The 55,491-nt window shown below is 67.5% G+C and carries 55 protein-coding genes and 1 pseudogene (1 of these 56 running past the window's edge); 27 read left to right on the top strand and 29 right to left on the bottom strand.

The features are described 5' to 3' along the window. Positions 1-350: the start of a YebC/PmpR family DNA-binding transcriptional regulator gene (locus ARTB_RS01780; protein ID WP_243177349.1), read on the bottom strand. 406 nt of this gene lie to the left of the window's left edge; only the first 350 of its 756 coding nucleotides appear in the window; it begins with the start codon at positions 348-350; its stop codon lies beyond the left edge, outside the window. A gap of 3 nt (positions 351-353) precedes the next feature. After that, positions 354-1,064: a pyridoxal 5'-phosphate synthase glutaminase subunit PdxT gene (gene pdxT, locus ARTB_RS01775; protein ID WP_243177348.1), complete on the bottom strand. Its 711-nt coding sequence runs from the start codon at positions 1,062-1,064 to the stop codon at positions 354-356. 102 nt (positions 1,065-1,166) lie between these two features. Here pdxT and ARTB_RS01770 point away from each other — a divergent pair, with 102 nt between their 5' ends. Genes ARTB_RS01770 through ARTB_RS01760 form a run of 3 tightly spaced genes read left to right on the top strand, consistent with a single transcriptional unit; the run spans position 1,167 to position 3,744 of the window. Beyond that, the gene (locus ARTB_RS01770; RefSeq protein WP_028277698.1) at positions 1,167-2,456 is read left to right on the top strand and encodes a Mur ligase family protein; all 1,290 of its coding nucleotides are present in this window, start codon (positions 1,167-1,169) and stop codon (positions 2,454-2,456) included. Then, positions 2,453-3,250, top strand: coding sequence for a type 1 glutamine amidotransferase (locus ARTB_RS01765; protein ID WP_279293846.1), 798 nt, complete (start codon positions 2,453-2,455; stop codon positions 3,248-3,250). The genes ARTB_RS01770 and ARTB_RS01765 overlap by 4 nt, the downstream gene beginning before the upstream one ends. A 5-nt stretch (positions 3,251-3,255) precedes the next feature. After that, positions 3,256-3,744, top strand: coding sequence for a GNAT family N-acetyltransferase (locus tag ARTB_RS01760; protein WP_243177347.1), 489 nt, complete (start codon positions 3,256-3,258; stop codon positions 3,742-3,744). A 34-nt stretch (positions 3,745-3,778) separates the two neighbouring features. On the opposite strand, the gene ARTB_RS01755 is transcribed toward ARTB_RS01760, so the two are convergent. The 3 genes from ARTB_RS01755 to ARTB_RS01745 all read right to left on the bottom strand — a co-directional run bounded on the left by ARTB_RS01755 (position 3,779) and on the right by ARTB_RS01745 (position 6,783). Continuing rightward, positions 3,779-4,558, bottom strand: coding sequence for an alpha/beta fold hydrolase (locus ARTB_RS01755; RefSeq protein WP_243177346.1), 780 nt, complete (start codon positions 4,556-4,558; stop codon positions 3,779-3,781). 69 nt (positions 4,559-4,627) lie between these two features. Further along, a complete protein-coding gene (locus ARTB_RS01750) occupies positions 4,628-5,503 on the bottom strand; it encodes an alpha/beta fold hydrolase (protein WP_243177345.1) in 876 nt (291 codons plus the stop codon). 11 nt (positions 5,504-5,514) lie between these two features. Next, the gene (locus tag ARTB_RS01745; RefSeq protein WP_243177344.1) at positions 5,515-6,783 is read right to left on the bottom strand and encodes a CapA family protein; all 1,269 of its coding nucleotides are present in this window, start codon (positions 6,781-6,783) and stop codon (positions 5,515-5,517) included. An 82-nt stretch (positions 6,784-6,865) separates the two neighbouring features. On the opposite strand from ARTB_RS01745, the gene ARTB_RS01740 reads away from it, so the two are divergent. Beyond that, entirely contained in the window at positions 6,866-8,878 is a 2,013-nt protein-coding gene (locus tag ARTB_RS01740; protein WP_243177343.1) for a M3 family metallopeptidase, read from the top strand. 173 nt (positions 8,879-9,051) lie between these two features. On the opposite strand, the gene pdxS is transcribed toward ARTB_RS01740, so the two are convergent. The 6 genes from pdxS to ARTB_RS01710 all read right to left on the bottom strand — a co-directional run bounded on the left by pdxS (position 9,052) and on the right by ARTB_RS01710 (position 17,429). Then, positions 9,052-9,978: a pyridoxal 5'-phosphate synthase lyase subunit PdxS gene (gene pdxS / locus ARTB_RS01735; RefSeq protein ID WP_026266390.1), complete on the bottom strand. Its 927-nt coding sequence runs from the start codon at positions 9,976-9,978 to the stop codon at positions 9,052-9,054. Between the two features lie 208 nt (positions 9,979-10,186). After that, positions 10,187-10,825, bottom strand: coding sequence for a phosphatidylinositol phosphate synthase (pgsA, locus tag ARTB_RS01730; protein WP_243177342.1), 639 nt, complete (start codon positions 10,823-10,825; stop codon positions 10,187-10,189). Further along, a complete protein-coding gene (locus tag ARTB_RS01725) occupies positions 10,818-11,438 on the bottom strand; it encodes an HIT family protein (protein WP_243177341.1) in 621 nt (206 codons plus the stop codon). Before ARTB_RS01725 ends, pgsA begins: the two co-directional genes overlap by 8 nt. Positions 11,439-11,457: 19 nt before the next feature. Beyond that, positions 11,458-13,467 carry a threonine--tRNA ligase gene (gene thrS / locus ARTB_RS01720; protein ID WP_028277550.1) on the bottom strand — a complete coding sequence of 670 codons (2,010 nt, stop codon included), beginning with the start codon at positions 13,465-13,467 and terminating at the stop codon, positions 11,458-11,460. Positions 13,468-13,596: 129 nt separating this feature from the next. Beyond that, positions 13,597-17,097 carry a DNA polymerase III subunit alpha gene (locus ARTB_RS01715; RefSeq protein WP_243177340.1) on the bottom strand — a complete coding sequence of 1,167 codons (3,501 nt, stop codon included), beginning with the start codon at positions 17,095-17,097 and terminating at the stop codon, positions 13,597-13,599. Then, positions 17,094-17,429, bottom strand: coding sequence for a DUF6504 family protein (locus ARTB_RS01710; RefSeq protein ID WP_028277549.1), 336 nt, complete (start codon positions 17,427-17,429; stop codon positions 17,094-17,096). Before ARTB_RS01710 ends, ARTB_RS01715 begins: the two co-directional genes overlap by 4 nt. Before the next feature lie 230 nt (positions 17,430-17,659). Here ARTB_RS01710 and ARTB_RS01705 point away from each other — a divergent pair, with 230 nt between their 5' ends. Next, positions 17,660-18,046 (top strand): hypothetical protein, encoded by a 387-nt coding sequence (locus ARTB_RS01705; protein ID WP_018773194.1) that lies wholly within the window; start codon positions 17,660-17,662, stop codon positions 18,044-18,046. Between the two features lie 7 nt (positions 18,047-18,053). On the opposite strand, the gene ARTB_RS01700 is transcribed toward ARTB_RS01705, so the two are convergent. Beyond that, on the bottom strand, positions 18,054-18,380 hold the full coding sequence (locus ARTB_RS01700) for a chorismate mutase (protein ID WP_028277548.1): 327 nt from the start codon (positions 18,378-18,380) through the stop codon (positions 18,054-18,056). Positions 18,381-18,394: 14 nt separating this feature from the next. Between ARTB_RS01700 and ARTB_RS01695 the strand changes: the two are divergent. Next, positions 18,395-18,816, top strand: a pseudogene (locus ARTB_RS01695) (VOC family protein). Between the two features lie 67 nt (positions 18,817-18,883). Here the strand turns inward: ARTB_RS01695 and ARTB_RS01690 are convergent. Beyond that, on the bottom strand, positions 18,884-19,630 hold the full coding sequence (locus tag ARTB_RS01690; protein ID WP_279293845.1) for an SOS response-associated peptidase: 747 nt from the start codon (positions 19,628-19,630) through the stop codon (positions 18,884-18,886). 284 nt (positions 19,631-19,914) lie between these two features. Here ARTB_RS01690 and ARTB_RS01685 point away from each other — a divergent pair, with 284 nt between their 5' ends. From ARTB_RS01685 to ARTB_RS01670, 4 genes are all read left to right on the top strand, one after another. Next, a complete protein-coding gene (locus ARTB_RS01685) occupies positions 19,915-20,172 on the top strand; it encodes a mycoredoxin (protein WP_011692168.1) in 258 nt (85 codons plus the stop codon). 132 nt (positions 20,173-20,304) lie between these two features. Then, entirely contained in the window at positions 20,305-21,390 is a 1,086-nt protein-coding gene (locus tag ARTB_RS01680) for an S-(hydroxymethyl)mycothiol dehydrogenase (protein ID WP_243177339.1), read from the top strand. Continuing rightward, positions 21,387-22,049, top strand: coding sequence for an MBL fold metallo-hydrolase (locus tag ARTB_RS01675; RefSeq protein WP_243177338.1), 663 nt, complete (start codon positions 21,387-21,389; stop codon positions 22,047-22,049). The genes ARTB_RS01680 and ARTB_RS01675 overlap by 4 nt, the downstream gene beginning before the upstream one ends. A gap of 67 nt (positions 22,050-22,116) precedes the next feature. Further along, a complete protein-coding gene (locus tag ARTB_RS01670) occupies positions 22,117-22,617 on the top strand; it encodes a DinB family protein (protein WP_243177337.1) in 501 nt (166 codons plus the stop codon). 527 nt (positions 22,618-23,144) lie between these two features. Here the strand turns inward: ARTB_RS01670 and ARTB_RS01665 are convergent. After that, positions 23,145-23,282, bottom strand: a complete 138-nt coding sequence (locus tag ARTB_RS01665) for a hypothetical protein (protein ID WP_243177336.1) — start codon at positions 23,280-23,282, stop codon at positions 23,145-23,147. Positions 23,283-23,536: 254 nt separating this feature from the next. Here ARTB_RS01665 and ARTB_RS01660 point away from each other — a divergent pair, with 254 nt between their 5' ends. Together ARTB_RS01660 and ARTB_RS01655 are read left to right on the top strand one after the other, a co-directional pair. Next, entirely contained in the window at positions 23,537-24,295 is a 759-nt protein-coding gene (locus ARTB_RS01660; RefSeq protein WP_243177335.1) for a VOC family protein, read from the top strand. Positions 24,296-24,351: 56 nt separating this feature from the next. Further along, positions 24,352-25,794: an AAA family ATPase gene (locus ARTB_RS01655; protein WP_243177334.1), complete on the top strand. Its 1,443-nt coding sequence runs from the start codon at positions 24,352-24,354 to the stop codon at positions 25,792-25,794. Positions 25,795-25,822: 28 nt separating this feature from the next. Here ARTB_RS01655 and ARTB_RS01650 read toward each other — a convergent pair whose 3' ends face one another. Continuing rightward, on the bottom strand, positions 25,823-26,611 hold the full coding sequence (locus tag ARTB_RS01650) for a GNAT family N-acetyltransferase (protein ID WP_243177333.1): 789 nt from the start codon (positions 26,609-26,611) through the stop codon (positions 25,823-25,825). A 292-nt stretch (positions 26,612-26,903) separates the two neighbouring features. Here ARTB_RS01650 and ARTB_RS01645 point away from each other — a divergent pair, with 292 nt between their 5' ends. Then, the gene (locus tag ARTB_RS01645; protein WP_243177332.1) at positions 26,904-28,541 is read left to right on the top strand and encodes an FAD-dependent oxidoreductase; all 1,638 of its coding nucleotides are present in this window, start codon (positions 26,904-26,906) and stop codon (positions 28,539-28,541) included. Between the two features lie 54 nt (positions 28,542-28,595). Further along, positions 28,596-29,936 (top strand): cytochrome P450, encoded by a 1,341-nt coding sequence (locus ARTB_RS01640; RefSeq protein WP_243177331.1) that lies wholly within the window; start codon positions 28,596-28,598, stop codon positions 29,934-29,936. A 99-nt stretch (positions 29,937-30,035) separates the two neighbouring features. Here ARTB_RS01640 and ARTB_RS01635 read toward each other — a convergent pair whose 3' ends face one another. Then, the gene (locus ARTB_RS01635; protein ID WP_243177330.1) at positions 30,036-30,524 is read right to left on the bottom strand and encodes a hypothetical protein; all 489 of its coding nucleotides are present in this window, start codon (positions 30,522-30,524) and stop codon (positions 30,036-30,038) included. Between the two features lie 32 nt (positions 30,525-30,556). Further along, positions 30,557-33,112, bottom strand: a complete 2,556-nt coding sequence (locus tag ARTB_RS01630) for an AMP-binding protein (RefSeq protein ID WP_243177329.1) — start codon at positions 33,110-33,112, stop codon at positions 30,557-30,559. Between the two features lie 210 nt (positions 33,113-33,322). Here ARTB_RS01630 and efeO point away from each other — a divergent pair, with 210 nt between their 5' ends. The 4 genes from efeO (at position 33,323) to ARTB_RS01610 (ending at position 36,599) form a co-directional block, all read left to right on the top strand. Next, positions 33,323-34,243, top strand: coding sequence for an iron uptake system protein EfeO (gene efeO / locus ARTB_RS01625; protein WP_243177328.1), 921 nt, complete (start codon positions 33,323-33,325; stop codon positions 34,241-34,243). Beyond that, entirely contained in the window at positions 34,240-35,655 is a 1,416-nt protein-coding gene (efeB, locus tag ARTB_RS01620; RefSeq protein ID WP_243177327.1) for an iron uptake transporter deferrochelatase/peroxidase subunit, read from the top strand. Before efeO ends, efeB begins: the two co-directional genes overlap by 4 nt. Before the next feature lie 156 nt (positions 35,656-35,811). Beyond that, a complete protein-coding gene (locus ARTB_RS01615; RefSeq protein ID WP_028277533.1) occupies positions 35,812-36,150 on the top strand; it encodes an ArsR/SmtB family transcription factor in 339 nt (112 codons plus the stop codon). Next, positions 36,150-36,599 (top strand): SRPBCC family protein, encoded by a 450-nt coding sequence (locus ARTB_RS01610; RefSeq protein WP_243177326.1) that lies wholly within the window; start codon positions 36,150-36,152, stop codon positions 36,597-36,599. The genes ARTB_RS01615 and ARTB_RS01610 overlap by 1 nt, the downstream gene beginning before the upstream one ends. A gap of 86 nt (positions 36,600-36,685) precedes the next feature. On the opposite strand, the gene ARTB_RS01605 is transcribed toward ARTB_RS01610, so the two are convergent. Next, positions 36,686-37,219 carry a GNAT family N-acetyltransferase gene (locus ARTB_RS01605; RefSeq protein ID WP_243177325.1) on the bottom strand — a complete coding sequence of 178 codons (534 nt, stop codon included), beginning with the start codon at positions 37,217-37,219 and terminating at the stop codon, positions 36,686-36,688. A gap of 23 nt (positions 37,220-37,242) precedes the next feature. Further along, complete coding sequence (locus tag ARTB_RS01600; RefSeq protein ID WP_243177324.1) at positions 37,243-37,503, bottom strand: hypothetical protein; 261 nt, start codon at positions 37,501-37,503, stop codon at positions 37,243-37,245. 179 nt (positions 37,504-37,682) lie between these two features. Between ARTB_RS01600 and ARTB_RS01595 the strand changes: the two genes are divergently transcribed. Both ARTB_RS01595 and ARTB_RS01590 read left to right on the top strand, forming a co-directional pair. Then, a complete protein-coding gene (locus tag ARTB_RS01595) occupies positions 37,683-37,940 on the top strand; it encodes a DUF1387 domain-containing protein (protein WP_243177323.1) in 258 nt (85 codons plus the stop codon). Positions 37,941-38,273: 333 nt separating this feature from the next. After that, the gene (locus ARTB_RS01590) at positions 38,274-38,669 is read left to right on the top strand and encodes a GNAT family N-acetyltransferase (RefSeq protein ID WP_243177322.1); all 396 of its coding nucleotides are present in this window, start codon (positions 38,274-38,276) and stop codon (positions 38,667-38,669) included. 12 nt (positions 38,670-38,681) lie between these two features. Here the strand turns inward: ARTB_RS01590 and ARTB_RS01585 are convergent, their stop codons facing one another. Continuing rightward, positions 38,682-40,001 carry a carboxylesterase family protein gene (locus ARTB_RS01585; RefSeq protein ID WP_243177321.1) on the bottom strand — a complete coding sequence of 440 codons (1,320 nt, stop codon included), beginning with the start codon at positions 39,999-40,001 and terminating at the stop codon, positions 38,682-38,684. A gap of 12 nt (positions 40,002-40,013) precedes the next feature. Then, positions 40,014-40,721 (bottom strand): FadR/GntR family transcriptional regulator, encoded by a 708-nt coding sequence (locus ARTB_RS01580; RefSeq protein ID WP_028276186.1) that lies wholly within the window; start codon positions 40,719-40,721, stop codon positions 40,014-40,016. Positions 40,722-40,844: 123 nt separating this feature from the next. Here ARTB_RS01580 and ARTB_RS01575 point away from each other — a divergent pair, with 123 nt between their 5' ends. The 3 genes from ARTB_RS01575 (at position 40,845) to ARTB_RS01565 (ending at position 45,194) form a co-directional block, all read left to right on the top strand. Beyond that, on the top strand, positions 40,845-42,254 hold the full coding sequence (locus ARTB_RS01575; RefSeq protein ID WP_243177320.1) for an SLC13 family permease: 1,410 nt from the start codon (positions 40,845-40,847) through the stop codon (positions 42,252-42,254). Between the two features lie 82 nt (positions 42,255-42,336). Continuing rightward, positions 42,337-43,602 (top strand): CaiB/BaiF CoA transferase family protein, encoded by a 1,266-nt coding sequence (locus tag ARTB_RS01570; protein WP_243177319.1) that lies wholly within the window; start codon positions 42,337-42,339, stop codon positions 43,600-43,602. Further along, a complete protein-coding gene (locus ARTB_RS01565; protein WP_243177318.1) occupies positions 43,596-45,194 on the top strand; it encodes an acetyl-CoA carboxylase carboxyltransferase subunit alpha/beta in 1,599 nt (532 codons plus the stop codon). The genes ARTB_RS01570 and ARTB_RS01565 overlap by 7 nt, the downstream gene beginning before the upstream one ends. Here the strand turns inward: ARTB_RS01565 and ARTB_RS01560 are convergent. Further along, positions 45,167-45,913, bottom strand: coding sequence for a lipoate--protein ligase family protein (locus tag ARTB_RS01560; protein WP_243177317.1), 747 nt, complete (start codon positions 45,911-45,913; stop codon positions 45,167-45,169). The genes ARTB_RS01565 and ARTB_RS01560 overlap by 28 nt on opposite strands. Before the next feature lie 16 nt (positions 45,914-45,929). On the opposite strand from ARTB_RS01560, the gene ARTB_RS01555 reads away from it, so the two are divergent. Beyond that, positions 45,930-46,313 carry a DUF2177 family protein gene (locus tag ARTB_RS01555; protein ID WP_028276183.1) on the top strand — a complete coding sequence of 128 codons (384 nt, stop codon included), beginning with the start codon at positions 45,930-45,932 and terminating at the stop codon, positions 46,311-46,313. Position 46,314: 1 nt separating this feature from the next. On the opposite strand, the gene ARTB_RS01550 is transcribed toward ARTB_RS01555, so the two are convergent. Next, positions 46,315-47,118 carry a thioesterase family protein gene (locus ARTB_RS01550; protein WP_243177316.1) on the bottom strand — a complete coding sequence of 268 codons (804 nt, stop codon included), beginning with the start codon at positions 47,116-47,118 and terminating at the stop codon, positions 46,315-46,317. Positions 47,119-47,304: 186 nt separating this feature from the next. On the opposite strand from ARTB_RS01550, the gene ARTB_RS01545 reads away from it, so the two are divergent. Further along, entirely contained in the window at positions 47,305-48,024 is a 720-nt protein-coding gene (locus tag ARTB_RS01545) for an endonuclease/exonuclease/phosphatase family protein (RefSeq protein WP_028276181.1), read from the top strand. Between the two features lie 61 nt (positions 48,025-48,085). On the opposite strand, the gene ARTB_RS01540 is transcribed toward ARTB_RS01545, so the two are convergent. Beyond that, positions 48,086-49,201 carry an alkaline phosphatase family protein gene (locus ARTB_RS01540; protein WP_243177315.1) on the bottom strand — a complete coding sequence of 372 codons (1,116 nt, stop codon included), beginning with the start codon at positions 49,199-49,201 and terminating at the stop codon, positions 48,086-48,088. A gap of 151 nt (positions 49,202-49,352) precedes the next feature. Between ARTB_RS01540 and ARTB_RS01535 the strand changes: the two genes are divergently transcribed. Continuing rightward, positions 49,353-50,393 carry an isopenicillin N synthase family dioxygenase gene (locus ARTB_RS01535; RefSeq protein WP_243177314.1) on the top strand — a complete coding sequence of 347 codons (1,041 nt, stop codon included), beginning with the start codon at positions 49,353-49,355 and terminating at the stop codon, positions 50,391-50,393. Between the two features lie 73 nt (positions 50,394-50,466). On the opposite strand, the gene ARTB_RS01530 is transcribed toward ARTB_RS01535, so the two are convergent. The 4 genes from ARTB_RS01530 to ARTB_RS01515 form a co-directional block, all read right to left on the bottom strand. Then, positions 50,467-50,934, bottom strand: a complete 468-nt coding sequence (locus ARTB_RS01530) for an SRPBCC family protein (protein WP_079554290.1) — start codon at positions 50,932-50,934, stop codon at positions 50,467-50,469. Positions 50,935-50,984: 50 nt separating this feature from the next. Then, positions 50,985-51,182, bottom strand: a complete 198-nt coding sequence (locus ARTB_RS01525) for a YegP family protein (protein WP_243177313.1) — start codon at positions 51,180-51,182, stop codon at positions 50,985-50,987. 127 nt (positions 51,183-51,309) lie between these two features. After that, positions 51,310-52,992, bottom strand: a complete 1,683-nt coding sequence (locus ARTB_RS01520) for a DUF5671 domain-containing protein (protein ID WP_243177312.1) — start codon at positions 52,990-52,992, stop codon at positions 51,310-51,312. Then, complete coding sequence (locus ARTB_RS01515) at positions 52,989-53,510, bottom strand: hypothetical protein (protein WP_243177311.1); 522 nt, start codon at positions 53,508-53,510, stop codon at positions 52,989-52,991. The genes ARTB_RS01520 and ARTB_RS01515 overlap by 4 nt, the downstream gene beginning before the upstream one ends. Positions 53,511-53,613: 103 nt before the next feature. Between ARTB_RS01515 and ARTB_RS01510 the strand changes: the two genes are divergently transcribed. Then, positions 53,614-55,068, top strand: a complete 1,455-nt coding sequence (locus ARTB_RS01510) for a DUF5129 domain-containing protein (protein WP_243177310.1) — start codon at positions 53,614-53,616, stop codon at positions 55,066-55,068. A 15-nt stretch (positions 55,069-55,083) separates the two neighbouring features. Here the strand turns inward: ARTB_RS01510 and ARTB_RS01505 are convergent, their stop codons facing one another. Continuing rightward, the gene (locus ARTB_RS01505; RefSeq protein ID WP_243177309.1) at positions 55,084-55,278 is read right to left on the bottom strand and encodes a DUF1918 domain-containing protein; all 195 of its coding nucleotides are present in this window, start codon (positions 55,276-55,278) and stop codon (positions 55,084-55,086) included. Between the last annotated feature and the right edge of the window lie 213 nt (positions 55,279-55,491).

The following is a 55,491-nucleotide window of genomic DNA, read 5'->3' as shown; positions in this document are numbered from 1 at the left end:
GCGAGCCGGACCTCGGAGGCGGCACGGTTCTTGTTGTCCGTTAGGCACTCGATCAGCAGCGCGGAACCCTGCGGGCCGCGGCACTCGTACATGATTTCGGTGTAATCGACGACCTCGCCGGTGAGCCCGGCGCCGCGCTTGATGGCGCGGTCGATATTGTCAGCGGGCACCGACGTCTTTTTCGCCTTGGTGACGGCCAGTTCCAGGCTGGGGTTGCCGGAGAGGTCGGGGCCGCCCATGCGCGCGGCGACTTCGATGTTCTTGATCAGCTTGGCGAACGACTTGGCCCGGCGGCTGTCAAGGATGGCCTTCTTATGCTTGGTCGTCGCCCATTTGGAGTGGCCTGACATGCTTTACGCTTCTCCTCTGATCATTCGAATAAACAGTTCATGCACGCGCTTCTCCCCCGTCACTTCCGGGTGGAAGGAGGTGGCCAGCAGCTTGCCGGAACGCACTGCAACAATTCTAGCCGTCCCGTCCAGTACAGCGGCATGCGAGGCATGCTCCGGGTCCGCGGGTTCCGCCTGCGCCAGGACCTCCACCCCTGGACCCACGCGCTCCACCCATGGGCCTCGGATGAACACGGCATGGACGGGAGCCACGCCGGAGCCGATGTCGCTGAACCCGAGCCCCCTGAAGTCCAGGTCCGTCTCGAAGGACTCGCGCTGCCGGCCGAAGGCGTTGCGGCGCACGGTGATGTCGAGTCCGCCGAACGTCTGCTGCGGGTTTCCGGCGAGGTCCTTCGCCGGGTCCGCGATCTCGTCCGCCAGCAGGATCATCCCGGCGCACGAGCCGTAGACGGGCAGGCCGGCCTGGATGCGTTCGCGCAGCGGACCCCGGAGCCCGAAGATCCGGGATAGCTTGTCGATCGTGGTCGATTCGCCGCCGGGGATGATGAGCCCGTCCAGGCCGTCGAGTTCGGCGGGACGCCGGATCCCGACGCCGGCGGCACCGGCGGCTTCCACGGCATGCAGATGCTCCCGGAAATCGCCCTGCAGCGCCAGGACGCCGATCCGGAGCCCCGTTCCCACGCGGGATTCAAGGGAAATAGAGGGGGTGGTCATCCCCACAGCATAATGCTCAGCGCGGCACGGTACGCATGGAAGACGCATGCAGCGGCCGCGGGCGTCCGGGTTCCATGCCGCTGCTGGGATATATTACAGAGCATGCTTTACTTCAGCGTTCCGCTCGGCAAGTTCGTCCGCCGGGTCTCCCGGCTCAGGGGCGGAGGCTCGGCCCTCCCCGGGCTTGTGGTCGAAAAAATCGACCCCGATTTCATGCGGCGGACGCTGTCCACGCTGCCGCTGGGGGTCGCCGTCGTCAGTGGCACGAACGGGAAGACCACCACCACAAAGATGGTCGTGGAACTGCTCGAGAGCCAGGGACTGAAAGTCTTCACCAACCGCACCGGCAGCAACTTCACCCGGGGCGTGGCCGCGGCCCTCCTGGGCGAGGTCGACTGGCGGGGCCGGCTCGATGCCGACGTCGCGGTCCTGGAACTGGATGAGGCGCATGCCGTCCACTTCGTCAACAAGGTCCCGCCGCGGTACAGCCTCCTGCTCAACGTCCTCCGCGACCAGCTGGACCGGTTCGGCGAGATCGACAAGACCGCCGAACTGCTCCAGCACATCGCGTCCAAGACCACCGGGACCGTGGTCCTGAACCGGGAAGACCCGCGCGTCGCCCGGATCGCCCAGACCCTGGACGGGCCGGAGGTGCTCTACTTCGGCCTCGACGATTCCCTGCTGAGCACCTTCCCCAACGACGACGACATGCGCGCCGCCCCGGGCAGCCCGGTGCCGGCCGCCCCCGCCCGGCCCGCCGCCGACGTGGTGTTGCGCCGCGTGGGCGCCGACGACGCCGATTTCGAGTACGACGGCGCGACGGTCACCACGGGGATGAAACTGCGCGGCGTCTACAACATCTTCAATGCCGCCGCCGCGCTGACCCTGGCCCGCGGCGTCTCCGGCGCCCGCGGCACCGGGACCGACCAGGCCGGCCTGCTCACGGCGCTGTCCAAGGTGGCGCCGGCGTTCGGCCGCGGCGAAAGCCTCGTGGTCGATGGCCTGCCGCTGGAACTGGTCCTGGTCAAGAACCCCAGCGGTTTCCGGCTCGGCCTCAAGTCGTTCCCCGCCGCCGGGTACGCCACGATGATCGCGATCAACGACAACTACGCAGACGGCCGGGACATGTCCTGGCTGTGGGACGTCGAATTCGACACGCTCCGCGACAGCGGCGTGGACCAGCTCACGGGCTCGCGCGCGTATGACATGGCGCTGCGGCTGCAGTACGACGACGTCGCGATCGGCGCCGTCGACACGGAGATTGCGCCGGCACTGGCAGCCTTCATCCGCGGCGGCGAAGGCAAGCCGAAGAGGATCTTCTGCACCTACACGGCCATGCTGGCCATCCGCCGCGAGCTGTCCAAAATCACCACAGTGGAGGTGGTCTCATGACCCCCGGTTCCCCCGAAACCCCGCACGAGCTGTCCTTTGGGCACGAACTTCCGCCCGAAGATTCCGCGGCCCCCAGCAAGGGAACCATCCGGGTCCTGCAGCTCTACCCGCGGGACATGAACATTTACGGCGACTGGGGCAACGCCCTGGTCCTCGCGCAGCGCCTGCGCTGGCACGGCTACACGCCGGAACTGCTCGAGTACAACGTTGGTGACCCGTTCCCTGCGGACGTGGACCTGATCGTCGGTGGCGGCGGACAGGACAGCGGACAGCTCGTCATCCAGGACGACCTCCTCTCGCGCGAGTCCACCCTGAAGCAGATGGCCGACGACGGCACCCCGATGCTCGTGATCTGCGGGCTGTACCAGCTGTTCGGAAAATTCTTCAAGACCCGGCTCGGGTCCGTCCTTCCGGGCATCGGCATCCTGGACGTGGAAACCCACGGCACTGACGAGCGCCTGATCGGCAACGTCGCGGTCTCCTCCCCCGAATTCGGCAGCATCCTCGGCTACGAAAACCACAGCGGCCAGACCACTCTGGGACCGGGCGTCGAACCGCTCGGGACGACGGCCAAAGGCACCGGCAACAACAGCACGGATGGCCAGGAGGGAGCCCGCTACCGCAACATCGTGGCGAGCTACCTGCACGGCTCGCTGCTGCCCAAGAACCCGGCTCTCGCGGATTTCCTGATCCGGACCGCCGTCGAACGTAGATACGGCAGCTTCACCCCGGGCACGCCGGATGACTCCTACGCGGTGCTGGCGCGGGAACACGCCGCCCGCCGGCCACGCTGACTCAGGTGGCAGGCGCCGAGGGCGGCACGGTCCGGATTGCGCGCGACACCCCGGAGCGCGAGGACGTCCTGCAGCTCCTTGGCGAACACCTCGCCGACATGTACGCGACCTCCCCGCCGGAAAGCGTCCACGCCCTTGATCCCGCCGCGCTGGCCGGACCCGGCATCAGCTTCTGGACCGCCCGGCAGGACTCACGGCTCCTGGGCTGCGCGGCGCTGAAACACCTGGCTCCCGGCGACGCCGAGATCAAGTCGATGCGCACCGCGAATGCAGCCCGCGGGCGCGGCGTTGCGTCGGCGCTGCTCCGCCACCTCCTGGCCGAGGCCCGGCACAGCGGCTACGAACGCTTGTTCCTGGAGACGGGGAGCCAGGAGTTCTTCGTTCCCGCGCGGCGGCTGTACGAGCGGCACGGCTTCACGGACTGCCCGCCATTTGCCGGCTACGAAGCCGACCCCAACAGCGTCTTCATGTCCCTGCTCCTGGACGCCGGGTAGCTGCCGGGCAGCTTTCCATGGACCCCGCCTGCCCTTATCGGCTCCGGACGAAGGCCAGGACGTCGCGCGGCACCCGCCTGCTCGATCCTGCCCGGATATGGCCCCATCGCTCGTAGACGATCAGGGTGCAGTCTGGAATCAATTGCGCGGTCTCCTCCGCAACCGCCCTCGGGAAGAACGCGTCCCGGCCGCCGCAGAGCAGCAGGACGGGCGGACGAATGAGCGGCAGTACCGCCCGCGCATCGAATGCGAACTCGGCCCGCGCCTCCGTCAGGACGTCCGCGGCGGGGCATCCGGAGGGGTCCAGCACGCGGCGGCCGACGACAGGTCCCAGCAGTTCCCGCAGCCACCGGGTCCGCGGACCCGGTAAGAGGTACTCGGCCAGGACCGTCCCGGCGCGGCCTGGGTCTCCGGCAGCAACGGCGGCGGCCATCCGCTCGTCCACGTCCTTGCCCCACGCGCTCAGTTCGGCCGCCGTGACCACCATCGCGATGTGCCCGAAGGACTGGGGATGGCGGGCGGCCAGATACTGCCCGATCATCCCGCCGAATGACTCGGCCACCACCACGCCGACCCGGCCGCCGAACTCCTCGGCGATCAGCCGGGCGTAGTCGTCCGCCATGTCGGCGCTGGTGTGCGACGCCGGCATGTTCCGCCGGCGGGTGACAATCCAGATCGCGTACCCGGCCTCCTGATAGGCGGCAAACTCCCGCCGGAACAGTCCGCGCAGCACCCCCTGGGGCACGAAGCTCCCCGGTCCTCCCTGGACGAACAAGAGCGTCTTCGGGCCCCGGCCCCACGTCAGGTATTCCATCCCATTGCTGAACGTCCCGCTCCTGGATTCCCGATCCCGCCGGTTTGCCCGGGCCATGATGCCGCCGGCCTACGGTGTTATCTGCGTCGTCGGCGTCGGCAGCGGCTGCGGCTGCCGGAGCAGCTCCGCGAACTCCGCCGGCCGGGATGCCGGCCACCAGTGGCCGCTGTCCACCCGGATCACCGTGAGGACATCCACCCAGGAATCCAGTCCGTCCACGAGGTCCGGCGACAGGAAGGAATCCCTCAGCGGCACCACCACCTGGACGGGCAGCGTCACGCGGCCGCCGGCCGGCCAGTTCACCGCCGAGAAGAAATTTGCGCGGTAAAGGGCCAGGCCGCGGATGGGATCATCGCCGACGTCGCGCTTGGCCGCCTGCCCATAGCGTTTCGTGAGGAAGAGGCGCCAGGCGGCCTCCGGCAACTTCGGCACAAGGAAGGCGGCGATGTACCAGCTGCGGGCCAATTGTCCGGCCAGCTGCGGCCACGCCCGGGGACGTGCATACCGGCTCCGCACCCAGCGTGCGAAGTGCCGCAGGTCCGGGCCCGAGATGGACGTGTACCGGCCGATCAGGCCCGCGGCCCTGGGGTCCTGGACGGCGGCCCAGCCCTGGATCGAGCCCCAGTCATGGCCCACAAGATGGACATCCACGGATCCGACGGCGGCCAGCACGGCAAACATGTCATCCACGAGCGTCTTCAGGGTGAAGTCCCCGGGGAGGCCCATGACGGCGGACGCGCCCGCGTTCCGGGTGTCGTAAGCGACCACGTGGTGGCTTCGGGCCAGATCACGGATGGCCGGCAGGAAGACCTGATGATCGTCCGGATAGCCGTGTACCAGCAGCAGCGTCGGCACTTCGGGTCCCGGCTCCCTGCCATACTCGAACACGGCAAGCTCGGCCCCGCTGGACGCGACGGTGCTCCGCCGTTCGTTGATCATCTCCATGCCGCCCAAGCTTAGGGCCCCGGGGTGAGAATAAGCTCATGGGCGCCCGCCGCCGCGGCGCCCATCGACTCCAGCACGGCCGTCGTGCGCCGGCGCGTGGCCGCGTCCGCCGCCGTTCCGGCGCAACGGCCCTGCGGCGCGTCGGCCGCCACCGAACACCAGCGGTAGGGTCCGCGGACCATCACCGACGGCGCCCAGGCCAGGTCCGAGGCGGCCCAGGACCCGGCCGCGTCCTGGCTGAACTGCACCCGGACCAACAGGCCCTCGTTGTTGACCACGAACGACGGCGAGAGCTCGGTGATGCCGTTGCCGAGCCCGTACACAATCCAGGTTCCCTTGTACTTCTCGATCGGCAGCACCGAATGGCTGTGGTGGCCGTAGATCAGGCTGAACAAGCCGCTGTCCACGAGCGCATGCGCGACGTCGCGCTGCTGGGTGTTGGGCTCGGCTGAGTACTCCTCCCCGGCGTGCATGACCCCCAGCACAATGTCCGCGCCCAAAGCCCTAGCCTTGCGTGCCTTGGAAATCATGGCATCGGGATCGAGCAGGTCGACCTGCCAGGGCTGCTCGGCGCGCAGCCCGTTGAGGCCGTATGCGGCATCAATGACGGCGATCCTGGCCGCGGCGGTCTGCAGGATCAGTATCCCCTGCGACTCCGCCTCGGTCCGGTACGAGCCCGTGTGCCGGAGTCCGGCGGCGTCGAGGGCGTCCAGGGTGCGGATGAGCCCCGCGGTGCCGCGGTCAACGGTGTGATTGCTGGCCGTCGTGCAGGCCTGATAGCCCACGCCGCGCACGGCGGTGATGATCTGCGGCGGAACGTTGAAGGAGGGATACCCGGAGAAGGGTCCGTCCGGGCCCGCCACCGGGGTCTCCAGGTGGCAGATCGCCACGTCGCTCTGCGCGATGTAGCGCCGCTGGCCCTCCAGCAACGGCGCGAAGTCCAGCCCCGCGGCGCCGGCCGCACGGGCGTCCTCGCGGGCCTGCTGCCAGAGCTGGGGATGGACCAGCATGTCCCCGGTGACCAGGACGGAGGTGCACCGGGCGGCCGCACAGCCTGGACCCTTCCCGGGCGTCGGCGTCGGTGTCGGTGTCGGTGTGGGCGTCGGGGTGCCCGACGGCGGCTGGGCAACGTCGGATGTTCCGCCGGTACCGCCGGCCGTGGGACCCGGGGGGTTATCCGGCCCGGCGAGGAGCCCGCAGGATGCCAGCATCGACCCGAGAACAACGGCCATTGCTGCGGTCAGGATCCGGCCCCGCGGCCTCGCGGTCGTGTTCTCCATGCCGCTCATCCTATGGTGGGCGGCATCACAACACACGGAGGCGATCGTTGAGAAGCGCCCGCCTGCATGAAAGAGTCATTTCATGACCAATCCCCTCCTGAGCCCCAGCACCCTGCCCTATGGACTGCCGCCGTTTGCGGATATCGACGACGCGCACTACGCCGAGGCCGTCGAGGCCGGCCTGGCCGAGCACCTTGCCGAAATCCAGGCCATCGTGGACACCCCGGCGGCCCCGACCTTCGAAAACACGGCCCTCGCCATGGAACGCTCCGGCCGGCTCCTGGACCGGGCCGCCGCGTCCTTTTTCACTCTGGTTTCCGCGGACGCCTCGGACACCATCCGGCACCTCGAGACCCGCCTGTCCCCGCTCTTTGCCGCCCACCAGGACGCCGTCTACCTCAACCGCGGGCTCTACGAGCGCTTCGCGGCGCTGGACGCAACGGTCCTGGACGCGGAATCCGCCCGGCTCGTGGGGGAATACCTCAAGGAGTTCCGGGCCTCCGGCATCCAGCTCGACGACGCCGGCCAGGAGCGCCTCAAGGAGGTCAACGCCGAGCTGTCCCGGCTCGGCACCGAGTTCGGCCAGCGCGTCAAGGAGGGCATGAAGTCCGCTGCCCTGCTGCTGGATGACGCCGCCGACCTCGCGGGCCTGCCCGCCGACGACGTCGCCAGCGCCGCCGAGGCCGCCCGGACCGCCGGGCACGAGGGAAAGTTCCTGCTGACCCTGATCCAGCCGAGCAACCAGCCTGCCATGGCCGCGCTGGCGAACCGGGAAATCCGCCGTCGCCTCTACGAGGCCTCCATCGGCCGCGGCAGCGACGGCGGCAGCTTCGATGTGCTCGACTTGGTCAAGGACATGGTCCGGCTCCGCGCCGAGAAGGCCAGCCTTCTCGGGTTCGCGAACTTCGCCGAACTCAGCGTGGACCGGCAGACGGCACCGGACTTCCAGGCCGTTCAGGCAATGATGAGCCGGCTGGCCCCGGCCGCCGTCCGCAATGCCGACGCAGAGGCCGAGGCGCTGGCCGAGGCCGCCGGCCACCCCCTCGAGGCCTGGGACTGGGCGTATTACTCGGCCAAGGTCAAGCGGGAGCGGTATGCCGTTGACGAACAGGCCCTGCGCCCGTACTTCGAGCTGGACCGGGTTTTGAATGATGGTGTGTTCTTCGCGGCGAACGCCCTGTACGGCGTCACCTTCCACGAACGCGCCGACCTCGCCGGCTACCACCCGGACGTGCGCGTCTGGGAGGTGAAGAATTCCGACGGCACGGACCTGGGCCTTTTCCTCGGCGATTACTACACGCGGGAGACGAAGCGCGGGGGCGCGTGGATGAATTCCCTCGTGGAGCAGTCAGGGCTCTTGAACACCCGACCCGTGGTGATCAACAACCTCAACATCTCCAAGCCGCCGGCCGGCGAGCCCACCCTACTGACGCTGGACGAGCTCCGCACCACCTTCCACGAGTTCGGCCACGCCCTGCACGGCCTGTTTTCCGCCGTCACCTATCCTCGGTTTTCCGGCACGAACGTACCGCGGGACTTTGTGGAATACCCTTCGCAGGTCAACGAAATGTGGATCATGTGGCCCGAGGTCCTGGCCAACTATGCCCGGCACCACGCCACCGGTGAGCCCCTGCCGCAGGAGACCGTGGACAAGCTCAACGCCGCCCAGCTCTGGGGCGAAGGCTTCGGCACCACGGAATACCTCGGCGCTGCCCTGCTGGACCTGGCGTGGCATGTCCTGGACGGCTCCGACATCCCGGATGACGCCGTCGAGTTTGAAGCGAAGGCGCTGGCCGCGGCCGGCGTGGCGCACAGCCTGATCCCGCCCCGCTACCGGACCGGCTACTTCCAGCACATCTTCGCGGGAGGCTGGTATGCCGCCGGCTACTACTCCTACATCTGGAGCGAGGTCCTGGACGCTGACACCGTGGAATGGTTCAAGGAAAACGGCGGCCTCAGCCGCGCCAACGGCAATTTCTTCCGCGCCGAATTGCTTTCCCGCGGCAACAGCCGGGACCCGCTGGAGTCCTTCCGCGCATTCCGCGGCCGGGACTCGGATCTCGCGCCGCTGCTGAAGCGCCGCGGCCTCGACTGATTCTTCACACAAAAAAGCGACGGCGGCCGGCCACCTAAGGAGGTGACCGGCCGCCGTCGTACTTAATACTTCGGCGACAATTGCGCCCGACTCTCTTGGCTTAATAAGAGAGACTGCAGAGGCTCCATGGACTAGGCGCCTTGGCGCCGAGCCTGTGGAGAAGCAGTCGAACGTTACCAGCCGCGCTCGGCGAGGCGGTGCGGCTGCGGGATTTCGTCGACGTTGATGCCGACCATGGCCTCGCCCAGGCCGCGGGAGGCCTTGGCGATCTCGTCCGGGTCGTCGTAGAAGGTGGTGGCCTTCACGACGGCGGCGGCACGCTGGGCCGGGTTGCCGGACTTGAAGATGCCGGAGCCGACAAACACGCCGTCGGCGCCGAGCTGCATCATCATCGCGGCGTCGGCCGGGGTGGCGATGCCGCCGGCGGTGAACAGCACCACCGGGAGCTTGCCGGTCGCGGCAACTTCCTTGACCAGTTCGTACGGGGCCTGCAGCTCCTTGGCCGCGACGTAGAGCTCGTCCTCGGCCATGCCGGCGAGCTTCTTGATCTCGGCGCGGATCTGGCGCATGTGCGTGGTGGCGTTGGAGACGTCCCCGGTGCCGGCCTCGCCCTTGGACCGGATCATCGCCGCGCCCTCGTTGATCCGGCGCAGGGCCTCGCCCAGGTTGGTCGCACCGCAGACGAACGGAACGGTGAAGTTCCACTTGTCGATGTGGTTGGTGTAGTCCGCCGGGGTCAGGACCTCGGACTCGTCGATGTAGTCCACGCCGAGGGACTGCAGCACCTGCGCCTCGACGAAGTGCCCGATCCGGGCCTTGGCCATGACGGGCACCGACACGGCCGCAATGATCTTGTCGATCATGTCGGGATCGGACATGCGGGACACGCCGCCCTGGGCGCGGATATCGGCCGGAACGCGTTCCAGCGCCATCACGGCCACGGCACCGGCGTCTTCGGCGATGCGGGCCTGCTCGGCGTTGACGACGTCCATGATGACGCCGCCCTTGAGCATCTCAGCCATGCCGCGCTTGACGCGGCTGCTGCCCGTGACGTTCTTCGCGGACGCGCCGGCTTCGCTGCTTACATCAGGTGTAGACACAAAAACCCCTATGGGTAGATAGATGACCTCGCCGGGGCACGGACGGCACGTTCAAGCCGTGTCTCGCACACACCGGATTACCGGATCCATTGGCCGGTAAAGCTAATACTATCCCCCGGCCGGGGCGCGGCAGAATTCGGGTTACAGCAGTCGAATCTCGCGCGGGGACTGGGATTCGGCGCGGCCGCCGGGGTGCCGTGTGGCGCCGTCAGGCGGGACGTTCCGTGGCGGTACCTTCGGGTTCCGCCAGCGACTGGCGGTGCACTGTCACGATGCGCTGGATCACCGTCACCAGGCTCGCTGTCGCGAGCAGGCACAGCGTCACGAAGAGCACCACCGGGGTCAGGCCCAGTCCGGTGAGCCCCGTGACCACCAGCACGGACACGAGGCGCTCGGCGCGCTCGGCGATGCCCACGTTGGCGTGGAAGCCCAGGGCCTCGGCCTTGGCCCGCGCATAGGAGACCACCATGCCGAGCACCAGGCAGAGAATGGCGGCGACGGCGATGGCCGGGTTGGCGCCGCCTGTGAAGAACCAGACGGCGACGCCGGCGAACAGGGCGCCGTCGGCCACGCGGTCAAGGGTGGAGTCCAGGAAATTGCCCCACCGGCCGCCGCGCTGCTGCATCCGGGCCATGATGCCGTCAATGACGTCGGAGAAAATGAACGCCGTGATGAACACGGTCCCCCAGAAGAGCTGCCCGAGCGGGTAGAACACGAGAGCGCCGATCACGACGCCGAGCGTGCCGACCACGGTCACTGCGTCGGGAGAGACCCCGATCCTCAGCAGCCAGCGGGCAACCGGGGAAAACAGGGCGGTGAAGAAGCCCCGGGCGTGCCTGTTAAGCATCCTTCTCCCCGGCTGTGTGCTGCGGCGCGGGCATTTCCTGCGGCCATGCGTCGGCGACCTGCTGACGGACCTCACCGAGGGTCTGCGTGACCGCCTTGGTCTGGGCAATGATGGGGAAGAAATTTCCGTCACCGCCCCAGCGCGGCACCACGTGCTGGTGCAGGTGGCCGGCGATGCCCGCCCCGCCGGTGACGCCCTGGTTCATGCCCAGGTTGAAACCGGAAGGGTTGGCGACTTTGCGCAGCACCCGCATGGCCGTCTGGGTCAGTTCGGCAAATTCCGCCGTTTCCTCGACTGTGAGGTCCGTGTAGTCCGGGATGTGCCGGTATGGGCAGACCAGCAGGTGGCCCGGGTTGTACGGAAAGAGGTTCAGCACAACGTAGCTCGTCCTTCCCCGGTAGACGATCAGGGAGTCCTCATCGCCCCGCTCGGGCGCGGCGCAGAACGGGCAGTCGTCCGGGTTCTTGAACTGGTGCTGGCCGCCCTTGATGTACGCCATCCGGTGCGGGGTCCACAGGCGCTGGAAAGCGTCCGGGACCCCGGCCAGGCTGAAGTCGTCCGTCACGGCGTGGTCGCCCGGATACTCCGGCCCGGCCCCTGTGGTTTCCTGCACGCGCTGCCCTTCCGTCTTCCTAGCTGGTCCGGTTTCGGACAGCGTCGACGATCCGCTGCACGGCCTCGGACACGGGCACGCCGTTGTCCTGGCTGCCGTCGCGGAAGCGGAAGGACACGGCACCGGCCTCGGCGTCGTCCCCGCCGGCGATCAGCACGAACGGGATCTTGTCCTTGCTGGCCGTGCGGATCTTCTTCGGGAAACGGTCCGAGGAGATGTCCACCTCGGCGCGGATACCGGCCGCCTTGAGCTGGTCCACGACGTCGAACATGTAGTCGTTGAATGCCTCCGCCACCGGGATGCCCACCACCTGGACCGGTGCCAGCCAGGCGGGGAAGGCACCGGCGTAGTGCTCGGTGAGCACGCCCATGAAGCGCTCCACCGAGCCGAACAGGGCGCGGTGGATCATCACGGGCCGCTGCCGGGTGCCGTCGGCGGCCTGGAACTCGAGTTCGAACCTCTCGGGCAGGTTGAAGTCCAGCTGGATGGTGGACATCTGCCAGGTCCGGCCGAGCGCATCCTTGGCCTGGACGGAAATCTTGGGGCCGTAGAATGCGGCTCCGCCCGGATCCGGGATGAGCTCGAGCCCGGAGGCTTCGGCCACCTCGGCGAGGGTGCGGGTGGCTTCGTCCCATGTGGCGTCGTCGCCGACAAACTTGTCCTCGTTCTTGGTGGAAAGCTCGAGGTAGAAGTCGTCCAGGCCGTAGTCCTTGAGCAGGCCCAGGACGAAGTTCAGCGTGCTGGTGAGCTCATCCTTCATCTGCTCGCGGGTGCAGTAGATGTGGGCGTCGTCCTGGGTCATGCCCCGGACGCGGGTCAGGCCGTGCACCACGCCGGACTTCTCGTAGCGGTAGACCGAGCCGAACTCGAAGAGCCGCAGCGGCAGTTCGCGGTAGGAGCGGCCGCGGGACCGGAAGATCAAGTTGTGCATGGGGCAGTTCATCGGCTTGAGGTAGTAGTCCTGGCCGGGCTTGCGCACGGTGCCGTCCTCGTTCAGTTCCGCGTCGATGTGCATCGCCGGGAACATGCCCTCGCGGTACCAGTCCAGGTGGCCGGAGACCTCGTAGAGATGGCCCTTGGTGATGTGCGGGGTGTAGACGAAGTCGTAGCCGGCATCGACGTGGCGCTGGCGGGAGTAGTCCTCCATGGCCTTGCGGATAATGCCGCCCTTGGGGTGGAAGACCGGCAGACCGGAGCCGAGCTCGTCCGGGAAGGAGAACAGGTCCAGTTCCGCGCCGAGCTTGCGGTGGTCGCGGCGCTCGGCCTCGGCAATGCGCTCCTGGTAGGCCTTGAGCGCGTCCTTGGTGGGCCAGGCGGTGCCGTAGATGCGCTGCAGCTGCTGGTTGTTCTGGTTGCCCAGCCAGTAGGCGGCCGAGGAACGGGTCAGGGCAAAGGCGTTGGAGATCAGCTTGGTGTTCGGCAGGTGCGGGCCGCGGCACAGATCGCACCAGATGCTGTCGCCGCTCTTGCGGTCCACGTTGTCGTAAATGGTGATGTCGCCGGCGCCGACCTCGACGTTGACGCCCTCGCCGGCCTCGGCGGCGTCATTCTTCCTGCCCAGCAGTTCGAGCTTGTAGGGCTCGTCCTTCATCGCTTCGCGGGCCTCGTCCTCGGACACCACGCGGCGAACGAACTTCTGGTTCTGGTTGATGATCTTCTGCATCATCTTTTCGAGCTGGCGGAGGTCTTCCGGGGTGAACGGTTCCGCGACGTCGAAGTCGAAGTAGAAGCCGTCCGTGATGTAGGGGCCGATGCCGAGCTTGGCGTCGGGGCGCAGCTGCTGCACGGCCTGGGCCATGACGTGGGCCGTGGAGTGGCGCAGGACGTTGAGCCCGTCCGGGGAATCAATGGTGACGGCCTCGACATTGGCGTCCTCGGGAAGGGGCTGGTCCAGGTCCTTCAACTCGCCGTTAACGCGGGCCACAACGACGTCGCGGCGCTCAAAGAAGAGTTCCGCGCCGGTGGTCCCGGTAGTCACCTTGGTCTCTTCGCCGTCGACGAGAAGGGTGATCTGCTGGGCATCTGACACGGGTGTCTCCTATTCAAAGTTAAGGCTTCGTAGCTTGTGGCGTACGGGGACCACAGCCAGCCTCGTCCATGCTATCGGTTTCTCCAGAGGCCAACCAACGCGCCACGAGCGAGCCGCACCGCCGGCCGGTCAGCCGCCCAGCCCGGTGATGGCGAGGTTCCTGCTGATCCCGTCCAGGGGGCCGGACAGGTAAGGCTCCTGCCGGCCGGCGGCGCCGGGAGCCGATGCCGGGAACGGGAGGGTCTCCGGGCGGCTGAGGTCCCAGGCCATGGAGGCGCTGATGCTGATCCCCCGCGGCCCGGTCCGGCGGGTGGTGCCGCGGATCAGGAGCAGGCGGGTGCCGAACAGCAAGGGTCCGGACTGCTCCTGCGCCTCGTGGAAGAACACCGAATCCACGCAGCCCGTGCCGTCGTCGACGCTGATGAACACCACCCGCCGGCCGCCCCTCATGGGCGGGGTCTGGGTGGCCACCCGGACCCCGGCAACCAGCACTTCCGTGCCGTTGCGCAGTCCCAGCAGCTTGTCCGCGGTGGTGACGCCCAGCCGGTCCAGCAGCGGGCGGTGGCTGGTCATGAGGTGCTCGCTGACGTCCACGGCCATCAGGTCCAGTTCCGCCCGGACGTTATCCACCATGCTGGGTGCGGGCAGTGCCGCCTTGAGGTTCGTCAGCTCCACGTCCCCCAGCGGCAACGCCAGCTGGCCCTCAATGACTTCCACGCCCTTCCTGAGGGGGCGGGCCTGGAGTTTCTGCAGGTGCTGGACCAGGTCCGCCCGGTTGGCGTCTCCCCCGGACGCCCGGTGCAGCGAATCGAAGGCGCCCAGCTGGGCCAGGCGCTGGATGCTGGGCCGGCTGAGCCGCGACCTGGCCCGCAGGTCCGCCAGGGAGTCGTAGGGCTGGCCGGCCACAATCCGTTTCAGCTCGGCGCCGGAGAGCCCGAAGATGCCGTTCAGGCTCAGCCGGATGCCCAGCCTGCCCCGGTCCGGCCCGGATTCCACCCGCTCCACCCGGTACTCGGCCTGGCTCCGGTTGATGTCGAGGGGAAGGATGGGGATCCCCAGCCGGCGGGCCTCGGCCACGAGCAGGCGTTTGGGGTACATTCCGGGGTCGTGTTCCCAGAGCCCGGCGAGGAACGCCTCCGGGTGGTGTGCCTTCAGCCAGGCAGACTGGTAGGTGGGCACGGCGAAGGCGGCTCCGTGGGCCTTGCAGAACCCGAAGCTGCCAAAGGCCTTGAGCGTGCCCCAGACCTTGTCCACCACCTCGGGACTGTAGTTCCGGGCACGCGCCTCCTTCCGGAAGAACTCCTCCACCCTGGCTTCAAGCACGTCATTGCCGAGGGCACGGCGGAATTCGTCGGCCCGCGCCAGCCCGCACCCGGTCATGACGTCGAAGGTCTTGAGGATTTGTTCGTGGAAGACCGTGACCCCGTGGGTCTCTTTCAGGACAGGCTTGAGGTCGGGATGCGGGTAGACCTCGGGGGCGAAGCCGTGCCGGTGCTCCAGGAAGGGCCGGACCATGTCGGATTTCATCGGACCCGGGCGGAACAGCGAGATATCAATGATGAGATCGTTGAATTCCCGGGGGGCCAACTTGCCTATCAGTTCGCGCTGGCCCGGGGATTCGATCTGGAAGCAGCCCAGGGTGTGGGTGCTCCTGATCAGCTCATAGGTGGGCTCGTCATCGAGCGGGACCGCGTTGAGGTCGATGTGCCCGTCCCCTGAGATGTAATCCGGGCCCGTCCCGTCCGGGCCGGCCGGATGCGCGCCGGCGGCCACCACCTCGGCCTTGGAGGGATGCAGACGGATCACTTCCCGGACGGCGAAGGCCATAGCGCTCTGCATCCGGACGCCAAGGACGTCGAGTTTCAGCATGCCCATGGGGTCCATGTCGTGCTTGTCGAACTGGCTCATGGGCAGGCCCAGGCCGCTGGGCTGAACGGGAGTGCGGTCCAGCAGGGTGGCGTCGCCGAGGATGACGCCGCAGGGGTGCATGGAGATATGGCGGGGCAGCCGGTCCAGCCGCTCCGTGAGGTCCACCAGCAGGTCCAGCTGCTGGTTCTCGGAGAAGCCGCGCTGCTCCACCCGGTCCGCGAATTCCTTCAGCTCGGGTTTCTCCACGAGGGCTTCGCGGAAGTGCCGGGCCGAGAACCGCCACAGCTGCTTGGCGATTTCCCCGACCTCGCCGTCGTCCATGCCCAGGGCCAGGCCGGCGTCGCGCACGGCACCGCGAGCGCGGTAACCGTTCTGCATGCTCATCAGCGTGACGCGTTCGGCGCCGAAGCGCTCAAAGATCTTCCGGTAAACGTTGTGCCGTTCGGCGCTTTCGACGTCGATGTCGATGTCCGGCAGGGTGGCACGGTCGCGGGAGAGGAAGCGTTCAAAGATGAGGTCGTGCTGGAGCGGGTTCACCTGGCTGATGTCGATCAGGTAGTTCACCAGGCTGGAGGCGCCCGAACCGCGCGCGGCCGCCCGGACGCCCAGGGCCAGGATCATCCGGGAGACCTCTGCGACGGTCAGGAAGTACGAGGCGAAGCCCAGCGAGTCGATGATCCGGAGCTCGTGCTCTAGCCTGGTCCGCAGCTGCTGTTCCCGCTGCCCGGAAATGCCCGGGAAGCGGCGGCCGATGCCGGCCTCACACCGCAGGGTCAGTTCGGCGAGCGCGTCGCCGTCGATCCCGATCACGGATGCCTCCGGGACCACGGGCTGTTTCCAGCCCATATCAGCTTCCGGATCAATGCGGCAGCGGTCCGCGAGCGCCTCGGTCTGGGCCAGGAGCCGCTTGAGGTCCGCTGTGCCGTAGCCGGCGGCGTGGATGATCTCCTTGCCCAGCTGCAGCATCCGGGCCGCCGATTTGAGCCAGCCCTGCCCGTTGGGCTGCAGCAGCGGGGCGGCGGAGAGCTCGGGGAGGGATTTCAGCGTCCGGGCCGAGTCCAGCACATCGGCGGTGGCCGCGCCGTCCTCAGCCACGTACCTCACGGCGTTGCTCAGCACGGCGGGCACCCCGTGTTCTGCGGCGAGTTTGAGCATGCGCACCGCGTGGGCGGTGCTCAGCGGTTCCCCGGGCGGGCTGAGCTGGGACACAACCTCTGCCGCCAGCGTTCCGGGGGGCATGGCGTCCAGCCAGCGTTTGAACAGGGTGCGGGGCCGCAGGTAGCGCCGGCCGCCCATGGCCCGGCCGACGTCGGAGTCCGGGCCGATCAGCACTGTCAGGACCGGCTTCAGGGTGTCCGGGTGCAGGGTGCGGGAAGCCAGTTCCGCCCGGGTGACGGCCACCGGCACTATTCCCTGCGCCTTGCCCGTGGTGCGGGCGTGGGCGTCGGAGATCAGCCGGCACAGCGCCCGGTAGCCGGCACCGTTGTTGTGTCCGTGCGCCAGCACGACGACGCGTCCCCCGAGCTGGGTGCGGTGGTCGCCGTCGTCGTCAAAGACCGCAAGGTCCACCCCGACGATTGCATCCAGCCCGGCTGCCATGCACGCCTTCAGGTGCTTGACGGTTCCATACAGGCCGTCTCGGTCCGTGCAGGCCAGCGCGGTGGCGCCGTCAGCGGCGGCCGCGGCGGCAAGTTCATCCGGCCAGGAGACGCCATAGTGGGCGCTGAACGCGGTGGAGACGTGCAGGTGGGTAAAGCTCATGCTGATTCGGGCTTCCGGAGGGGCTGGAGGGCGTCGTGGATCTTCAGGAGCCGCCACCGGCCGCTGCCGACATGCCGGGTCAGGTCAAGGGTGAGGGTGGAATCCGCGGCGTGATCCCCGGCCGCACGCACCTGTACCCGCCAGATCTCATGATCCACCAGGCCCGGCCCGCTTCCGAGTGGCGCCCGGCGTTCCTCGGCCCACCACTGGCGGCGTTCGTACCAGCGGACGGGGTCAGCGCAGACCGTGTAGCGCCGGCCGGCCCAGTCGAGGCGCAGGGGCTGGCCGGAGGGCGTGCAGATGACATCCACGGACTCGCTGAAAATACCCACGTTGCCTCCCGACCCAGTCCGGGCTGGAGCCGGCCCAGTCCCCGCTTCGACTTCCTACGTCCATTCCGCTTCCGACGCCTTCTGTTTCAGCGCCCTCTGTTTCAGCGCCTTCTGTTTCACGCCCTTTATTTATTCGAACATATCTTCGAATAAATACAGTCTACGTCGCGGAGCCGACAAAACCCAGATCGGGGGTGGACGGACGATTGCACAGGTAGCAGGATTGAGCCATGAGCTCCCATATCGCACTCCTGAAGCACGTAAAGATCGCCGCCAAGAATTCAACCTTGGTGGCGACCTTCGATATAGACGGAAATATCCCGGGGCAAGGCGCCTACGTGGTGGGCCTGCTGGCAGCCGGGCCGGACTACTCCCATCAGCGCAGACTGGGCATTGAGTTCATGAACGGCGAGGCCGTGTCCTTCTACTACTTCAACCATGACGGCACGGAAGAGAACTTCGACCTCAAAGGCGTGGAACACTCAGGAAACACCATCACGGGAAACTTCCCCATCGCGACTGTGCTTGGCCTGCCCAAGGGCCATCTCATGACGGCCTTCAGCGATTGTGACGGCCGGGACTACCAGGCCAACGTGCCTGTCGAAGAAGCCCTCTAGGCACCTTCTAGGAGCTGGACTTGTACACTTCCAGCTCGAGCGTGATGAAGGCATCGATCATCGCCCGGTAGGTCTTCTCGACAAGCTCGACGTCGATGTCCTTCTTTTCCGCTGTGGCGCGGACGTGTTCGATGACCCGCTCCACACGCCCGGGCGCACGGACCTCGGCGCTGTCCGCCTTGAGGGTCCCGGCGATCCGGATCAGCCGTTCCCGGCGCCCGATCAAGGACACGATCTGCTCGTCCACCTCGTCAACAGCCACCCGCACGGCGGCGAGCTGTTCGCGGTCGGCCTGGGCGGCCTTGTCGTCTGCGTGATTTGTGGGCATGTGCATGACAGTATCGAAAGATGCAGCCACGAGTCGACTTCATATCGCTAGGTGTCCGCAGTGTTGACGCCTCACGCCGCTTCTACGTCGATGGCCTCGGATGGCCGGTCCACCGGGAAGTCCCCGGGGAAGTGCTCTTCATCCAGGTCAACCACGGCCTCATCCTCTCGCTCTGGGACGCGGGTCAAATGCAGTCCGAGGCGGCCACCGATCCCCCTGCCGGCATTGCCTGCATCACGCTCAGCCACAACCTGGCCGGCACGGCGGACGTCGACCGGGTGATGGCCGAAGCCGGGACCGCGGGAGCCCGCATCGTTGCGGCACCGAAGACCCAGCCCTGGGGCGGCTACACCGGCTACTTCGCCGACCCGACGGCTACCGCTGGGAGGTCGCCTTCAACCCCGACTGGTCGGTCGACGGCGACGGCAAAGTAACGCTCTGACCTCAGGTGACCAGTACCGCCCCGTGCCTCGGCAGCCGCCGGGCACCTTGACAGGGCGGCGTACCCGCTAGAACAGGCTCCCCACCGGCTGGATGAGTTCCGGTGAGTCATTCCTGACGTTCCCGACGGCGGTTCCGACGGCGTCGATCGTCCAGCCTTCCGCGACGTCGTGCGCCCCGGCCCGGACCAGATCCACGAGCCCGGCCGCGTCATCGGCCTGCGGGTCCAGCCACGTCTGCATGGTCTCGCGGTTCATGGGCAGCGGAACCCTGTCATGCAGCGCGGTCAGCTCGGCCAGCATTCCCCCGGCGTAGCCCTCCGGCGGCGAGTCGGTGGTCATGATCGAGGTCGAGAGCATCCAGCGCTCCGGGTCGCCCTCTTCCTTGGACGGGTCCCGCCACCATTCATAGAGTCCCGCGAAGACAATGGGGCGCCCGTCCTTGGGATGGACGTAGTAGGGCTGCTTGGTGCGGCCCTCACCCTTCCACTCGTAGTAGCCGTCAGCCGGGACGGCGCAGCGACGGGCGCGGGTCGCTTTCCGGAAGGCGGGCTTCTCCAGCACGGTCTCGCTGCGGGCATTGATCATCTTCGACCCGATGCCCGGGTCCTTGGCCCAGGACGGCACCAGGCCCCACCGCGCAATGTGCAGTTGGCGGACCGGTTCTCCCTCCACCAGCCGTTCGAGCAGGATCGGCACATCCGCCGTCGGGGCCACGTTCCACGACGGCGGAATCGCGATCTCATCCTCCAGCCCGGCATCGAATTCGGCCAGCAGGTCTCCGACGGCCCGGGCCATCACGTAGCGTCCACACATGGCACCAGCATGCCACCGCACCCATCCCATGTCATCCGCCCAGCCGCCGTCGCGCACCCTGCGGGAAGACCATTTTGAGCCCGCCGAGGTCGCCGGCAACGTGCGAACTCGCCGGAACTTTCCGGCGACTTCGCATCTTTACCGCGAATTCGCGTCCGACGGAGTAGGGGGCAGCCTTCTCTGCGGGAATAGCGGGCTGCGGGGTACGGTTGATGACAGTGACGTACGACTTCAGTGGGGCCGGCCCGATACGCCGGCCCCACCACTTACTTGAGGAGAACTTCGTGGACTTCACCCCGGAATCCGGCACCATCACCATGTTTTCGACCACGTGGTGCGGCTACTGCAACCGGCTGAAGAAGCAGCTGGACGCACAGGGCATCGGGTACACCGAGATCAACATCGAGGAAGTCGAAGGCACGGCCGATCTCGTCGAGCAGCTCAACGGAGGCAACCGCACCGTCCCCACCGTGCTGTTCCCGGACGGCACCGCCGCCACCAACCCCTCCGCAGCTGAGGTCAAGAGCCGCCTCGCCGCCTAGGCCCTTCCTGCATCCAAGGACACCACCAAACCACGACGGCGCGGCCTCCCAAGGGCCGCGCCGCCGCCCGTTGTGCCAGTAACCAGTAAGTCGTGCCAGCAATCCGCGTTCCAGAACAGAGGAGCTTGTTTCATGGTCCATAAAGTCAAAGCCGCAGTAGTCCGTTCCAAAAATGCCGACGTCACCCTGGAGACGATCCTGGTGCCGGACCCGGGCCCCGGCGAGGCCCTCGTGGACATCCTCACCTGCGGTGTCTGCCACACCGATCTGCACTACAAGCAGGGTGCCATCAACGACGACTTCCCCTTCCTGCTCGGCCACGAGGCCACCGGCGTTGTCAGTGCCGTGGGACCGGATGTCACCGAGGTCGCCCCCGGGGACCGCGTGGTGCTGAACTGGCGGGCCGTCTGCGGCGAGTGCCGCGCCTGCCGCCGGGGCCAGCCGCAGTACTGCTTCAATACCCACAACGCCACCCAGAAAATGACGCTTGAGGACGGCACCGAGCTGACGGCCGCGCTGGGCATCGGCGCCTTCGCCGAAAAGACCCTCGTAGCGGCAGGCCAGTGCACCAAGGTGGACGACGACGCCGATCCCGCCGCCGTCGGCCTGCTCGGCTGCGGCGTCATGGCAGGCATCGGCGCGGCGATCAACACCGGAAACGTCCAACGCGGCGATTCGGTCGCCGTGATCGGCTGCGGCGGAGTCGGCACGGCGGCCGTCGCCGGCGCAGCGCTCGCCGGCGCCACCACCGTGATCGCCGTCGACATCGACGCCAAAAAGCTCCAGCGCGCCACGGAGCTCGGCGCCACCCACACGGTGGACTCCTCCGCCGTCGACCCCGTCGAAGCGATCCGCGAACTGACCGGCGGTTTCGGCGCCGATGTGGTGATCGACGCCGTCGGCCGCCCGGAAACATACAAGCAGGCCTTCTACGCCCGGGACCTCGCCGGCACGGTGGTCCTGGTGGGTGTGCCGAGCCCGGAGATGACCCTGGAACTGCCGCTGCTGGATGTGTTCGGCCGCGGCGGCTCGCTGAAGTCCTCCTGGTACGGCGACTGCCTGCCTTCGCGTGACTTCCCCACGCTCATCAGCCTCTACCGGCAGGGCAAGCTGGACCTGGACGCCTTCGTGACGGAGCGGATCACGATCGACCAGATCGAGGAAGCCTTCACGAAGATGCACGCCGGCGCTGTGCTGCGCTCGGTGGTGGAACTGTGAACGCCGGCCCTGTAAGCATCCGGATCGACCGGCTGGTGACCTCCGGGACGTTTTCCCTCGATGGGGGCACCTGGGATGTTGAGAACAACGTCTGGATCCTCGGGGACGACGCCGAATGCGTCATCATCGATCCGGCCCACGATCCCGCTGCCGTGGCCGCGGCCGTCTCGGGCAGGAAGGTCACGGCAATCCTGCTCACGCACGGCCACGATGACCACATCGGCGCAGTCGGAGCCCTCCGGATGCTCGTGAACGCGCCCGTGTACCTGCACCGGGCCGACTGGATGCTGTGGGAGCGGGTGTTCCCCGGCACCGAGCCGGACCACGCCATTGCCGACGGCGACACATTCGACGTCGCAGGGGCAAGGCTCGTGGCACTGCACACCCCCGGCCACTCGCCCGGGTCCGTGTGCTTCCTTCTCGAAAGCGAAGGCACCGTGCTCAGCGAAAAAACAGTGTTCAGCGGGGACACGCTGTTCCAGGGTGGCCCCGGGGCGACGGGCCGTTCCTTCAGCGACTTCCCGACCATCATCGAGTCCATCCGGACCCGGCTCCTGCCGCTCCCGGCCGACACGACGGTCCGGACCGGCCACGGGGATCCCACAACGATCGGCGCCGAAGCACCGCACCTTGAGGAATGGATCGCCCGCGGCCACTGACCGCGTCCGCGGAAAGGCCCGGCCCACCGCTTCCGGACCGGGCCTTTCAGCCATAGGATGTGGGGCCATGAGCTCTCGCACCAGCATGGATCCGGCAACACTGGCCGCGGACCTGCGTACCCAGTTCGATGCATTCCTCGATGAGCATCGCGCGGACCTGCACGCCTGCCTGGACGGGCTCACCGAAGAAGAGGCCCGGGCCTCGCTGGTGCCGTCGCGGACCACCCTCCTCGGGCTGGTGAAGCACGCCGCCTTCGTGGAGAAGGTCTGGTTTGACGAGGCCATCACGTGCCGGCCCCGGGCGGAGATCGGCATTCCGGCCACCCCCGACGAATCGTTCATCCTGGCGGATGACGACACCATCGCGGACCTCCAGGCCGCCTACCTCCAGGCCTGCGGGGACTCACGGCGTCGGGCCGCTTCGCTCGGCCTTGACGACCTTGTCCGAGGCAACCGGCGCGGCCCGCTGCCGCTGCGGTGGGTCTACCTGCACATGCTCAGGGAACTCGCCCAGCACTGCGGCCACGCGGACATTCTGCGCGAGCAGATCCTCGCTGCGCGCACCTGACGGCACCGGCCTCCCGGGTCAATGTTCTGAACCAAAAGAGCGGCATTGAACAATGGGTGCTGGTGAGCGCGGATGCGGCCACCCCCGATTGGTTTTCACAGGGCCGCATCCGCGCTGGTCTAGGGAAGCCCGGGTTCAGGCTCTGGTCCCGCGTGCCGGCCGCGTAATCGCGCCCCGATCAGCTCAGACACCACAGCGGGGGCGCGCAAGGAAGCAGGCCAGCCGGAAGTCGTGCCCGATCTAAAGGCCAACGCCGTGAACTGGACTACGGCACTGCCGGGGACAACGACTCTGGTGGCCATGAGATAGGAACTCCCGCAACGAAGATTGCAGCCTCTGCCTGACCAAATTCAGAATAGCAATTGCATTTGCCTTGCAAAAGGAAAAGCGAGTAACAATTGATATGCTGTTATTCCGGCCGATATCCCGTGGTCCGGCTCACCGTCTCCAGGCCCCGGTGTTTGTAAGGACCACCGTCCGGAAAGATGTGGGATGCGGATGAGGTCAACCGGCCGGTGCGCTGGCCGTCATTTCGTGGACGGGGCGTATTCCGGGTAGTAGCGCTGGATCTCCTGAACGGTCTTGCCGGCCCTCACCATTCGCTCAACGGACATCATGCTCCGGACTTCCTCGTCCGAGGACCGGGTGCTGTTCCACGGTCCCATCGTTCGGTAGCAGAAGTCATTCGGATCGTTCAGCCTGGCGAGTTTTCATTCCTCTATTCATGGTTCCCCAATTGGCCAGAAATATGTTGGCGAGCCTACCGCACAGGTGCCAGGTTTCCCGAGCGACGGTGTTTTCCGCTCGGTCATGGAGGTTCGGCAGTTTGCCTCGCCGGAATCGCAGATGGGTCTTGATCCACTCCGCGGTCCTGGGAAACAATGTTCGCGGAATAATGGGCCCCGGAGAAAGGGTTTCAATGACAGCGCGGGATACCTCCTCAGTCGGTGCTCCGTGCTGGGTCGACACCTGGCAGCCCGACCCCCAGACGGCCAAGGACTTCTACGGTCCGCTCTTCGGGTGGACTTTCGACGACCCGACGCCGATGCCGTCCGGTTTCGACGGCGACTATTACGCTGCGCGCCTCCGCGGTCGGCTGGTTGCCGGAATCGGACAGGCGCCGCCGCAATCGCCGCCGGGGTGGATCACCCACGTGCGTGTCGTAAACGTCGGGGAAGCCTTGGCTCGTGCCGAGCGGGCGGGGGGCAAGCGCCTGGGGCCGTTTGGTGCCGGCCCGGATAACCGTATTGCTGTGCTCGCCGATGCCACCGGCATCCCGTTCTGCCTGCGGCAAGCAGGAGGGAACGACGGCGCCCAGCTGGCCAATGAGCCGAATTCCTGGGCCATGAGCTCGCTGCACACCACAGATCTCGGGCGGGCCCAGGCGTTCTACGGTGCAATGTTCGACTGGGAACTCGAACCCGTCCCGGACGCCCCCTTCTCGCGGTGGCTCCGCTCCGGCCGGGTAGTGGCAGTGGTGGCAGCCACGGACGGCGTCGCGGTCCCGCCGCATTGGAGCGTCAATTTCGCCGTCCGCGACGCGGACGCCATTGCCCGGCAGGCCCTAACACTGGGTGGCAGCATCTTGATGGCGCCCATGGACTCGCCGGGATTTCGCAGCGCCGTGATCAGGGACCCCCAGGGCGGCACCATCGCGGTCAGCGCAACTACCGGCTGACGCTTGCTGGAGAGCATGAGCGCCACACCGATTTGCGGCGCTGGTAGGGTCAGCCCATGGATGAAATTTTGGGGAAGTTCATCGACGATTTCGCGCGGCTCGTGGAGCTTGCGCAGTCCGGGCAGCGTCGGGGGCAACCGGGTACCCAGCTGCTGACTGCGCTCACCGAGCATTTGGCGGTCCGGGCCGAATCAGTGTCAGTAGTGGTTGAGGAGATTCCGCCGCACCGATTCGTGGACGCAGACATCCTCATGGAAGAGCTCGCCGCAGAGGATCCTGAGTTCCGGCTCGTGGGCATCGGCGGCGGCGACCAACGCCACCATCACTCGCTGAGCGACATGCTGCAGCAGTCCCAGCTATATCCGCAGTTCCCCCTGTCCCAGCCGGACTACGCCAACTTGGCTGTCGGGCCGGACGAACAACGGCAGGCCGTGGCACTGGGGCTCTGGCTATTCAGCCATGGAGGCAGTCCGATCGCCGTGCTGCAGCGGGACGCCAACCCCCGGTACGGCCGGCAGTCAGCTTCCCTTGAGGTTTTGGCCGGCGCTACAGATAAGGCCGCACGCTTCCTCTCGGAGTTCCGCAATCGGATGCAGCACCGCAGCGTGCTCAAGGGACAGGTCATTTCCCTGGTGATGGGCGAGTATGGTCCCAGCGCGGCCGGGGTGACGTTCCATGCACGGCCCGTCCTTGCCGCGTCGGATGTCATCCTGCCGGATGGCCTGCTGGAGAGAGTGTCGGACCACGCCTTAGGTATCGCCGAGCACCGTGAGTCTCTGATCAGGTACGGCCAGCACCTCAAACGCGGCGTCCTGCTCTACGGCAGGCCGGGGACGGGCAAGACCCACACGGTACGGTATTTGTTGAGCCGGAGCGAAGGTGTCACAGCAATCCTTCTTTCGGGAGGATCGCTCGCCAGGATCTCAGAAGCCGCCACCATGGCCAGGGCGCTGCAGCCCTCCATCGTCGTCCTTGAGGACTGCGACCTCATCGCCGAGGACCGCAGCTTCGGGCACGGACCACAGCCGCTGCTATTCGAGGTGCTGGACGCCATGGACGGTTTGGCCAGCGACGCGGACGTGGCGTTCGTCCTCACCACCAACCGCGTGGACATGTTGGAACGCGCCTTGGCCCAGCGTCCCGGCCGTGTGGACCTGGCCGTGGAAATTCCTATGCCTGCCCGGGCGGAGCGGGTTGCGCTGATCACACTGTATGCCCGCAGTATTCCCCTCAGCCCGAGCTCGATTGAAGACGCCGCCGCCCGCACCGAAGGAACCACCGCCTCGTTCGCACGCGAACTCGTCCGCCGCGCGGTCGTTGCCGGCGCATTGGACGGCGCGCCGGTGGCGGACCATCATCTTCAGAAGGCTGTGGATGACCTGATGGCCGACAGCGCCGCGCTCACCCGAAGCCTCCTCGGCAGCGGCGCCGGAGACGGCTCTGAGGGCATGGGCGGACCGTTCCCCGGACCGCCGGCGGCCTTCCATCCCGGGGGCTAGGACGCACCGCGCCAGTGCAATTGGGCCCTCAGCGCCGCCACCGGTACGGGGTGGTCGTTGAGACTCGCAGCAATCCATAGCGTTCCAGGATCGGTCGCGAATATTCAGTCGAGTCACTGTGGATGAGTTTCTTCCCGAGCGCCAGCGCGGCCCGGGCCCGGGCGGCGGTGAGGGCCCGGTAGATACCCTGGCCACGCCATTCTGGACGCGTCGCCCCGCCCCAGATGCCCGCGAATTCCGTACCCGGCACCGGCTCGAGGCGGCCCGCGCTCACGATCAGTCCTTCGTGTTCGGCCACCCACAGTTCCATGCCGTCATCGCGCGCCATGCGTTGCAGGATTGCGTCGGCGTTGCCGTCGGAGACGTCAACGCCGAAAACCTCGTCCTGCATCGCGCTCATGGCGCGGATGTCCCGTTCTGCGCTCACCGGCCGCAGGCTGACGCCGGGCGGGAGCTGCACGTCCGCATTCAACGCGTTTGCCGGTCCGATCATGATCGACTCGGTCTCATCGGGCTCAAATCCGTTGTCGAGCAGTGCCCCGTGGAGTCCGGGTGCATGATCGTGGCCGCGGGTTTTCCACTCGACCCGCACGATCGCGGGATCGCTGCGGTAAAACGCGAGCGCTTCGGCCACCCACTGCGCGATCGTCCGGGCGTTGGCCCCATCGAGGTTCTGATAGGTCACGAAGCCCCTGCCGCCTGCGAAGGTCACCAGCCGCAGCGGACCCAGCCGTTCAACGCCGCTGGCACCGGGCGTCTCGGCAGCTGTCCGGAGTTGCTGGTCGTACGCCACAAGAAGTTCTTCAGAAAGAGTCATCGGCGTCCACCCTACAGCCACACCGGACACCGGACGCCGGATACAGGACACCCGGCGCTCACGTTCCCTCACCGAGGGGCAACTCGGCCGGAGCGATGGCTAAGTGTCACCTGCACTCCTGCCGCCGCCCCGAGCGCGGCCGCATGGCGAAGGTCCGCCTCCGCCGCAAGACCCCCCACGCTCCGCTCTGGAGGGCGTCCGCAGCCTCGCCGTACCCGGCCCCAGGCCTCTTCCGCGGCCAGCCCGCGAGGCTTAGACTCGATTGGCTTGAGCAAACAGGGAGAAGTTCGGCATGAGGCTCGTCGTCGATCTCACTAAGTGTCAGGGTTACGCACAATGCGCCTTCCTCGCCCCGGAGGTCTTCACGATCCAGGGGGACGAGGCACTTACCTACGATCCGGCCCCTGACGAGGCGCAGCGCACGAGGATCCGGCGGGCCGCCGCGGCCTGCCCGGTCCAGGCCATCCGCCTCGACCAGCTTGAAGAGCCGCAGAGGCCGCGGCCTCCCGAAGAAGCCCCGGGAACGGCCGCTGCCGCCGGAGGCAACGGGGGCACGTTCCTTCGATCCGGCAGGATTGTCATCGTGGGCACGTCACTGACCGGGCTGCGCGCGGCGGAGCGGCTGCGCGAGGAAGGGTTCACGGGCTCGCTGACTCTCATTGGTGAGGAAGCGCACGAGCCGTATGACCGGCCGCCGCTCTCGAAACAGGTCCTGGTCGGGTCGGTGCGGTCCGCTGACACGTCGCTGCCGCGCCGCCGGGGAATCGACGCCGACTGGCGCCTGGGCGTCGCGGCCACGGGTCTGGATCTCGCCGCCAGGCAGGTGCACCTCGCCGACGGTGGCCGGATCGGATTCGACAAGTTGTTGATCGCCACTGGCGTGCGGGCCCGGTCCTGGCCAAACGCGGCGGAGGCGGCGCTGGCAGGCGTGCTGACATTGCGGACCCGGGAGGACGCGGCAACGCTTCGGCAGCTCCTGGCCGCATGCCCTCGCCCTCGCCGGGTCCTGGTCATTGGCGCCGGGTTCATCGGCTGCGAGGTCGCTTCGGTGTGCCGCGAACTTGGCCTGCCGGTCACCGTGGCGGAGGCAGGCCCGGCACCGCTTGGCGCGGCGCTCGGCAGCGTGATCGGTGCAATTGCCGGAGAGCTGCAGATCGAGAACGGCGTGGATCTGCGCTGCGGCGTCAGGGTCGTTTCACTGGAAGGCGATGCCGGCGGACAGCTGCGCCGCGCCCGCCTCTCCGATGGCACAACACTTGACGTGGACATCGCGGTCACCGCGCTCGGGACCGTTCGTAACGGTGACTGGCTCGCAGGCTCCGGATTGGCGAGCGGCGTGTGGGGTGTCGCGTGCGACGCCGGCTGCCGGGCTTTCGACGTCAACGGGCTGGTCACCGATGACGTCTTCGTCGCCGGCGACGTTTCCCGCGCCCCGCAGCCGATGTTCGGCTACCAGTTCCTCGCCGTCGAGCACTGGGGCAACGCGGTCTCCCAGGCCGAGGTTGCAGCGCACAACATGGTCAGCGGCGAAACGGCACGGTGGCCGCACCTGGCTGTGCCCAAATTCTGGTCCGTCCAGTTCGGCACCGAAATTAAGAGCGTGGGCGTGCCCTCGGTCGCCGATGAGGTCGCCATCGTGCAAGGATCGGTCGGATCCCGGCGGTTCCTGGCCGTTTACGGCTACAAGGGCCGCATCGTGGCTGCAGTGGCGTTCAACCAGAACAAATGGCTTGACTTCTATGAACCGCTGATTGACCAAGCGGCGTCCTTCCCGCCGACTTTCCACCATATTGACGAGCCGGACGATGCGCAGCCCGTGCCGGCCGGGTTCCAGCCTGCCGCCAGCCCCACCCAGGATGCGACCGTCGTCGTGACCGGCCACTATCCCAATGAGCGGCGCGCCAGATTGACTGACCGCCGCCTCCCGTAATGCGCCGCACCGGAGACCGGCAGCGACCGGCCCACGACCCAAGGAGCCTTCGCCATGGCCGAGTCCAGCACCTGGGAGCAGATCCTCGACTACACCAACCGGGCTAACCCCTACCCGTTCTACGACGAACTCCGCAAAACCCCCGTGAGACGCCTTCCGGACGGAAGCTATCTAGTGAGCACCTACGCGGAGATCGCCGCCCTGTTGCACGATCCACGGGTCAGCTCCGACATAACCCGCAACCCGGCTGCCGCCGCGGCGGGCGCCACGATTGGTGAGGACGGGGACGGCGCCGGCATGACGCCGACTTTCCTCAGCATGGATCCCCCGGATCACGACAAGTTCCGGCGGATCACCATGCGGCACTTCGGCCCGCCCACGACGCCTGGCAGGGTGGCCGGGATGGAGGCGCGGATGGCGGAAATTGTCACCGATCTGGTCGACAACATGGCGGACCGCAGCCGGATCGACGTCGTCGATGATCTGGCGTATCCCCTGCCCGTCACGGTGATCTGCGAACTTCTCGGTGTGCCCCCCGGAGATGAACAGCGCTTCCGGGTCTGGGTGGACCTGGCCCTGCAGTCCACCGATCCCGGACTCGATCCCGAAACCCAGCAAAAGAAGAGGATTGAGGCCGGCACGGAACTGCGCGCGTTCATGCAAGAGCTGGTCGACGCCCACCGGCAGGCCCCGGGGACTGACCTGCTTTCAGCGATGGCCACCGATGATGGCCCGGAGGGCCGCATGCCGGACGAACAACTGGTGAGCACCGGGCTTCTCCTGCTCATCGCCGGACATGAAACCACAGTAAACCTCATCTCCAACGGCGTCCTGACGTTGCTCCGCCACCCAGACGAGCTCCAGAGGCTGCGCGCTGACCCCGGCCTGGCCATCCCGATGGTCGAGGAGCTGCTCCGCTACGAGCCGCCCGTGCATTTCGTCCCGTTCCGCACCGCCCTCGACGACATCGACATCGCCGGCACCACCATCCCAGCCGGCGCCTCGCTCACCCTGGTCCTTGCTGCGGGCAACCGCGACCCCGCCCACGTCGCTGACCCCGGGCTCTTCATCCCTGACCGGGCCAACAACCAGCACCTCGGTTTTGGGGGCGGCGTTCATCTTTGCTTCGGGGCGCCCCTGGCCCGGCTGGAAGCGCAGATCGCACTCACCGAATTCGCCACCAGGCTGGAGAACCCGCGGCTGGTATCGGACCCACCGCCGTACCGGCCGAGCCCGTTCCTGCGCGGCCCCTCCCACCTCCCGGTAGACATCGACGGCGTCCTTGCCCCTGGCCGGGCAGCCGACGGGCTAGCTGCACGCGGCGGCGATCAACTGCCGCGCCAGGGCGAGGCCCTGCCTGGCCGGGCCTTCAGCCCCCAGCACGGCGGCCGTTGACAGCGTGCCGTTGAGGACCAGCAGGAGCTGCTCTGCCAAGATCCTCACCCGGGACCTCGGCGGGTAAGCCCCTGCCGACCGTCGCCCGGAAAATGCACTTCAGCGGGTGACGGTCAGCGGCTTCATCGGCATCACGCAGGACACCCGTTCGAGGCGGACGTCGCCAGCGCCCGCCACGCGGTTGTTCCTGCCGGTGTCATCGCACCAGTCAATGTTGTAGGGCACCGCGGTTACGGCGGCATCCCCCGCGGCTGTCCGGGCGGGCACGACAAACGTGTAAGTGAACCCGCCGGCGTCGTTCATGGCGCTGGTGGTATTCACGACTTCCACCCCGGTTGCGTCGGTGACGCTTACCTGGATGCGCGCGTTGTTGCCGTAGCGGGGGTTGCAGCCAGCGTCCGGGGCTGCCACCGTCACGCTTTGCCCCGGTGCGGCCGTCGTCGGGGTCAGCGAATAGGCGGGCGGAAAGCATGGCGGCTCCCCGCCCGTGGAGGACGAGCACCCCGATAGCGAGGCAGCCAGTACCAATGCGCCAACCGTGGCACGGATCGTGGAGCGTCGCCCGCTGTCTTTCAGACAGAAAACCATGCCGTCAGTGTCGCTGGTACAGCAGTCGGCGCCTACTGTTGTGCTGAATTCGTGCCCGGATCGTTGCCGGCGCCTGCCCGCCGGCGGTTGACCGCCCCCATCAAGCGCAGGCAGAGCGCCCAGTAGGCTACCCCCGCGGCCAGCGAGCCTGCCACGGCCAAGGCGGGGCTGATCCCGGCCAGCGGCGGATAGACCACCCAGTGGACAAGGTATGCGTAGAGGGAGGCGCTGGCGAGTACCACCATGAGTCGGCGGAGGACCTGCGGCACCGTAATGCTGGGGAGCCAGATGAGCAGCAGGATCCCGGCGAGGAGCGTGGCCTCCCGGCCGGGGTTCTCGAAGAATCCTGGAATGGTCAGGACTGCAATGACCGAGACCAGGCAACGCTGTGCGACGGTCCGGGACCGTGCGATAGCCCAGCCCAATGCGAAGAGCCAGAGCGCGGGCGCCGTGTGCGGCACGCCCGGGTTGACCAGCTCATACCGGGTCAGGAGCCCCACGCCGGTCAGCGCCAGCGGAAAGAGCAGCGGGAACCGCCGCTCGGCCCGGTCCGCCCACGGAATGGCCAGAAGCGCCGTCGCCGCGAGAAGCAGGTAGACGAGAATTTCGATGAACCAGAAGTGCCACTGGGTGCTCACCCCCTCCGGCCCGAGGACGGCGTTGAGCAGCACGATATTGGCGGGCGCGTAGTTGTCGGTGATCAGGAAGGCCACCGCGATGAACGCCATGCTCGGCACGATGATTCTTGCCACGCTGGACAGCTGCCTCCGCAGCCGCGGGAACCGCGTCCCAGAGAGCTGGAAGCGTGCGAAGTTGTAGCCTGCCACCGCCATGAGCACGTGGGCCGCACCCTGCCAGCTGAACAGCCCAACGTGCGTGCTGACGATCAGGACGATCCCGACGGCCCGCAGCACGATGCTCGTTTCCACGGGCGCAAAGAAGCGTCGACGCGTCCGGCCCGGTGCAGTTCGCGGCGGCACCAGGGCCCGGACCGGGGTCACGTGCCAATCCGGCGGGAGATGGCCCAGCGCCTGTTCCAGCCGTACCGATGCGGCCACGTAGGACAGTGAGTCCCCGCCCAGGGACACGAACGTGTCGCTGTCCGCGATGTCGGCGCACTCCAGCACGTCCTGGAAAATCTTCCGAACGCTGTCCGGAGCATTATTGTCCGGCGCGCCGGTTTCCGTCGCGGGGGCGGGTGCTGGCCCTGGTTTCGGCGCGGACAGGGCCAGGACGCCCCTGTAGTCGAGCTTGCCCGTGGCCAGGCGCGGGAGATGTTCGACGGCGTGGACCTCGAGGGCGGCTCGCGGCAGCCCCATGCCCTGGGCGAGGACCTTGCCCAGCAGGTGCGCGTCGTGGTCGCCTTCAACGGCGACGACGACGCCGTCGTCCGTCCCGGCGCTGGCCGCCTGCACACCGAGGTCCGCCAGGAGCCGCTCCACCTGCCCCAGGTCAACGCGCAGCCCGACGATCTTGACGAACCGGCTGCGCCGGCCCACCACTTCGTAGACGCCCGTCGGGTGCAGCCTGGCAAGGTCGCCGGTGCGGAGCTCCGTAACGGTCCGGCCCGCGGCGAGGTCCGCCGGGCATTCGGCATAGCCAAGCATGACGTTGGCGCCGCTGTAGACAAGTTCGCCGTGCTCCAGCCCCGGCACGGGGTCGATCCGGAACGAGCCGCCGGGCACCGGGATACCCACCGCGCCCGGCACCTCGGCCGCCAGTTCAGGAGGCAGATATGCCATCCGTGCCGTCGCTTCGGTCTGGCCGTACATCACGAAAAATTCCCAGCCGCTGCGGCGGCCAAGTTCGGCGTATTTCCGCACCGAATCCGGCCCCAGCCGGCCCCCGGCCTGGGTGACGTAGCGCAGGCCGGGCAGATCCATGTCCGCAAACCCGACCCGTTCCAGCAGTTCAAAGGTGTATGGAACGGCCGCGAAGGACGTGGCTCCCCGGCGTCGGAAGAGCTCCCAGAAGCACGGATCAACCACGGAAAGGCCGGTCAGGACCAGCCCGGCGCCCCGGAGCAGGTGGCTGTTGATCACGGACAGCCCGTAACAGTAGGACATCGGCAAAGTCGTCACGGCCCGGTCGTCGGGCCCGATGTTCAGGTACTGGGCAATCGACTCGGCGTTGGCCTGCAGGTTCGCATGCGAGAGCCGCACGAGCTTGGGCGAGCCCGTGGATCCGGACGTGCTGAGCAGGAGCGCGAGGTCCGGGTGAAGCTCATGGCGGGTGCCGGTCCGGCGTTCGTCCAGCAGGAGCTGACCGTTGCCGGATTGGACAACGACGTCGGGGTCGTAGGCCGCAACGAGGGATTCCAGGGCGGCCGGCTTGTCCTCCGGCAGGAGGATCAGCGGGTGGCCGCCGGCCAGGGCCGCCAGATAGACCACCAGAGAGTCGACGTCGTTGGCTGCGGCGAGCGCCACGAGGCGCCGCGTGGCGCCAAGCCGGAGGGCGAAGGCATCGACCCGCTCCGCCAGCTCCCGGTACGTCATTGCCAGGGTGTCAGTAAGGATGGCTGGGCTGTCCCCGTAGCTCGCAAGATCGGCGGCAAAGGGCACCCGCATCAAGTCAAGCTGCGTGGTCACCCGGACGATGTTATTAGATTAGGCTTACCTAATCCAAATTAGGGTACGAAAGGTTTGCGTAATCGCCGCGAATCGGTATCCTCCTTACTTAGGTGTACCTAAGTCGGGCCTGCCTCGGCGATGTTGCCGGGACAGCCCACACGGTCCCGGACCCCTGCCTCCGCTCCCCCACACCGCACTGCTCCACCCCCACCGATCCAAGGAAACACCATGCCCAGCATCCCCCTGCCCAAAAACGCCCCCCGGTTCCGGAAGACGCTTGCCCTGTTGGCCGCGGCAACCGCCGTTCCGCTGGCCCTGGCCGGCTGCATGGGCAACCCAAAGGACCCGGGCGCCGCCGGACCCATCCAGGTCACGAGCAGTCCCGCCGTCGACGCCCACCTTCAGGGCCTGCTGGACACCGGCACCCGGCAATACTCCGCTTTCGTCGTGGATCAGACGGATCAGCTGGTTACCGGCACGAGGGCATTCGCGGCGGCTTACGCCGCCGGGGATGCGACGAAGGCCCGCGGGCTCTATGCCGCCACGCGCATGCACTGGGAGCGCATCGAGCCGGTCGCCGAGTCGTTCGGGGACCTGGACCCCAAGCTCGATGCCCGTGAAGCCGACCTCGAACCCGGCCAGGAATGGACCGGCTGGCACCGGGCCGAGAAGGACCTGTTCCCGCCGGCCGGCTACACGCCCCTCGCACCGGCGGAGCGTGCCACCATCGCCACGCAGCTTGTTGCCGACACCGAGGACCTGGCCCAGCGGACCCGCACTGTGGAACTCTCCGCGGACAAGATCGGCAACGGCGCCAAGGAGCTCCTGGACGAGGTGGCCACCGGCAAAGTTACCGGGGAGGAAGAAATCTGGTCCCACACCGATCTCTGGGACTTCCAGGCCAACGTTGACGGAGCCCGGACCGCCTTCGAGAGCCTGTTGCCTGCGCTGCAGCAGAAGGACCCGGACCTGGGCGAAGCGCTCGAGGCCAAGTTCGCTGCCTTGCAGGCCGGGCTCAAGCAGCATTCCACCGGCGCAGGCTTCGCCTACTACAACGACCTCAGCCAGGACCAGGTGCAGCAGCTCGCCTCCCTGGTTGATGCCCTGGGCGAGCCCCTGGCCAAGCTCACTTCGGCAGTAGCCCCGTGACCGGCTGCCCCTTCGGCGCCAACCCCCGCCGGGCCCCCGACGGCGGCGGCGCCCCCGAATCAGCTAGCGCACCGGAACCAGCCAGGGCATCGGGAGCCGCCGCCATGCCCGCGCCGCCGGCAGCCCCCGGTTCGGGAAAGGGCCGGCTGTCCCGCCGCGGGCTCCTGTCCCTGGCAGGAGCCGGCGGCGCGGGCGCCGTCGCCGGTCTGGCCGCTGGCTTCCTCAGCCACGACGCCGTCGAGGCCGCGGCCGCCCCAGTGGCAGAGCCCGGCGACATCATCGCCTTCCACGGTGTCCGGCAGGCCGGCATCGTCACGCCGGCCCAGGACCGTCTTCACATTGCAGCCTTCGACCTGGTCACGGAGGACCGTGCAGAGCTCATCCGGCTCCTGAAAGACTGGACGGACGCCGCCGCGGCGATGACCCAGGGGCGCAGCACGGGCAGCAGCGGCGCCGTCGATGGCCCCTACGACGCCCCGCCCGAGGACACAGGTGAGGCCCTGGACCTCGGGGCCGACAGACTCACCCTCACCTTCGGGTTCGGCCCCGGCCTGTTCGAGAAGGACGGCAACGCCCGCTTTGGACTCGAGGGGCGCCGCCCGGACGCCCTGATCGACCTGCCGCACTTCCCAGGCGACGACCTCCAGCCCGGACGCACCGGCGGCGACATCGTGGTGCAGGCCTGCGCCGACGACCCTCAAGTGGCCGTCCACGCGATCCGCAACCTGGCCCGCATCGGCTTCGGGCAGACGCGCGTCCGCTGGTCCCAACTCGGCTTCGGGCGGACGTCGTCCACGTCGAGGTCACAGGCCACCCCGCGGAACCTTTTCGGCTTCAAGGACGGCACCAACAACCTCAAGGCCGAGGACACCGCTTTGCTCGAGGAGCATGTGTGGGCAGGCCAGGGAACGCGCCCGGAAGAGGGCTGGATGGCCGGCGGCACGTACCTTGTGGCGCGCCGGGTCCGGATGCACATCGAAATCTGGGACCGCACCTCACTGCGGGAACAGGAGGCGTTGATCGGGCGCACCAAGGGCGCAGGGGCCCCGCTCTCCGGCGGCGAGGAATTCACCGCTCCCGACTTCCAGATCCAGGGTCACGGCGGGGAACCGCTGATCCCGATGGACGCCCACGTCAGGCTCGCGCACTCGAGCCAGAACGACGGCGTCAAGATGCTCCGGCGCGGCTACAACTACGCCGACGGCTCGGACGGCCTGGGGCACCTCGACGCCGGACTGTTCTTCATCGCGTTCGTCACGGACCCCAGGACCCACTATGTGCCCATGCAGCTGGCCATGGCCAAGGAGGACACGCTGGCCCTGGAATACCTCAAGCACACCGGCTCGGGCCTGTTCGCGGTTCCGCCTGGCATCCGGGCGGGAGGCTTCATCGGCGAAGGTCTCTTCGCATGATGGCGGCAGTCACCGGTGCCCGCAGGCCGCCGGGCCCAGCGGAACCCGGCGAACTCCACGGCCCGATCTTCCGGACCCCAGCACCAGCGGACCCGGCAGGCTGACAGGCAGCCAGAAAACTTGACCCGTAGGAAATATCCTACCTATTATTGGTCCGTGCCAGTCAGAACGAAGGATTCTCCCGCTGACCTTCTCTTCGGAGCGTTGGCTAACCCCACCAGGCGGGACATTCTGACGCTCCTGCTGGAGGGGCCACGAACCGCTGGCGAGATTGCCGAACGATATGACATGGCCCGACCAAGCGTGTCCGAGCATTTGAGGGTGCTGCTCGATCGGAACCTCGTCTCGGAGGAGCGGAGGGGACGGACAATTCGATATTTACTGACACCCGAGCCTCTTGCCGACGTTGCCTCGTGGCTGTCGCCTTTCGAGAAGTTCTGGCGCGCCCGCCTAAAAGACCTGAACCATACTCTCGAAAACCTGAAGGACACCTGATGTCATTGACGTTGACGGCCATAGAGCTCGACGAATTTCTCCCCCACCCGCCCGCAAAGGTGTGGAGGGCGCTCACGGAACCGGCCCTGATCGCGGCGTGGCTGATGGAAAACGACTTTGAACCCGTCATTGGGCACCGCTACACCATGCGCGGGACTCCTGTCCCGGCCGTAGGCTTCAGCGGTCTTGTCGCCAGTGAAGTTCTTGAAATTGACCCCGAACGGCTCCTGCGGATCTCCTGGCGGGACGCAGAAGCGGGCAACAACCTGAACAGCACAGTCACATGGACCCTGGTCCCCGAGGGGGCAGGGACACGACTGTTCCTCATCCACGAAGGATTCGACCCGGAAGAGCCGAGTCATGTGATCGCTCACCGCATTATGGGTGGCGGCTGGCGCGGACAGATCCTCAAGAAGCTGACGGAAACGTTGGCCCAGATCGGGGAGTAAAGAATCGGGGAGTAAAGACTCGTCAGGTTGAGGCGCTGGCTCTGAACACGGCGCTGGACGGGAGCCTGACGCCGGGGAGTCCTCGGCTAGCGCCCGGCGGGGAGGATCCGGCTGTGGCGCTTCTCGGCCACCGCCGGATCGAATCTCGTATCTTCCAGAGCCCCTCCGTCGTCGAGCCAACGGCGGTTGGTGTAGAAGCTGATAGCCCGATCGTTGCCCTTCTCCACCCAGAGAAATGCCCGTTCATAGCCGAGTTCGATCAACTGTTGTTGCGCGGCCGCGAACAGGACGGAACCTACGCCCTGCGCCCACCAGTCCGGATGCACGTTGATCGCGTGGAGCTGACCGGTTCCCGGGTCCGGGTCGCCGGCAGCAGGGCCGAGGATGGCGAACCCGGCAACCGCATCGGCGCTTTGGACGACGAGGTGAATGGTCCCTTGCCTGGGTTCAAGGATGTTTCGGCGCCAGGCGGATGCCGCGCGGTCGACGTCAAGGCCGTCCAGGTAATCATCGGTCAGGACGCCGCGGTAAGTGGCCCGCCAGGCCGCGATGTGGATCTCGGCCAGCCGTGCGGCGTCGTGCACGGTTGCGGCCCTGACACTGATGTCCGGAGTGGTCATGGTCCAGAATCTATCAACTGCGGTCACCGGGGCCGGGCGGCGCGCGCGAGGCGGCGGGCAAGGTAGCCGATGACGAGGACGCTGGCTGCGGCGAGGAGCCACGTGCCCGCGGATCCAAGGGCCGGGCCGCTCGTGCAGGTGCTGGCGGCGCCGGATTCCGCCGTGTAGTCGATGCACTCGCCTGTCCGAAAGCCGAGAAGCAAGGCGTCGACGGCGATCACCAACAAGATGGCACACACCCAGGGCCACATCGGACGCCGGCCGGGCCGAGGCGTTTCTTCCACGGCCCTCCTCCGCATCTCCGTAAATGGGCTAGCCCTTGGAACTCCTGGCAGACATCACACTAGGGTCGATTCCGTCAGCGCGGTACCCTGCATTAACACCGTGTCGACCTCCACCGGCCACGTCGACCGCTGCGGACCGGGCCGGCCGAACGGAACCGTTTTCTGGAAAGGTCCACGCAATGTCAGAATCTGATCTTTCGGCACTCCGGGAGCGGGCTGCCCGCGGTGACAACGACGCCATCGGCGAGCTCATCGAGCTGGCTGCGGAGCGGGAAGATTTCGAGGAGCTGCGAAAACTTGCCGACGGCGGCAGCCGCGACGCTGAGGATCAGCTGGTTGAACTCGCAGCTGAGAAGGAAGATCTGGATGAGCTTCGGCGTCTGGCAGCTGCCGGCAATACGGACGCCGCAGAAGTGCTGGCCGAACTCACTGAGTAAGCACTCCCGTATTTCGGCCGGGTCACCACAGCTGAAGTTGACTACGTCAATAGTCGCTGCAGCCTCTATGCTGCGCTGAGTCGCAAACGCGTCATCAACTCTGGGGGTTTGAAATTGGACCTTGGTCTGCTTGTTGCGGTTCTTTACTGGGCCTTTCCGGTGGCGGCGGTATTCGTCCTGGCGCGAACCGTATTCCGGCTGAACACGTATCTGAGGCTGCGGATCGCACAGCTTCGCGCAGAGGCCCCGGCCATTGACGCGGCAGAGCCACGACCCCATTTCCGTCCACAGGATTGATCAAATGTCGTCGATGATTCAAGGGAAAGTGCCCACGTGACGCAGATAAGGCTGGTGGTGCGCGCAGCGAGGCCGGAAGACGCGGCCGAGGTGCGCCGGTTGTCCATTGCCTTCACTCCAGCCGCACAGGAGGTTCCGCCGGAGGTTTTCGATAGCCGTTTCGCCCGGTTCCTGGCCGACGCCTCATGGTGCCTCCCGGTGGCTCTGGCACGCACCAGGCTGCTCGGCTATGGCCTCGCTCAGGATTTCGGGCCAGGCCTGCGGGCTGACTTCACGACGGGCCGGGTCCATGACGTCTTTGTAGACCCAGACTCGCGGCTGGCCGGCACCGGCCGGGCCCTCATGAACTTCATCTTCGACTGGTCACGGGCCAGGCCACAGCCAATGATCCTGGACTGGCAGGCAAGTCCCTCCGAAAGCGCACGCCGGTGAGGCCTCAGGAGTTCAGACCGAGCGGTACCGGAGCGAGCCGGGAATCTCTCCCCGGGATCCGAGGCCTTCCCCGTAGGCGAACCGTGCCCACAGCGCCCGCATCGCCCGGCCGTGGGCATTGACCTCGTCCCACGTCGCCCCCGCCAGGAGTCCGGCACCTTCCCACGTGCGCTGGTGGCCGAAGAGCAGGGGCAGGTCAACGGTGTGCGCGGCGCCATAGAGATTTCCCGGTGCGCGCCAGGACAGCACGTAGCTGTGGGCCCGCCCGCCCGCCCGGACATGCCGCCTGGCAAATTGCCTGGCCGCTTTGCCGTACACCAATTCCGTAACCACCCATGTGACCGTCTTGAGCACTGCGCTGCCGACCACGGGAATCCTCGCCACCCGGCCCAGGCGCGGGCTGCGCGGCAGAAACAGCCGGGCTTCCTCCGCTGTGTAGCCGATCAGGATGTCGATCGCCGGGGCAGCGGCATTCCAGGCCCGGTCAAGCCCGGATTCCTCGGGCAGGGGTGAATGCCCGTACTGGATCCCGAACGGCATGGCAGCCATCAGACCGAACTTCCTCGCCGCCCGCGCCACGTCTTCTTCAATAGCGACGACGTCCATCGCCGGAGTCGCGGCGGTAACCGCCTCCGCGGCCACCCCCATGGCGGCGGTCATCCTTTCCCGCCCCCGGGTAATGCCCAGCGGCGCACTTTGAATGATGGCGCGCTGGAAGAGTGACGCCGCGTCAGGGGTCGCCATGAGGTGCGCGACGGCGTCTCCGCCCGCGGATTGCCCGAACGCGGTGACGCGGCCCGGATCGCCGCCGAAGGATGCGATGTTGCGCTGCACCCACCGGAACGCCTCGATCTGGTCGAGCAGGCCGAGGTTGGCGGGACGGCCGGTGCTGGTGGACAAATATCCGAAGAGGCCCAGCCGGTAGGTCACCGAAACGACGATCACCCGGGTTTCGGCAACCAGCGCTGCGGGGTCGAAGATCGCCAGATCCCCGGAACCGGACGTGTAGGACCCGCCGTGCAGCCACACCATTACCGGCAGCCGTTCACCGTCGTGGAGATCGGCCGGCAGGGTGATGGTCAGGCGCTGGCAATCCTCGCTGCCCGGAAGTTCGCCGTAGCGGGTGCCGAGCACGTCATCCAGGAAGGGCACCGGCGCCTGCGGGCACGCCGGAGACAGGGATGTCGCCTCGAGAGTCTCGGACCAGTCGGGTGCCGGCGCGGGCGGCTGAAAGCGTTCCGCGGTGGCGTAGGGAATGCCGGCGGCACGCACGACGGCGCCGTCGCGCCATCCGGTGATCGGGCCACACGGCGGATCGAAGGAAAGGTTCACGTTTGTTCCGGTCTAGCTGTTCTTCAGGAGGGCAACGTCGGAGACAAGATCAATGTGCTCCAGCATCGCCGCCGCGGCGGCCGCCGAGTCCCCGGACCTGATCGCGTCGGCGATCTTGCGGTGGGAGGCGAGCGACTGCTCCGGCCGGCCGGGCTGTCCGAGCGATTCGAGGCGCGTTTCCAGGACCATGCCGGCAATGAAGGTCATGAGCTGGGCCAGGACCGCCGAGTGGGCCGCGGCGGTGACGGCCTGGTGGAACAGCTCGTCGCCGCGTGCGCCGCGGTCTCCCGAGGCGACCTCTGCCGCCATGGCTTCAAGGGCGTGATCGATCGCGTCCATGTCCTGCTCCGTGCGGCGGGCCGCGGCCAGTTCGGCCAGCTTGACCTCCAGCGTGCTCCGCGCCTCAACGATCTCGGGCAGACGGCTCCGGTGTTCGCGGAGGCCTTTGATCACGGATGGAACGTTCGGCCGGTAGACCAGCACCGCTCCGGTGCCGTGCTGGACGTCGATCACGCCAAGCACCTCGAGGGCCACCAGGGCCTGCGCCAGAGTGGCACGCGAAACACCCAACCGCTCGGCAAGTTCCCGTTCGGCCGGCAATGTGTCCCCGGGGCCCAGCTGGGCGGACTCGATGAAGTCCATGATCTGCTCCACCAGCTGCTCGTAAAGCCGGGGCCGCGAAACGCGGGAAATCTGATGCGTTGCCGCCTGCTTTGCCATGCGCGTCCTTCCAGCCTGTCCTGACCCCTAAGACTACCGGAGAACTATTGACAAAGACACCTAGTGTCTAGGAGGCTAGGCCACTAAGCCAGTAACGACCCACTTCGATCCGGAGGAACAACGATGTCCGCTCCCGTCCTGTCCATCATCATCCTGGCGGTGATGTTCCTTCTGGCCACGGTGCTGCCACTCAACATGGGTGCCTTGGCCTTCGTCGGCGCCTTCCTGCTGGGCTCCGTGGTGCTGGGGATGTCCACCAACGACATCCTGGCCAACTTCCCCGGCGGCCTGTTCCTGACCATCGTCGGGGTTACCTACCTGTTCGCCATCGCGCAAAACAACGGCACCATCGACCTGCTGGTCCGGGGCGCCGTCCGGCTGGTCGGCAGCAAGGTCGCCCTGATCCCGTGGGTCATGTTCGCCATCACCGCGGTGATTACCGCCGTCGGCGCCCTCTCCCCGGCCGCCGTGGCCATCATCGCGCCGATCGCCCTCAGCTTCGCCGCCAAACACAAAATCAATCCGCTCATGATGGGCATGATGGTGATCCACGGCGCGCAGGCCGGCGGCTTCTCCCCCATCGCCGTTTATGGCGTCACCGTCAACAGCATCATTGCCAGGACGGAGCTGGACGCCAACCCGATGGCGATCTTCCTGGCGAGTTTCCTCTTCAACCTGGCCATCGCGCTGGTGCTGTTTGTCGTCCTCGGCGGTGGCAAACTGCTGTCCACCCCGGGCGGGCGGCTGGTGGAACAGGCCGCAGAAAAGCGCCTGTCCGTCAGCGTGGGTGCCCGCGCGGCCGGCGTCACGCTGCAGGGATCCGGATCCGACATCTCCGCCGCCGGCGTCTCGGCCAAGGGCACCTCAGGCTCTGGAACATCCTCGGCCGCCGGTCCCGCCCCGGCCGGCGCACCTCCGGCCAGCGGCGCCCGTGCATCCATGCCCCAGCTCATCACCATCCTTGGCCTGATCGCCCTGGCCGTCATCTCGCTCGGATTCAAGGTGGACGTCGGCTTTGTTTCAATCACCATCGCGATCGTCCTCGCCCTGGTGTCTCCCGCAGCGCAGAAGGGCGCCGTCAACAAGATCAGCTGGTCCACGGTCCTGCTTATCTGCGGCATGCTCACGTTCGTGGGAGTCCTCGAAGAAGCCGGCACCATCGCATTCGTGTCCGGCGGAGTGGCGGATCTCGGCATGCCCCTGCTCGCCGCCCTGCTGATCTGCTACATCGGTGCCCTCGTCTCGGCCTTCGCCTCCTCCACTGCCATCCTCGCGGCCCTCATTCCATTGGCGGTGCCGTTTCTGGCCACCGGCGAGGTCGGCGCCGTCGGCGTGATCGCCGCCCTGGCCGTGGCCTCCACGATCGTGGATGTGTCACCGTTCTCCACCAACGGCGCCCTGGTCCTGGCCAACGCGCCCGAGGACGTGGACAAGGACAGGTTCTACAAGCAGATCCTGGCCTACAGCGGCATCGTCGTCGCCGTCGGACCGGCCGTCGCCTGGCTGGTCATGGTAGTCCCGGGCTGGATGTGACCGCTGGATGTAGCCGACAAATCAACCAACCCCGCAAGCCCACCGCGCGCCCGCCACGACCGACCAAAGAAGGAACACGTCCATGAGCACCGAACCCATGCCCGACGCCGAAGGCCCCCTCACCGGCTATCTCGTAGTAGACCTGAGCCGCGCCCTCGCCGGCCCGCATGCCGGGATGATGCTGGCTGACCTCGGCGCGCGGGTCATCAAGGTGGAGAACCCCGGCACCGGCGACGACACCCGCGGCTGGGGGCCGCCATTCGTGGGCCCCGAGGATGATCCGCAGGCCACGTATTTCCTGTCCTGCAACCGCAACAAGGAATCCATTGCCCTGGACTTGAAGAGCGACGACGGGCGGGCAGTGCTGCGGGAGCTGCTGGAACGCGCCGACGTGGTCATCGAGAACTTCCGTCCCGGCGTCCTGGACCGGCTCGGATTCTCCGCCGCGCAGATGCACACCCTGAATCCGGCACTGGTGGTCCTCTCCATCACAGGATTCGGGCACGACGGGCCCGAATCCCAGCGCAGCGGCTACGACCAGATCCTCCAGGGCGAGGCCGGGCTGATGTCCCTGACCGGATCCGGGCCGGACGATCCGCAGCGGGTCGGGGTCCCCATCGCCGACCTCCTCTCTGGCATGTACGGGGCGTTCGGCACCCTCGCGGCGCTGCTCCAGCGTGAGCGGTCCGGCCAGGGCCAGATCGTCCGCACCTCATTGCTCGCGGCCCTGATCGGGGTCCATGCCTTCCAGGGCACCCGGGCCACGGTTGCGGGCGAAGTGCCGCAGGCGCAGGGCAACCACCACCCGTCCATTGCCCCCTACGGACTGTTCCACTGCCGGCAGGGCAGGGTGCAGATCAGCGTGGGAAGCGAGAAGCTCTGGAAGACGTTCGCCTCGACGTTCGGGATCGACGCCGCGCGGCCGGAGTTCGCCACCAATGCGGACCGCGTGCGCAACCGCGAGAAAGTCATCGAAGAAGTGGAGCAGGTGTTCTCCGATTTCGAGGCCGAGCCGCTGCTCACCAAACTCAACGACGCCGGCATCCCGGCCGGCAAGGTCAGAACCCTGGACGAAGTCTACGAATGGGAACAGGTCCACTCGCAGGGTCTGGTGATCGACGTCGAGCATAAGATCCTCGGCACCGTGAGCCTGCCCGGCCCGCCGCTGCGGTTCTTCAGCGCCGCCGGCACCAACGAAACCACGCTGACGTCCCACGCCGCACCGCCGCTGCTGGACCAGGATGGGGAGCAGGTCCGGCGGTGGCTGGGGCTGACACCCGGCACCCCAGCCGGCGCCCGAGCAGGCGCGGCCACAGTCGCCGGCCAGGAAGGCCCCCGGGCATGCTGACCCGGCAGAAGGTCCGGCACCTGGACGCCACCGAACTCATCGCCGCGGTCCTCGATCCCGGGTCCTACCGCAGCTGGGACGCGCCCGTGGTGGACCCCGATCCCGGCCCCGAGTACCGGCAGGAACTGGCCGCCGCACGGGCCAGGACCGGCGTGGACGAATCCGTCCTTACCGGCGAAGGCCTGATCCGGGGCCGCCGGGTGGCCGTCATCGTCAGCGAGTTCCGGTTTCTCGCCGGCTCCATCGGCCAGGCCGCCGCGGAACGGATCGTCACCGCCGTCGAACGGGCCACCCGCGAAGGCCTGCCCCTCCTCGCCGGCCCCGCGTCGGGCGGGACCCGCATGCAGGAAGGGACCATCGCGTTCCTCTCCATGGTCAAGATCAGCGCCGCCGTCCGCACCCACCGCAAGGCCGGACTGCCCTACCTGGTCTACCTGCGTCATCCCACCACGGGAGGCGTCATGGCCTCGTGGGGGTCCCTCGGCCATATCACCGCCGCCGAGCCCGGCGCCCTGCTCGGCTTCCTCGGACCCCGGGTCTACGAGGCCCTCCACGCCACCCCGTTCCCGGAGAACGTTCAGACGGCCGAGAACCTTTTCGACAAAGGGCTGATTGACGCGGTGGTCCCTCCCTGGCAGCTGTCCGACGTCGTCGACCGCGCCTTGGGCATCCTGGTCACCGGCCCCCGCCCGCCGGTCGCCGCGCCCGCCACGCTGTCCGTGAAGCCGTCCGGCGCCGGCGCCTGGGAATCGATCGGCATTTCCCGCGACCCCCGCCGGCCGGATGTCCGGCAACTGCTGGCGCACGGGGCCCGGGACGTGCTTCCGCTCAACGGCACCGGCCAGGGCGAAAAGGACCCCGGCCTCCAACTGGCCCTGGCCCGTTTCGGCAGGGAACCCTGCGTCGTGATCGGCCACACCCGGCCCCGGGCGACGCGGCCGACGGGCATGGGACAGACCGCGATGGGGCCGGCGTCCCTCCGGGAGGCCCGGCGTGGCATGCGCCTCGCCGAGGAACTCGGGCTCCCGCTGGTCACCATCATCGACACCGCCGGTGCCGCCCTGTCCCAGGAGGCCGAGGAAGGCGGCCTGGCCGGCGAGATCGCCCGCTCCCTGCACGACCTCATCGGACTCAACGCACCCACGGTGTCCGTACTGCTCGGACAGGGATCCGGCGGCGGGGCACTGGCCCTCTTGCCCGCGGACCGCACCATCGCCGCCCAGCACGCCTGGCTCTCTCCTTTGCCGCCGGAAGGCGCGAGCGCGATCGTCCACCGGAGCACGGGCTTCGCCGCGGCCATGTCCGAGGCCCAGGGCGTCAACGTCGCGTCGCTGCACGCCAACGGACTTGTGGAGCACATCGTGGACGAACGGCCCGATGCCGCCGACGAGGCGCAGGCCTTCTGCCAGCGCCTCGGCCGGGCCATTGAATACGAACTCGCCATGCTCTCCACCGCAGGAGTCGACGAACTGCTCCCCGGGCGTCTGGCGAAGTACCGCAATCTGGGCAGCGTCCTTGCGCCAGTGGCGGGACGCCCCCCGGCGGGGTCACCGCTGGATGAGGCTCAGAGCAGGCTCGAGAACTCCGCGTAGCTGAGCGGGGCGTAGCGTCCGTAGGCGGCGATCACCGCGGCCTCGACCGCATCGACGTCGAGGCCCGGCACCAGGTCATCGGCCGCGCCGGCCGTCGCGGGGTCCCATTCGAGGCCGAGGGCGGTGTAACTGGCCTCCAGGACCGCGCGGATCGGGGCGGAGTCCGCCACCACGATCACGGAGCTGAAGAGCCAGCCGCCGGCGACCACCCGCTGGGCGGTGCCGACCAGCTTGATTCGGTGTTCGGGGACCTCCGGGTCGCTGCCGTGCACGCTGAACTCCCCGGGGCAGTACTCCCCCGGGATCTCGCCGACGCCGGCATCCACGCCGGCGTCGCGCAGTGCCCCGGCGAGCAGCTCGCCGAACCGCGAAAACCTCCCCTTGGCCCCGGCAATCGCGTCCGCATCGGGTTCCAGGTGGTCGATGACGAGCGTTCGTTCGTGGTAGGCCGCCGCGCGGCCTCCGGCCTTGCGGACCAGCGGCTCGAAGCCCAGCTGCCGGCAGGCGTTGGCGGCGGCCGCGAAGCCGGGCAGGTGCGTGTCGCGCTGGCCGAAGGCGACCGTGGGGACCGGCCGGTACAGCCGCAAGGTGGGACCGAGTGAGCCGGTCTTGACCTTCTGGAGGAGCCCGAGCGCGAAGTCGAGGTCGGCCGCGGCGCCAAGTGATTCCTGCTGCCGCACCACCGTCAGTGTCCGGGACCCGGCTGGCGCCTGCGGCATGTTGTTATGCTCCCTTATGGTCATTCTGCAATTCCTCGTCGTAGCCGCCGCATTCGCCGTCATCGACGCCATCTGGCTCAAGACGATGAACCCGTTCTACCGCCGCCAGATTGGTGACCTGATGGCCGACAAGCCCAATCTAGGTTACGCGGTGGTGTTCTACGTGATCTACATTGCCGGGATCGTGTTCTTTGCCCTGACGCCAGCGCTCGACGGCGGCAGCTGGCTCAGCGCTGTGGGCTACGGTGCCGCGCTGGGCGTGTTTGGCTACGCCACCTACGATCTGACAAATGCCGCCACGCTCAAGACGTGGCCGTGGCAGCTAATCGTCGTGGACATCCTGTGGGGTGCCGTGTTGACGGCGCTGGCCACGTTGGCCGGCTGGCTCGTCTTCCACTGAGCTAGGACCTGCGCAGCGTCAGGATCTGTTCCGCGCGTCCGAACGGGCCTGTGAGGTCATGCAGCACCGTGGAGGTGAGCCCGATCCCGTCCGTACCGAACGTGACTTCGTTGTCCAGCCCCAGCCACTCCCCCTCCGGCTGCCGGTACATATGGATCTGCAGGTCCAGGTTGGGGAAGGCGTAGCTGCCCTTGCCCGGCGGGACCCGGGCGGCAATGCCGTTCGCCGTGTCCACGAGGCCGACCAGCCGGGCGAGGTCGCCGCTGTCCGCCCGGTCTGTCAGCGGGTAGTCGGTGCGCAGCCAGACGGTTCCCGAGCCCGCCCGGTGGCCCTCGGCGATCCGCATGTGCAGGGAGGCGATGTAGCCGCCGGGCCAGACGGCCGCGGCGTCGTACGGCTCGCAGTCCTCCGGCGCCGGAATCCTGGGATCCTCGAAGGCCGCGATGGCGGACGTGTCAGAGGTGATCATCCGCCAGGCCGTGGCGCGAATGGCCGTGCGCCCGCCGGAAACGAGCTCGGCCTGCACCAGTTCGATGGTCCGGCCCGGGCGCAGGGTGGAGGTCACGATCTCGAACTCACCGCCGGGGATCAGCCCGAGGATTTCGTAGCTGAGCCGCGCCATGCGCATATCTTCGCGGGGCTCGTGCCGGGCCAGGCGGTCGGCCATGATGCCGGACGCGGGGGCCATGTGCTGCTCGTGTTCGTTCCAGGCGCCTTGGGCGTGGATGGTGGAGCGGAACCGCCCGTCCCCCAGGGCCTCGTAGTAGAAATCGCCCTCGGCAAGTTCCGGTAGTGCAGCAGTCAACGTCCGCCCTTTCGCATGGCTGGTGATTCCAGAACACACTATCCTGCTGCGCTTTCCGTGATCCCGGCCGCTGTGTTTCCGGCTCCGATCCGGCGCGGACCCCGGACGCGCGCTGCGCTTGTTCCCAACCGATCCGCTCGGACTGGGTAGACTCGGGTGAGGTTTTAACGACTATTCACCGAAGAGGTGCTCCCCCTGCTTAGAGTCATCAGCTACAACCTCCGCAAGCACGCGGCCAGCGGCGAGCTGGTCGATCTGGCACGTGATTTCGAGATTGATGCTTTGTGCCTCCAGGAGTGCGATACGGACGATCTGCCGGAGACCATCGGGGATCTGCACCTGGCCGATTCCACCAAGGGCAACCGGCTGGGCCTGGCGATCTATTACCGCATGAGCCGTTTCACGGCCTACGAGACCAAGACCTTCGCCCTTAAGAAGTCCATGCACGACCGTGTCCTCTCCCCCGCGCACGAGCGGCTCATCGGCACTCGTGTGACCGACAACGAGACCGACCACGAACTCGTCATCGCGTCCTTCCACGCGGCGCCGCTGACGGCGTCGAACTCTCTGCGGCGGAACCAGATCCATGCCGCCCACGCCGAGCTGCTCAGCATGGGTGGCGGGCTGATGTCACTGATGGTGGGCGACTTCAACTATCCGTTCTTCACCAAGTCCCTGACCGAGAAGATGAAGGACGCCGGCTACGACCTCACGATGAGTGACCGCCGGACCTATACCCGGTACAAGGTCTTCAAGGGCCATTTTGATTTTGCCACTTCCCAGGGGCTGGAGATCGAAAGCGTGGAGACGCTGCCCCGCGGCGCCTCGGACCACCTGCCCATCCTGATCTCGGCCGAATACGGCCAGGAGGCGCCCCCCAACGGTTCGGGACCTGCGGAGCATTAGCGGCCGGTCCTGCCGGGTCGGTGCTGACCGCCGGCGCTGCCGCTAGGAGATAGGTGACGCGCTAGGACCCCGCATTGAAGACGTCCCCGCCGAAACTGTCCAGGCCCGGCGCCCCGGCGTATCCGAGGCGCGGGAGCGAGAAGGCGTCTTCGATGCTGGCCAGGAGGCTGAAGTGGTTGTACGGCCGGTCCGACGTCGTGCCGCCCTTGGTGAGCGGCGAGAGGACCAGTGCACCAATCCTGCCGCCGGCCGTTCCTCCGGGCAGCAGCCCTGAGGGCCCAACTGTCTTGCCCTCGGACTCGTCGAAGGTGATCACCAGCATCCCGTCCTGTTTGAAGGCCGGGGAGTCCAGGATGGCCGGGACCTGCTGGCTCAGCCAAGTGTCGGCGGTGGCCAGTCCGCCTGCACTGCCGTCGACGCAGGGGTTGTCGTGGCCGTCATTGCAAAGATTGGGTGAGATGTAGGACAGGTTGGGGGTGGTGGCTACGGACTGGAGGTCACCGCGGAGTTCGCTGAAGTCCACCACGTTGCTCTGGCAGTCCGGCGACGAGGTGATGGCCTGGAAATACACGAACGGGTTGTGCCGCGTTGCGTACTGGTCACCCACCTTGGCGCCCTGGCTGGTGTCCTGCCCGCCGAGGTCGGGATGACGGCACGGCGTGCCCATGTCTTCCATGTAGCCCTTCCAGGTCTTGCCTGCGGCACTGAGCTGCCCGGCGACCGTGGGGACCGAGGCCGGATAGACGCAGCCGGCGCCCTCCGCCAGGCCGAGCGCGCCCGTCCCCGTCAGCTCAAACGCCGCGTAGGTGGGGCAGTCCTCCCGCGTCATGGCGTTGGACGGCTGGCCGGAGATCTGGGCCAGGTAATTCGGGTTCGAATTGTGGGCGATCCCGTAGTACTTGGAAAGCAGGACACCCTGGCTGCGGAGCGTCTGCGACAGGTAGGGGGCCTCCGAGCCTGCGCCCCACACCTTGTTGTAGCCCTTGTTCTCGAGATTGATGACGAACACGTGCCCGGGCTTCGACGGCGCCCCCGTGGTGGCAGTGCCCCCGGCAGTGGGACCCGGATTGCCGCCCGGCGGCCCCGGCTCGCACGCCGCCGCCGATGCCACCAGGACTGCTGCAACAAGCAGACGCGCGGCGATTCGTCGATGATTTATCGTGGCAGTCCGGCTCATGGATTCCGGCTTTCTGATTGACCTGTCAGCGTGGCCTTGGCGGCTTCGGTGTCTGCACTCTTTCACACCGCGGTCAAGAATACCCGCGAGGACCCTGCACAGTTGCTGGGAATGAGTTCAGTAGTGAATGCTGTGGTGGTAGTTTGCACTCATGGGCGCACCATCGGATTCCATTCCGCTCCTGGACCTGAGTACCGCCAGGGGGCTGGACGGCACGTTTGACCCGGCGTTTATTGATGCACTGCGCGACGCCACGCACCGGGTGGGCTTCTTCCAGCTGACGGGTTACGGGGCCCCTGCCGCCGAGGTGGATGAGCTCTTCGACGTCACGCGGCGCTTTTTCGAGCTTCCGCTTGAATCACGGCTGGAACTGGACAACCGGCTCTCGCCCCATTTCCGCGGTTACACGCGGCTGGGCCACGAAATCACCCAGGGGCGGCCGGACGCGCGGGAGCAGCTGGATTTTGGACCGGAGCGCCCCGCCGTCGAGGACTACCCGCCGGATCAGCCGTACTGGCTGGTCCAAGGGCCGAACCTGATGCCGGACCGGGCGTTGCCCGAGCTGCGCACCGTGTGCATGGCCTGGGCGGAACGGATGTCCGGCGTCGGGGCCGAATTGCTCAGCGCCATCGCCGTGTCGCTGGAACTGCCCGAAGGATACTTCGATGAACCCTTCCGGGACTCACCTGCCTGGATGGCCAAGTTGGTCCACTACGTCGGCGGCGTCGTCGCTGATGCCGGTCCGCAGGGTGTCGGCGCGCACGCGGACTACGGCTTCGTCACCTTGTTGCTCCAGGACCAGGTCGGCGGCCTGCAGGTACTCCCGCCGGGCACGGACAGCTGGATTCCGGTCGAACCCATTCCAGGGGCCCTGGTCATCAACCTGGGCGAAATGCTCGAAGTCGCGACTCAGGGTTACCTGGCCGCCACCATCCACCGCGTCGAGGCGCCCCCGGCCGGCGTCGACCGCTACACGGTCCCCTTCTTCTTCTCGCCCCGGCTCGACGCCGTCATTGAGCCAGTGCCCCTGCCTCCCGCACTCGCGGCCCGGTCCCGGGGGGTCACCGATGATCCGGACAATCCGATGCTCGCGTCCTACGGCGCAAACGTGCTCAAAGGCTGGCTGCGGGCCCACCCCGAGGTCGCCCGGATTCATCACCCGGAACTGGTCCGGACCACCGGGCAGGCCTGAACGGCAGCAGCACACCGGCCAGCGTGCCGGGAATGACGAGCCGCCCGGCCCGCCCGGCGGCGTCCCCCCCCGTTCAGGCCTGTCGCTGTTTCACGGCGCCGGCCAGCGCGGCCAGGCCCTTTTCGAAGTCGGCGCCGACCATTTTGTCCATGTTCATGAACAGGGCGAACACTTTGCCGATGCCCTTGTTCTCCCCGGTCATCGTCCAGGTGACCTGGGTCCCGTCACCGGAGGGCGTGAACGTGAAGGAGGTGGGGTTGACCGCTTTGAAGGGCTTGGTGAATTCCAGACGGATCTTGATGTTGCGCGGCTCGGCCGTGTCCACGATTTCCATGGTGCCGGAGCCGGCCTTGCGGTTTCCGCTCCAGGTGTACTTGGCACCGACGCCGGAGTCGCTGCCGGAGTAGCTCCGTTCCATGGCCGGATCAACGGCCTCCCAAGGGGACCATTTGGTCCATTCGTGGAAGCTGTTGACCAGCGGAAAGATGTCCTGCGCCGGGGCTGGAATGACTGCGCTGCGGGTAACTTCATAAGTAGACATGCGGCAATCCTAGGCGGTGACCGGCCCAACCGGACGCGTGCCCTGCGGGTTCACCCCTTCTCAGCGGTTGCCTCCGTCAGATCGACCACCGGCGAGGCCGCGTTCTTCTTGACGGACTCGACCCCGCCCATGGCACTCGCCTTGGTCTTGTAGCTCTCCGAGGAGGCGATCACCTCGCCGTTGGAGGCCTTAAGCCGGAACCGGAATCCGCCGGACTTGTCTTTGTAGACCTCATACTTGCCAGCCATGGTGCATCCCTGATTTCTCCGTTGTTGTGGCCGGCCGGGGAGCCGGCACGGATCAGATTAGCGCCGCCGCAACCGGCTGACCAGAGTCCTTCGGTTGCCTGGCCCGACCAGGCTCAGGACAGGCCGGTCAGCCCTGCAGCGGGATGACGTCAATTCCCCCGTGCTGATAGGCAACGACCAGAACCCGGGGCGCCGCCACACCCTCCAGTGCGGCCGCCAACCGCTTCTCCTGGGCCCCGGCATCGCCCGCGACGTCCCCACCGGCAACGCCGGCAACGCCGGCAACACCAGCACCGGCAAAACCGGCGGCGCCGGCTCCGCCGTCGGCCCGTTTCCAGACCGTGACGCCGGCCCCGGTGACCTCGCCGATGACGCGCCGCAGCGGTGCGGGGTCCGATCCCGCCACGAGGAACACGTGGCCGATGGTTCGCGGACGGACCGGACCGGCCGCGGCGAGCACGGCGCGGTCCTGCCGCCACACGGCAAAGTGGTACCCGAACACGAGTCCCGTGGCGACCAGGAGCCCCAGGGGTGCGCGGATCCGGTCCACGAGGCTTCCCCCGCTGACCTCGCCCAGGACGAACTCGAACATCCGGAACCCGATCACCAGCAGCGTGACCACCGCCACCACCGCGCTCAGGCCGAACACGGCCACCAGGTAGATACGGCGCGCGTTCAGGCCGGCGCCGGTCGCCGCCGACTGCTCCACGCGCCGCCACGCAAGCCACCAGACCGGCCCGCCAACCAGGAGCGAGCTGATTCCCGCAAGGAGCAGCGTCCGCGCCCCGGCGCCGGCCAGCGGCGTCGCCGTCATGGCGAGGACCGAGTTGACGATCACGCCTATCCCGGACGCTGCCGCGACCAGGGCGACGCCGGAGGTCACCAGCCTGCCGCCCTGAAGCGTGGCCTCTGAGCGGCCGCGCGCGACGTTGCGGTGGTAGACCCAGACGAGGCAGCCGATGGCGGCCGCGGACACAGCCGGCGCGAGGGGCTCCAGCAGGAGCTCCAGCGGTTCGGAACGGTCAACTAGCAGGCGAAGCACCACGAAGAGCGCCACGCCGGCTCCGCCCAAGGTCAGAACGCCCGCGCCAAGCACCCCGACCGTGATGAGCGCGACGTCGGCCAGCCCGGTCCGCAGCCTCCGGCCGCCGTCGTGATTCCAATGCCGCCACCAGATAATGGTTCCGCCGACGGCCCAGACCAGGGATTGCAGCGCCGACACCCACCACGGTTTGCCCACCGACACTTCCGTCGCGGCTCCCCGCAGGGCGGCATCCAGCAAGGTGGATAAGGCTGCGACGGCGCCGCCCACGCCCAGCACGAGCCCCAGCACCGAGCCGAGCACCGTAGGGACCCCGGAGAGGTCTGTCGGATTCTTCCGGGGGTCACGCCACATCCACCGGTGCCAGGCCCAGACCGCAGCCCACACCAGACCGGTGGCCAGGGACAGCCGCCACTGAAGGCCCTGCCCGCCGATCAGCGAGGACAGAGCGTTCAGCACATTGGTGGCCGCGATGAGCAGGGCGAGCAGGTAGGCGCCTGCCAGGTAGAGACCCCAGCCGATGGCGGACCGCTCCACCGGGTCCTCGAGCCGCCGCCACACCGCCCACCACAAAAGGGCCGCGAGCGGCCCGCCAATCAGGGCGAACGCCAGCGAGCGCGCGAGCCCGGCGACGTCGTCCGGGGCCAGCTCTGTCCCCGCCACCAGCAGGCGGCCCAGCAGTCCGCTGAGCCCGACGGCGGTTGTCACCACCAGTGCGAACAGCAGCGCGTAGGTGATGAGCCGGCGCACTGTCCCTTGGGCGCTCATTGCTTCGCCTCGCCGGTGCACACTGCCAGCGGCCAGGGCACGGTGTCGATCAGCCAGCCATTGCCCGCCCGAACGAGATCGAACGCGTCCTCCACCTGGTATTCGGCGCTGCCGAAGGGACCGCCCGGCTCGGACACAGTGATGAGCACCCTCACGTCCGCGGATTCCGGCCGCTCGGTGGTGGACACCAGCGTGACTCGCAGGTTCCGGGCCGAAGGGCGGGCCCCGGTTGTGCACTTGCTCCGGGCGGCCGGCGTCAGGTAGGCGGAGGCGGCCGTCTCATCCCCGGCAATGACGGCTGCGGCATAGCGCTGCGCGACGCCGGCGGGCGTTGACTCGGCCAGGGGCGCGGGCTCCCCGCGGGTGAAGACCACTGCCAGCGCGATGATCACGATCACCGCGATCGCGGCCATGATGGCCAGCAGGGTCCGGCCAGGCCTGGTGCGGCGCGGCTCCCCCGCCTCCCCCGGCTTTTCCGGGCCGGGCTCCTCCGGCGGTCCTTCAGGCGGCGGCCTCATGGCCAAAGTATGGACGCCGTCCAGCGCACGGTCACGATGTCTTTCGTCCCCTTTCCGCGGCGTCCGCGTCGACGCGGCCGAAGCCAGCCACTACGCTCGGAAAATGGGAATCATGCGCAACGCCCTCGCCGCTGCTGTTGTACTGATGGCCGGCCTTCTCGGCGGCGCCCCGGCCGCGCTCGCCACGACGCCGACCGCCGTCGTCGTCGAAGACCGCGCCGGGGTGTTGGACCAGCGGACGCTGCTGCCGGCGGTACAGGCCACCGACTTTTATGAGCCCACCAAAGTTGCGGTGTACACCTATAACGGCACTGCCGCCGACAATCTGAACGAAGAAGTCCTGCGGTTCGCCCGCACCGAACATCCCGAATGGATCAGTGCTGACGGGCAGAAGTGGGCAGACGGACTGTTCATCTTAGCCCTGGATCCGGTGGGCCGGCATGTGGGGACGTACATGGGTGAGGACCGGAAGGTCTCGCCCGAACAGCGCGAGGACATCCAGAACGCCGCCAAAGAGCTGCTTCGCGATGCGCAGTGGACCGAGGGCACCATTGCCGGGATCCGCCGCGGCGCCGAACTCATCAATCAGCCGTGGTACCGTTCCACAGCCTTCCTCGTCACAGCCTGGGCGGCGGTGGCAGCCGCGGTCTGCGCAGCCGCGGCGTGGCTGATCGCGCGGTGGCGGACCCGGGTGTCCAGCCGGAAGGAACTGGCCCGGGGCGACGCCAGCTACGCCAGTGTCAGCATGGACCTGCAGGTGACCGAGCTCAACGCCAGCACCATTCCCGAGTCCTCCCGGTACGGGAGCACGGTGCTGGAAAAACACCGCACGTTCATGAACCGCTACGGCACGGCCACCGAACTTTCCAACCAGGTACACGCCCTTGGCAGCCGGGACCTGAGCCGCCGGCCCAACCTCAAACTGGTCCGGAGTTACGCCGACGCCGCGGCCGAACTCGACGCCCTGGACGACGTGATCGCCGATACCAATGCCCTGCTCAACCGGGGCTCGTCCTGGCCGGCCGCCTGGGACCGCCAGCTCGCGCCGTTCCGCAACGATCTGGACGGCGTGGAAGACCTGCTCAGCCAGCGCCGGGCCGAGGGAACCTCAGCGACGGCGGTGGCACTGCGGTCCTTCCGCGATGAAAGCCGGCGTAACATGGAGCGCTGGTCGACGGAACTGGCGGATGGCTCCATCACACCCGAAACGGCGCTGGACCGGTTGCGTGACGCCCGGACCCACCTCTCGGAGTTGTTGAAAAGTCACGCCGACACCCTGATCCAGGCCTTTGCCCGCAATGAGAAGGAAGCCGGGCTCATGCGCGAGGAAATGGACAGCGCGCAGGCGGGAACGAAGGCAAGATACGGCCGCACGTACGAGCCGAGCATCCTCGGAACGGTGTACCCGTCCTACTACTTCTTCTCTGTCCCGAGCTTCAACACCGGCTTCAGCAGCGGCGTCAGCAGCGTCAGCAGCGCGCGCGGCGGCGGCACCACCACCGGGTACGGGTCCAGCGGCGGAAGCTTTTCCGGGTCCGGAAGTTCGTCGAGTTTCTAGGGCGCGCTAACGGACTTAGGGCCCGCTCGCGGCCTTTTCGACGGCGAAATCTCCACCGGGGAACATGATCGTCTCGTGGCCGTCGTCGAACCGGACCAGGTACGGCGGCGCACCGTCGGCACCCTTCACTTCAAGGATCAGACCGTGCCGGTCCGTGGATTCGACCGTGGTCCCCCGGATGACGATGCGGTCCCCTGCGACTGCTTTCATGGCGATCACCTGTATCTCTATTGACGCCTGTGTGCCCGAAGATCATTATGGCTCTTATCGGCTGGGGGGCGCTATGGCCTGAGGTTGAGGAGCCGCGCCGTGAACCGTAAATGTGCAGTTGGCCAAGCAGGAAAAGCAGTCAGCACCCTTTTCCCGGTGATCGGTTTCGCGGCAGGACCGCTCCACGACCGGCTCCGTCCCTCCGCCCATCCC

The sequence above is a fragment of the Arthrobacter humicola genome (assembly GCF_022803015.1).
Classification (GTDB): domain Bacteria; phylum Actinomycetota; class Actinomycetes; order Actinomycetales; family Micrococcaceae; genus Arthrobacter; species Arthrobacter humicola_A.
The sequence above is the reverse complement of the archived record's forward strand: the minus strand, read 5'-3'. Positions and strand labels throughout refer to the sequence as shown.

Excerpts from the sequence above, each read along its gene's own strand:
- pdxT (WP_243177348.1), bottom strand. The coding sequence starts at position 1,064 with ATGACCACCCCCTCTATTTCCCTTGAATCCCGCGTGGGAACGGGGCTC.
- ARTB_RS01770 (WP_028277698.1), top strand. The coding sequence starts at position 1,167 with ATGCTTTACTTCAGCGTTCCGCTCGGCAAGTTCGTCCGCCGGGTCTCC.
- ARTB_RS01765 (WP_279293846.1), top strand. The coding sequence starts at position 2,453 with ATGACCCCCGGTTCCCCCGAAACCCCGCACGAGCTGTCCTTTGGGCAC.
- ARTB_RS01755 (WP_243177346.1), bottom strand. The coding sequence starts at position 4,558 with ATGGAATACCTGACGTGGGGCCGGGGCCCGAAGACGCTCTTGTTCGTC.
- ARTB_RS01750 (WP_243177345.1), bottom strand. The coding sequence starts at position 5,503 with ATGGAGATGATCAACGAACGGCGGAGCACCGTCGCGTCCAGCGGGGCC.
- ARTB_RS01745 (WP_243177344.1), bottom strand. The coding sequence starts at position 6,783 with ATGGAGAACACGACCGCGAGGCCGCGGGGCCGGATCCTGACCGCAGCA.
- ARTB_RS01740 (WP_243177343.1), top strand. The coding sequence starts at position 6,866 with ATGACCAATCCCCTCCTGAGCCCCAGCACCCTGCCCTATGGACTGCCG.
- pgsA (WP_243177342.1), bottom strand. The coding sequence starts at position 10,825 with ATGCTTAACAGGCACGCCCGGGGCTTCTTCACCGCCCTGTTTTCCCCG.
- ARTB_RS01715 (WP_243177340.1), bottom strand. The coding sequence starts at position 17,097 with ATGAGCTTTACCCACCTGCACGTCTCCACCGCGTTCAGCGCCCACTAT.
- ARTB_RS01705 (WP_018773194.1), top strand. The coding sequence starts at position 17,660 with ATGAGCTCCCATATCGCACTCCTGAAGCACGTAAAGATCGCCGCCAAG.
- ARTB_RS01700 (WP_028277548.1), bottom strand. The coding sequence starts at position 18,380 with ATGCACATGCCCACAAATCACGCAGACGACAAGGCCGCCCAGGCCGAC.
- ARTB_RS01690 (WP_279293845.1), bottom strand. The coding sequence starts at position 19,630 with ATGTGTGGACGCTACGTGATGGCCCGGGCCGTCGGAGACCTGCTGGCC.
- ARTB_RS01680 (WP_243177339.1), top strand. The coding sequence starts at position 20,305 with ATGGTCCATAAAGTCAAAGCCGCAGTAGTCCGTTCCAAAAATGCCGAC.
- ARTB_RS01670 (WP_243177337.1), top strand. The coding sequence starts at position 22,117 with ATGAGCTCTCGCACCAGCATGGATCCGGCAACACTGGCCGCGGACCTG.
- ARTB_RS01665 (WP_243177336.1), bottom strand. The coding sequence starts at position 23,282 with ATGGGACCGTGGAACAGCACCCGGTCCTCGGACGAGGAAGTCCGGAGC.
- ARTB_RS01660 (WP_243177335.1), top strand. The coding sequence starts at position 23,537 with ATGACAGCGCGGGATACCTCCTCAGTCGGTGCTCCGTGCTGGGTCGAC.
- ARTB_RS01655 (WP_243177334.1), top strand. The coding sequence starts at position 24,352 with ATGGATGAAATTTTGGGGAAGTTCATCGACGATTTCGCGCGGCTCGTG.
- ARTB_RS01650 (WP_243177333.1), bottom strand. The coding sequence starts at position 26,611 with ATGACTCTTTCTGAAGAACTTCTTGTGGCGTACGACCAGCAACTCCGG.
- ARTB_RS01645 (WP_243177332.1), top strand. The coding sequence starts at position 26,904 with ATGAGGCTCGTCGTCGATCTCACTAAGTGTCAGGGTTACGCACAATGC.
- ARTB_RS01640 (WP_243177331.1), top strand. The coding sequence starts at position 28,596 with ATGGCCGAGTCCAGCACCTGGGAGCAGATCCTCGACTACACCAACCGG.
- ARTB_RS01635 (WP_243177330.1), bottom strand. The coding sequence starts at position 30,524 with ATGGTTTTCTGTCTGAAAGACAGCGGGCGACGCTCCACGATCCGTGCC.
- efeO (WP_243177328.1), top strand. The coding sequence starts at position 33,323 with ATGCCCAGCATCCCCCTGCCCAAAAACGCCCCCCGGTTCCGGAAGACG.
- ARTB_RS01610 (WP_243177326.1), top strand. The coding sequence starts at position 36,150 with ATGTCATTGACGTTGACGGCCATAGAGCTCGACGAATTTCTCCCCCAC.
- ARTB_RS01605 (WP_243177325.1), bottom strand. The coding sequence starts at position 37,219 with ATGACCACTCCGGACATCAGTGTCAGGGCCGCAACCGTGCACGACGCC.
- ARTB_RS01595 (WP_243177323.1), top strand. The coding sequence starts at position 37,683 with ATGTCAGAATCTGATCTTTCGGCACTCCGGGAGCGGGCTGCCCGCGGT.
- ARTB_RS01580 (WP_028276186.1), bottom strand. The coding sequence starts at position 40,721 with ATGGCAAAGCAGGCGGCAACGCATCAGATTTCCCGCGTTTCGCGGCCC.
- ARTB_RS01575 (WP_243177320.1), top strand. The coding sequence starts at position 40,845 with ATGTCCGCTCCCGTCCTGTCCATCATCATCCTGGCGGTGATGTTCCTT.
- ARTB_RS01570 (WP_243177319.1), top strand. The coding sequence starts at position 42,337 with ATGAGCACCGAACCCATGCCCGACGCCGAAGGCCCCCTCACCGGCTAT.
- ARTB_RS01565 (WP_243177318.1), top strand. The coding sequence starts at position 43,596 with ATGCTGACCCGGCAGAAGGTCCGGCACCTGGACGCCACCGAACTCATC.
- ARTB_RS01560 (WP_243177317.1), bottom strand. The coding sequence starts at position 45,913 with ATGCCGCAGGCGCCAGCCGGGTCCCGGACACTGACGGTGGTGCGGCAG.
- ARTB_RS01555 (WP_028276183.1), top strand. The coding sequence starts at position 45,930 with ATGGTCATTCTGCAATTCCTCGTCGTAGCCGCCGCATTCGCCGTCATC.
- ARTB_RS01540 (WP_243177315.1), bottom strand. The coding sequence starts at position 49,201 with ATGAGCCGGACTGCCACGATAAATCATCGACGAATCGCCGCGCGTCTG.
- ARTB_RS01535 (WP_243177314.1), top strand. The coding sequence starts at position 49,353 with ATGGGCGCACCATCGGATTCCATTCCGCTCCTGGACCTGAGTACCGCC.
- ARTB_RS01530 (WP_079554290.1), bottom strand. The coding sequence starts at position 50,934 with ATGTCTACTTATGAAGTTACCCGCAGCGCAGTCATTCCAGCCCCGGCG.
- ARTB_RS01525 (WP_243177313.1), bottom strand. The coding sequence starts at position 51,182 with ATGGCTGGCAAGTATGAGGTCTACAAAGACAAGTCCGGCGGATTCCGG.
- ARTB_RS01520 (WP_243177312.1), bottom strand. The coding sequence starts at position 52,992 with ATGAGCGCCCAAGGGACAGTGCGCCGGCTCATCACCTACGCGCTGCTG.
- ARTB_RS01515 (WP_243177311.1), bottom strand. The coding sequence starts at position 53,510 with ATGAGGCCGCCGCCTGAAGGACCGCCGGAGGAGCCCGGCCCGGAAAAG.
- ARTB_RS01510 (WP_243177310.1), top strand. The coding sequence starts at position 53,614 with ATGGGAATCATGCGCAACGCCCTCGCCGCTGCTGTTGTACTGATGGCC.
- ARTB_RS01505 (WP_243177309.1), bottom strand. The coding sequence starts at position 55,278 with ATGAAAGCAGTCGCAGGGGACCGCATCGTCATCCGGGGGACCACGGTC.